This window comes from Rothia koreensis (assembly GCF_004136575.1).
Classification (GTDB): domain Bacteria; phylum Actinomycetota; class Actinomycetes; order Actinomycetales; family Micrococcaceae; genus Rothia; species Rothia koreensis.
Window position 1 is genome coordinate 1 of record NZ_NOIQ01000011.1, and the last position, 57,671, is coordinate 57,671.

49 protein-coding genes, 2 tRNA genes, 2 pseudogenes and 1 riboswitch (1 of these 54 running past the window's edge) are annotated in these 57,671 nt (G+C 65.4%); of the genes and pseudogenes, 12 read left to right on the forward strand and 41 right to left on the reverse strand.

Going from position 1 to position 57,671, the window contains the following annotated elements; all coding sequences use genetic code 11:
- A pseudogene (locus EWU68_RS13035) lies at positions 1-395 on the reverse strand (site-specific DNA-methyltransferase); the annotation flags it as partial.
- A gap of 105 nt (positions 396-500) precedes the next feature.
- Between EWU68_RS13035 and EWU68_RS13040 the strand changes: the two are divergent.
- Genes EWU68_RS13040 through EWU68_RS08515 form a run of 4 tightly spaced genes read left to right on the forward strand, consistent with a single transcriptional unit; the run spans position 501 to position 2,916 of the window.
- Complete coding sequence (locus EWU68_RS13040; protein WP_162421433.1) at positions 501-788, forward strand: helix-turn-helix transcriptional regulator; 288 nt, start codon at positions 501-503, stop codon at positions 786-788.
- 49 nt (positions 789-837) lie between these two features.
- On the forward strand, positions 838-1,296 hold the full coding sequence (locus EWU68_RS08505; protein WP_129315710.1) for an S-ribosylhomocysteine lyase: 459 nt from the start codon (positions 838-840) through the stop codon (positions 1,294-1,296).
- Positions 1,293-2,048, forward strand: a complete 756-nt coding sequence (gene mtnN / locus EWU68_RS08510) for a 5'-methylthioadenosine/S-adenosylhomocysteine nucleosidase (RefSeq protein WP_238692393.1) — start codon at positions 1,293-1,295, stop codon at positions 2,046-2,048. The genes EWU68_RS08505 and mtnN overlap by 4 nt, the downstream gene beginning before the upstream one ends.
- Positions 2,049-2,088: 40 nt before the next feature.
- Positions 2,089-2,916, forward strand: a complete 828-nt coding sequence (locus EWU68_RS08515; protein ID WP_129315711.1) for an aldo/keto reductase — start codon at positions 2,089-2,091, stop codon at positions 2,914-2,916.
- A 145-nt stretch (positions 2,917-3,061) separates the two neighbouring features.
- On the opposite strand, the gene EWU68_RS08520 is transcribed toward EWU68_RS08515, so the two are convergent.
- The 10 genes and pseudogenes from EWU68_RS08520 to EWU68_RS08565 all read right to left on the reverse strand — a co-directional run bounded on the left by EWU68_RS08520 (position 3,062) and on the right by EWU68_RS08565 (position 13,046).
- The gene (locus EWU68_RS08520) at positions 3,062-4,051 is read right to left on the reverse strand and encodes a bifunctional riboflavin kinase/FAD synthetase (RefSeq protein ID WP_238692394.1); all 990 of its coding nucleotides are present in this window, start codon (positions 4,049-4,051) and stop codon (positions 3,062-3,064) included.
- Positions 4,052-4,142: 91 nt separating this feature from the next.
- Positions 4,143-4,901, reverse strand: a complete 759-nt coding sequence (locus EWU68_RS08525) for a DUF4345 domain-containing protein (protein WP_129315713.1) — start codon at positions 4,899-4,901, stop codon at positions 4,143-4,145.
- Between the two features lie 69 nt (positions 4,902-4,970).
- Positions 4,971-5,423: a hypothetical protein gene (locus tag EWU68_RS08530; protein WP_129315714.1), complete on the reverse strand. Its 453-nt coding sequence runs from the start codon at positions 5,421-5,423 to the stop codon at positions 4,971-4,973.
- A gap of 39 nt (positions 5,424-5,462) precedes the next feature.
- Positions 5,463-5,834 (reverse strand): hypothetical protein, encoded by a 372-nt coding sequence (locus EWU68_RS08535; protein WP_129315715.1) that lies wholly within the window; start codon positions 5,832-5,834, stop codon positions 5,463-5,465.
- On the reverse strand, positions 5,831-6,898 hold the full coding sequence (gene truB / locus EWU68_RS08540; RefSeq protein ID WP_274542744.1) for a tRNA pseudouridine(55) synthase TruB: 1,068 nt from the start codon (positions 6,896-6,898) through the stop codon (positions 5,831-5,833). Before truB ends, EWU68_RS08535 begins: the two co-directional genes overlap by 4 nt.
- Positions 6,899-7,066: 168 nt before the next feature.
- Positions 7,067-7,504, reverse strand: a pseudogene (rbfA, locus tag EWU68_RS08545) (30S ribosome-binding factor RbfA); the annotation flags it as partial.
- 146 nt (positions 7,505-7,650) lie between these two features.
- A complete protein-coding gene (gene infB, locus EWU68_RS08550; protein ID WP_129315717.1) occupies positions 7,651-10,626 on the reverse strand; it encodes a translation initiation factor IF-2 in 2,976 nt (991 codons plus the stop codon).
- A 152-nt stretch (positions 10,627-10,778) separates the two neighbouring features.
- Positions 10,779-11,276 (reverse strand): YlxR family protein, encoded by a 498-nt coding sequence (locus EWU68_RS08555; protein WP_338049681.1) that lies wholly within the window; start codon positions 11,274-11,276, stop codon positions 10,779-10,781.
- A gap of 10 nt (positions 11,277-11,286) precedes the next feature.
- Positions 11,287-12,276 carry a transcription termination factor NusA gene (gene nusA, locus EWU68_RS08560; RefSeq protein ID WP_129315718.1) on the reverse strand — a complete coding sequence of 330 codons (990 nt, stop codon included), beginning with the start codon at positions 12,274-12,276 and terminating at the stop codon, positions 11,287-11,289.
- 122 nt (positions 12,277-12,398) lie between these two features.
- On the reverse strand, positions 12,399-13,046 hold the full coding sequence (locus EWU68_RS08565; protein ID WP_129315719.1) for a ribosome maturation factor RimP: 648 nt from the start codon (positions 13,044-13,046) through the stop codon (positions 12,399-12,401).
- Between the two features lie 101 nt (positions 13,047-13,147).
- On the opposite strand from EWU68_RS08565, the gene EWU68_RS08570 reads away from it, so the two are divergent.
- Complete coding sequence (locus tag EWU68_RS08570) at positions 13,148-14,197, forward strand: hypothetical protein (protein WP_129315720.1); 1,050 nt, start codon at positions 13,148-13,150, stop codon at positions 14,195-14,197.
- A 598-nt stretch (positions 14,198-14,795) separates the two neighbouring features.
- Here EWU68_RS08570 and EWU68_RS08575 read toward each other — a convergent pair.
- The 6 genes from EWU68_RS08575 to EWU68_RS08600 form a co-directional block, all read right to left on the reverse strand.
- Positions 14,796-15,599 carry a sulfite exporter TauE/SafE family protein gene (locus EWU68_RS08575; RefSeq protein ID WP_129315721.1) on the reverse strand — a complete coding sequence of 268 codons (804 nt, stop codon included), beginning with the start codon at positions 15,597-15,599 and terminating at the stop codon, positions 14,796-14,798.
- Between the two features lie 25 nt (positions 15,600-15,624).
- The gene (locus tag EWU68_RS08580) at positions 15,625-17,424 is read right to left on the reverse strand and encodes a proline--tRNA ligase (protein WP_129315722.1); all 1,800 of its coding nucleotides are present in this window, start codon (positions 17,422-17,424) and stop codon (positions 15,625-15,627) included.
- A gap of 93 nt (positions 17,425-17,517) precedes the next feature.
- Complete coding sequence (locus EWU68_RS08585) at positions 17,518-18,456, reverse strand: GNAT family N-acetyltransferase (protein ID WP_129315723.1); 939 nt, start codon at positions 18,454-18,456, stop codon at positions 17,518-17,520.
- A 19-nt stretch (positions 18,457-18,475) separates the two neighbouring features.
- Positions 18,476-19,801, reverse strand: a complete 1,326-nt coding sequence (locus EWU68_RS08590) for a M50 family metallopeptidase (protein ID WP_129315772.1) — start codon at positions 19,799-19,801, stop codon at positions 18,476-18,478.
- A 162-nt stretch (positions 19,802-19,963) separates the two neighbouring features.
- On the reverse strand, positions 19,964-21,046 hold the full coding sequence (locus tag EWU68_RS08595) for a PrpF domain-containing protein (protein ID WP_129315724.1): 1,083 nt from the start codon (positions 21,044-21,046) through the stop codon (positions 19,964-19,966).
- 13 nt (positions 21,047-21,059) lie between these two features.
- Entirely contained in the window at positions 21,060-22,325 is a 1,266-nt protein-coding gene (locus EWU68_RS08600; protein WP_162421431.1) for an SLC13 family permease, read from the reverse strand.
- 329 nt (positions 22,326-22,654) lie between these two features.
- Here EWU68_RS08600 and EWU68_RS08605 point away from each other — a divergent pair, with 329 nt between their 5' ends.
- Positions 22,655-23,851 (forward strand): 4-hydroxybenzoate 3-monooxygenase, encoded by a 1,197-nt coding sequence (locus EWU68_RS08605; protein WP_129315726.1) that lies wholly within the window; start codon positions 22,655-22,657, stop codon positions 23,849-23,851.
- A gap of 1 nt (position 23,852) precedes the next feature.
- Here EWU68_RS08605 and EWU68_RS08610 read toward each other — a convergent pair whose 3' ends face one another.
- The 8 genes from EWU68_RS08610 to rpsB form a co-directional block, all read right to left on the reverse strand.
- Positions 23,853-24,776, reverse strand: coding sequence for a glycoside hydrolase family 18 protein (locus tag EWU68_RS08610; protein ID WP_129315727.1), 924 nt, complete (start codon positions 24,774-24,776; stop codon positions 23,853-23,855).
- A 66-nt stretch (positions 24,777-24,842) separates the two neighbouring features.
- Positions 24,843-26,699, reverse strand: coding sequence for an ABC transporter ATP-binding protein (locus EWU68_RS08615; protein WP_129315728.1), 1,857 nt, complete (start codon positions 26,697-26,699; stop codon positions 24,843-24,845).
- A 101-nt stretch (positions 26,700-26,800) separates the two neighbouring features.
- Positions 26,801-27,418: a DivIVA domain-containing protein gene (locus EWU68_RS08620; RefSeq protein WP_162421429.1), complete on the reverse strand. Its 618-nt coding sequence runs from the start codon at positions 27,416-27,418 to the stop codon at positions 26,801-26,803.
- 28 nt (positions 27,419-27,446) lie between these two features.
- On the reverse strand, positions 27,447-28,295 hold the full coding sequence (locus EWU68_RS08625) for a phosphatidate cytidylyltransferase (RefSeq protein ID WP_129315730.1): 849 nt from the start codon (positions 28,293-28,295) through the stop codon (positions 27,447-27,449).
- Positions 28,295-28,852, reverse strand: a complete 558-nt coding sequence (gene frr / locus EWU68_RS08630; protein WP_129315731.1) for a ribosome recycling factor — start codon at positions 28,850-28,852, stop codon at positions 28,295-28,297. The genes EWU68_RS08625 and frr overlap by 1 nt, the downstream gene beginning before the upstream one ends.
- A gap of 153 nt (positions 28,853-29,005) precedes the next feature.
- Positions 29,006-29,740, reverse strand: a complete 735-nt coding sequence (gene pyrH / locus EWU68_RS08635; protein ID WP_129315732.1) for a UMP kinase — start codon at positions 29,738-29,740, stop codon at positions 29,006-29,008.
- Positions 29,741-29,855: 115 nt separating this feature from the next.
- Positions 29,856-30,686 carry a translation elongation factor Ts gene (gene tsf, locus EWU68_RS08640; protein WP_129315733.1) on the reverse strand — a complete coding sequence of 277 codons (831 nt, stop codon included), beginning with the start codon at positions 30,684-30,686 and terminating at the stop codon, positions 29,856-29,858.
- Positions 30,687-30,796: 110 nt separating this feature from the next.
- Positions 30,797-31,675, reverse strand: a complete 879-nt coding sequence (gene rpsB, locus EWU68_RS08645) for a 30S ribosomal protein S2 (protein WP_129315734.1) — start codon at positions 31,673-31,675, stop codon at positions 30,797-30,799.
- Between the two features lie 390 nt (positions 31,676-32,065).
- On the opposite strand from rpsB, the gene EWU68_RS08650 reads away from it, so the two are divergent.
- Positions 32,066-32,629, forward strand: coding sequence for a M23 family metallopeptidase (locus EWU68_RS08650; RefSeq protein WP_129315735.1), 564 nt, complete (start codon positions 32,066-32,068; stop codon positions 32,627-32,629).
- A 90-nt stretch (positions 32,630-32,719) separates the two neighbouring features.
- On the forward strand, positions 32,720-32,938 hold the full coding sequence (locus EWU68_RS08655) for a hypothetical protein (protein ID WP_129315736.1): 219 nt from the start codon (positions 32,720-32,722) through the stop codon (positions 32,936-32,938).
- Positions 32,939-33,043: 105 nt separating this feature from the next.
- Here EWU68_RS08655 and EWU68_RS08660 read toward each other — a convergent pair.
- The 8 genes from EWU68_RS08660 to EWU68_RS08695 all read right to left on the reverse strand — a co-directional run bounded on the left by EWU68_RS08660 (position 33,044) and on the right by EWU68_RS08695 (position 42,324).
- Positions 33,044-33,120: transfer RNA gene (locus EWU68_RS08660), tRNA-Ile, on the reverse strand.
- A gap of 110 nt (positions 33,121-33,230) precedes the next feature.
- Positions 33,231-34,415, reverse strand: coding sequence for a glycosyltransferase (locus tag EWU68_RS08665; protein ID WP_129315737.1), 1,185 nt, complete (start codon positions 34,413-34,415; stop codon positions 33,231-33,233).
- 213 nt (positions 34,416-34,628) lie between these two features.
- A complete protein-coding gene (locus tag EWU68_RS08670) occupies positions 34,629-35,513 on the reverse strand; it encodes a phage holin family protein (RefSeq protein ID WP_129315738.1) in 885 nt (294 codons plus the stop codon).
- 653 nt (positions 35,514-36,166) lie between these two features.
- Positions 36,167-36,241: transfer RNA gene (locus EWU68_RS08675), tRNA-Asn, on the reverse strand.
- An 89-nt stretch (positions 36,242-36,330) separates the two neighbouring features.
- Positions 36,331-38,208: a DNA primase gene (dnaG, locus tag EWU68_RS08680; RefSeq protein WP_129315739.1), complete on the reverse strand. Its 1,878-nt coding sequence runs from the start codon at positions 38,206-38,208 to the stop codon at positions 36,331-36,333.
- 61 nt (positions 38,209-38,269) lie between these two features.
- Positions 38,270-39,574, reverse strand: a complete 1,305-nt coding sequence (locus EWU68_RS08685) for a deoxyguanosinetriphosphate triphosphohydrolase (RefSeq protein ID WP_129315740.1) — start codon at positions 39,572-39,574, stop codon at positions 38,270-38,272.
- 105 nt (positions 39,575-39,679) lie between these two features.
- A complete protein-coding gene (dusB, locus tag EWU68_RS08690) occupies positions 39,680-40,849 on the reverse strand; it encodes a tRNA dihydrouridine synthase DusB (protein ID WP_129315741.1) in 1,170 nt (389 codons plus the stop codon).
- 101 nt (positions 40,850-40,950) lie between these two features.
- Positions 40,951-42,324: an aspartate aminotransferase family protein gene (locus EWU68_RS08695; protein ID WP_129315742.1), complete on the reverse strand. Its 1,374-nt coding sequence runs from the start codon at positions 42,322-42,324 to the stop codon at positions 40,951-40,953.
- A 172-nt stretch (positions 42,325-42,496) separates the two neighbouring features.
- On the opposite strand from EWU68_RS08695, the gene EWU68_RS08700 reads away from it, so the two are divergent.
- Positions 42,497-43,294, forward strand: a complete 798-nt coding sequence (locus tag EWU68_RS08700) for an SDR family oxidoreductase (protein ID WP_129315743.1) — start codon at positions 42,497-42,499, stop codon at positions 43,292-43,294.
- Positions 43,295-43,299: 5 nt separating this feature from the next.
- Here EWU68_RS08700 and EWU68_RS08705 read toward each other — a convergent pair whose 3' ends face one another.
- The 3 genes from EWU68_RS08705 to EWU68_RS08715 are packed head-to-tail and all read right to left on the reverse strand — an operon-like array spanning position 43,300 to position 46,056.
- Positions 43,300-43,668, reverse strand: a complete 369-nt coding sequence (locus tag EWU68_RS08705; protein ID WP_129315744.1) for an MGMT family protein — start codon at positions 43,666-43,668, stop codon at positions 43,300-43,302.
- A 26-nt stretch (positions 43,669-43,694) separates the two neighbouring features.
- Entirely contained in the window at positions 43,695-44,657 is a 963-nt protein-coding gene (locus EWU68_RS08710) for a GNAT family N-acetyltransferase (RefSeq protein ID WP_129315745.1), read from the reverse strand.
- A gap of 16 nt (positions 44,658-44,673) precedes the next feature.
- Positions 44,674-46,056 carry a glycine--tRNA ligase gene (locus EWU68_RS08715; RefSeq protein ID WP_129315746.1) on the reverse strand — a complete coding sequence of 461 codons (1,383 nt, stop codon included), beginning with the start codon at positions 46,054-46,056 and terminating at the stop codon, positions 44,674-44,676.
- 125 nt (positions 46,057-46,181) lie between these two features.
- On the opposite strand from EWU68_RS08715, the gene EWU68_RS08720 reads away from it, so the two are divergent.
- Positions 46,182-46,409 (forward strand): RNA-binding S4 domain-containing protein, encoded by a 228-nt coding sequence (locus EWU68_RS08720; protein ID WP_129315747.1) that lies wholly within the window; start codon positions 46,182-46,184, stop codon positions 46,407-46,409.
- A gap of 701 nt (positions 46,410-47,110) precedes the next feature.
- On the opposite strand, the gene EWU68_RS08725 is transcribed toward EWU68_RS08720, so the two are convergent.
- From EWU68_RS08725 to EWU68_RS08735, 3 genes are all read right to left on the reverse strand, one after another.
- Entirely contained in the window at positions 47,111-47,770 is a 660-nt protein-coding gene (locus EWU68_RS08725; protein WP_129315748.1) for an alpha/beta hydrolase, read from the reverse strand.
- 98 nt (positions 47,771-47,868) lie between these two features.
- Positions 47,869-49,074: a homoserine O-acetyltransferase MetX gene (gene metX / locus EWU68_RS08730; protein WP_129315749.1), complete on the reverse strand. Its 1,206-nt coding sequence runs from the start codon at positions 49,072-49,074 to the stop codon at positions 47,869-47,871.
- A 17-nt stretch (positions 49,075-49,091) separates the two neighbouring features.
- Positions 49,092-50,483, reverse strand: a complete 1,392-nt coding sequence (locus EWU68_RS08735; RefSeq protein WP_129315750.1) for a bifunctional o-acetylhomoserine/o-acetylserine sulfhydrylase — start codon at positions 50,481-50,483, stop codon at positions 49,092-49,094.
- Between the two features lie 132 nt (positions 50,484-50,615).
- Positions 50,616-50,728: riboswitch (SAM riboswitch) on the reverse strand.
- 171 nt (positions 50,729-50,899) lie between these two features.
- Here EWU68_RS08735 and EWU68_RS08740 point away from each other — a divergent pair.
- A complete protein-coding gene (locus EWU68_RS08740; RefSeq protein WP_238692396.1) occupies positions 50,900-52,342 on the forward strand; it encodes an amino acid permease in 1,443 nt (480 codons plus the stop codon).
- 53 nt (positions 52,343-52,395) lie between these two features.
- The gene (locus tag EWU68_RS08745) at positions 52,396-54,627 is read left to right on the forward strand and encodes a S9 family peptidase (protein WP_129315752.1); all 2,232 of its coding nucleotides are present in this window, start codon (positions 52,396-52,398) and stop codon (positions 54,625-54,627) included.
- A gap of 346 nt (positions 54,628-54,973) precedes the next feature.
- On the opposite strand, the gene gatB is transcribed toward EWU68_RS08745, so the two are convergent.
- Entirely contained in the window at positions 54,974-56,476 is a 1,503-nt protein-coding gene (gene gatB, locus EWU68_RS08750) for an Asp-tRNA(Asn)/Glu-tRNA(Gln) amidotransferase subunit GatB (RefSeq protein WP_129315753.1), read from the reverse strand.
- Positions 56,477-57,671 carry the 3' portion of an Asp-tRNA(Asn)/Glu-tRNA(Gln) amidotransferase subunit GatA gene (gatA, locus tag EWU68_RS08755; RefSeq protein ID WP_129315754.1) on the reverse strand. It continues 404 nt past the right edge of the window, so only the last 1,195 of its 1,599 coding nucleotides appear in the window; its start codon lies beyond the right edge, outside the window; its stop codon occupies positions 56,477-56,479.

The window sequence follows — 57,671 nt, forward strand, 5'->3', positions numbered from 1 at the left end:
TCCGTCGTCGGCAGCGTCAGATGTGTATAAGAGATAGCCGCGACTCTGTCCTCCTCCGCTTGTGGCCTGTGGAAGTTGTCCCTGTAGTCGGCGGTCGTCCCACCGTTGTACGGCGGGTCGATGCAGACGACGTCGAAGGAGGCCAGGTGCGTTCTTTTCAGGATCTTGAGGGCATCCAGGCTGTCCCCTTCGATCACGAGATTCTGGCGGAGCGACACCGGCTCGATCTCCTCGCCGTCCATGGACACGAAACGACACCGCGTCGGGGCCTGCGCGAGACGACGCGCCGCCCGCTTCCCCGGCCAGGTCAGCCCGTAGGTCTCGGAGGTCTCCGCCCACTGCCCCGGCCGAGCGGAATACCCCTCATGCCCCGAAGATTCTGCGCTCGGATCCATTGCATCCCCCACCCCGTGCCGAGTACACTTTGCATCATCGAGGATATCGGAGTTTGCCAAGTGTACTTGGTAGACCGGAATCCGGTGCGCCCGGATTCTGGTTCAATGACTTCAGACTCCCTTGATCGCCAGACGGCACAGCGCCTCGGGAGCCTCCTGCAATCGCATCGTGCGGACCTCGGTATCACCCAGGAGAAGGTCGCACTCGCTGCGGGCATATCCCGCCAGCACTATCAGCAGATGGAGTACGGTTACAGCGATCGCGCAACCCGGAATCCGTCCAATCCGAAATTGCGTTCCCTGATGAGCGTCGTCGCGATCCTCGAGATCCCGCGCGAAGAGGTGCTCAAGGCCCTGTGGCCCGACGAAAAGGATGACGGCGTCGACGAGTGAGCCGCGGGCGACCCTGACTTAACGTGCACATGTGCGCAACAATTGATGCATGCAGAAGATGAACGTCGAATCCTTCAACCTGGACCACACCAAGGTCGCGGCACCGTACGTGCGCATCGCCGACCGGAAAGAACTTCCCGGCGGTGACACCCTCATCAAATACGATGTCCGCTTCGCCCAGCCGAATCAGGGGCATCTCGATATGCCGGTCGTCCACTCGATCGAACACCTGACCGCCGAGCACATGCGCAATCACACCGATGCGCTCATCGATTTCTCCCCCATGGGGTGCCAGACGGGCTTCTACGCCCTGACACTCGGGCTCGAACCGGAGGAGTTCCTGGCCGTGCTCGAGAAGACCTTCCGCGACATTCTGGGGGCGAGCGAGGTCCCCGCGGCCAACGAGACCCAGTGCGGCTGGGGCAGCAACCACACCCTGTCCGGGGCACAGGGCGCCGTTTCCGATTTCCTCGATCAGCGTGATGCCTGGGGCGAGGTGTACGCGTGAACCCCCAGCCGGTGGGGCCGCTCTCCCCCGAAGTCCGCGACACGGTGGGCGGCGGCGTGGTTGTGCAGGTGGCCATGGACGAAGAGGCCGCCCCCTTCCTCGACTCCTGTCGGCGCATCGGACCCGACGTCGAGTTCGGCCGCGCGCGGTACTACCCGCTCAGCCATGAAGGGCGATCAATCCTTCTGGTCCGGTCCGGCATCGGGCTGGTCAATGCGGCCAGTGCCGCGACCACGGCGATTGCGGCGTCGGAGCCCCGCGCGGTCCTCTCGGCCGGCAGCGCGGGTGGTCTCCGGCAGGACGTCGAGGTCGGCGACCTCGCGGTCGGCGATTCCTACACGTTCACGGACGCGGACGCGACGGCCTTCGGGTACGAACGCGGTCAGGTCCCCGGGATGCCGGTCGATTACGCACCCCACGGCGGGCTCCTCGACGCCGCCCGGAGACTCGTGCCGGAAGACGGAACCCACCACGTCGGCCAGATGCTCGCGGGCGGATCGTTCGTGACGCAGAGTAACGTCAAGGACACCCGCGAAGCCTTCCCGCACGCCGTCACGACCGACATGGAGACCACGGCGATCGCACAGGTCTGCACGAGCCACCACGTCCCGTTCCTGTCCGTGCGAGGCGTGTCCGACCTGTGCGGGCCGGCCGCCGACCAGGACTTCCACATGTCCGTGGAGATCGTCGCACGCAGGTCGGCCGACGCCGTCCTCGCCGTGATCAGGGCCACCGACGGCGTCCCCGCGTAAACTCGCCACAGCAGACGACCACAGAATTCAGGAGACCACGATGCACACCCACACGCTGCGCGACGGCCGCGAGATCCCGGCCGTCGGATTCGGAACCTACCCGATGTCCGACGCCGAGGCCGAGGCGAACGTTGCCGAGGCCATCATGCGCGGGCACCGGTTGATCGACACCGCGGCCCAGTACGGCAACGAGAAGGGTGTCGGTCGCGGCGTCCGCAATTCCGGCGTCGATCGCGAGGAGATCTTCGTGACGACCAAGCTCGCCGGAAAGGATCACGGATACGAGCCCACCATCGCCGCGGCCAAGGAGTCCTTGCGGACCATGGGCCTGGATTACCTGGACCTGTACCTCATTCACTGGCCGAACCCGTCGGTGGACCTGTACGTCGAGTCCTGGAAGGCCATGATCGCGCTGAAGGAGGAAGGCCTGGTGCGCTCGATCGGCACGTCCAACTTCCTGCCCGAACATATTGACCGGCTCGGAGAAGAGACCAGCGAGATCCCGGTGGTCAACCAGATCGAGCTCCAGGTCCGCGAGCAGCAGGAGAAGTGGCGGGCGTACCACGAGAAGAAAAGGATCGTGACCCAGGCCTGGTCTCCCCTCGGGCGCATGCAGGGGCTGGATGAGACCCCCGAACTCGGAGACATCGCCGACACCCTTGGGGTCACTCCCGCGCAGGTGGTTCTGCGGTGGATGGTCCAGAACAAGATTGTGCCGATCCCCAAGACGTCGACGCCGGAGCGCATGGAGCAGAACCTGAACGTCTTCGACTGGGAGCTCAGTCCTGAGCAGATGGAGGTCATCAAGCGCCTCCACACGGGCATTGCCTACAAGGGTTTCGACCCCCGCAAGCACGAGGAATTCTAGGCTCGTGAGAGAGCATGGGCCCCGGAGAGCTGCGGTCTCTCCGGGGCCCATGCCGTCGTCCGCCGGGGCTGGCGCGAGTGGGTCGGTGCCGACCCGGTCGGCGCGACCGGTTCGCTCCACCAGGTCGGCGACCGGCCGGTTCAGGTCATTCGGGTTCGTACCCCAGGGCGCGCCAGGCGTCGTCGACGTCCTTGGTCATTTGGCGGATGAGAGCGTCCATGCCTTCGTAAGCAACCATGGACCTCAGGTGCGCCACGAACTCCAGGATGACGTTCTGCCCATAGAGGTCGAAGTCCTCGACTTCCTCGTGAGGACGGCCCATGACGTGTGCCTCGACCTGCCGCGACACCCCTTCGAACGTGGGGTTGGAACCCACCGAGATCGCCACGGGCCACCGTTGCCCGGCCTCGTCGTGCAGCCATCCCGCGTAGACGCCGTCGGCAGGAATCAAGCCGTCCGAATCCGAGGCCATGTTGGCGGTGGGAAATCCGAGCTCGCGTCCGCGGGCCGCACCGTGAACCACTTTCCCCCGCATGCGGTGGTACCTGCCCAGCAAGTGCGCGGCCGAATCGACGTCTCCGGAGGCGAGCAGCTCCCGGATCCAGGTCGATGAGCACCGGCGGTGTTCGTCCTTGGCGTCCAGCTCGGTCAGATCGTTGTCGGTCGAGAGGTCCTCAACCACGGCGACCTCGAAGCCGTGCTCTTCCCCGAGCTGCTTCATCGTGTCGAGATCCCCCGAATTGTTCCGGCCGAAACGGACGTCGGCCCCGATCACGACCTTCTTGGCGCCGAGGCCTTCCACGAACGTGGTGCGCACGAAGTCCTCGGGGGTCTCCTGCGCGAAGTCGAGGGAATAGGGCAACAGGACGAGCGCGTCCAGTCCCAACTCGTCGAGGAGATCCAGGCTGTCCCGCAAACCCATGATGGGGAAGTGAGGAACGTCCGGCCGGTGCACCAGGGCAGGATGCGGGTCGAAGGAAATCGCGACGGCCTTGAGCCCGTCGGAGTGCGCTTCAGCCACGACGGTCCTGATGACCCGAGCATGACCCCGGTGGACGCCGTCGAAATTCCCGATCGTCACCGCTGTGGGGCCGTATCCCTGCGGGATCTCGTCCAGGCTCCTGAAACAGTCCACGAATCTCCTCATACCAGGCCGCGGCTCGGTTCTCGAGCCGCGGCCATCAGTCTAGTCCTTGTGCCAGTGGGCCGCCGTCCGGCGACCCCTGTTATGAACGCTTCTTACCCGCTTTCTTCGAAGCGGCGGGCTGCGTGCCGCCCTGGGTCATCTCGCTGCGGATTCGGTTGGCCTTGCGGATCCATGCGTGCCAGACCAGCAGGCACGGAGGGATCACGAGGTCCAGCACCATGAGCACGATCATGAGCGGATGCGGCAGACCGAAGATGGCCCAGGAGAAGATACGACCGATTCCGCCCAGGAAGATCATGAGGCACACGAACCACAGGACATTGGCCCACTTGAATTTCACGGCGATCGCGACGAACGCGGCGCCGACTCCGCACAGGACTGCGGCGAGAGCTCCGTAGGAGGCGGCCACCGTGGCGCTGGAGCCCGTCGACTCACCGGGGAGGGACGCCGTCCCGGCGAAAATCTGCCAGATGCCGTAGGCGATGATGACGAGCCCATAGAGGGCGACGACGGCGCGGAACAGTCCCCAATCCTGTTGCTTGCCCGGCTTGCCGCTCGACGTGGTCGCGGTCTTTCCCTGCGCTGCCTTGGCTTTGCCTCGGGCTTTCCCGGCAGACTCGGTGGACGGCGGCGCACCGCGGGAGCCTTCCTGCGGGGCTCCGGGGCGCTTCGGGCGGTCGGTCGACGGACGCTCGGATCCGGATGGTTGGGGTTGCCGCGGCTGTTCTGGCTGCTCGGGTTGCCGTGGCTGGCCTGAGGGGTGGGGCGCTTCCCACGGACTCGTCGAACGGCCTTCGGGGCCCTTCGCGCTGTTTTCGGACGACGAGGGGTCGGTCATGATCGGCTCCGTTCGGGTAGATCGTCTCTTCCTGATACCACTCTAGGACCGCACACCTCGGGGAGCACTTCAGCTCGCCGACGGCGCGCGACGTCCCGGCCTGTTCCGGTACAGCCACAACAGCCCGATGATCGGCAGAACCAGGGGAACGTAGCCGTACCCGGACCCGAAGTGGGACCAGACCGATGCCAACGGGAACATGTCGGGCCGCACGTAGGAGAAGATGCCCACCGCAACCACCCCGACCAATTCGATCAGGATGGCCCATACGGCGGACCAGTAGGCACCGATGCCCTTCCGCGCCAGCGAGATCGTGGCGTAGACGTAAATCGCGGCCGCGACGCCGGAGAGCACGAAGGAGACCGGGGCCTCATCGAATTTGGCAAGGATCTGGTACAGGGCCCGCGCCCCGGCGGACAGGGAGAACAGGGCATACACGGCAACCAGGATCATCCCGGGGCCCTTCGACTTGGCCGAAGGACCAGGGGTCTGCCGCGCGTCGTTCGCCTCGACGTCGTTCATGTCAGTCTTGACCTCTCTGGTGGGTCGGATGGTGGAGACTCAGTAGTAGTACCACAGCACGTTCATGCGTTGGACCATCACGATGATGATGGGGCCGGCAACGGCCAGGACCAACGTGGACCAGCGGGTCCGTTCCGTCATGGACCAGACGAAGGTTCCGGCCGGAATCAGCATCGCGGTCAGGAGATAACCGTAGTACTCCCAGGCGTCGCCCGAAGGGCCGTCGGTGATGGTCTGCATGACGATCGAGCCAATGAGGTAGACCACCAGGAAGGCCTCGAGAATCAGCACCGAGCCCTGGGAGAGATCGTCCGTGGCCCGTCCGCGCAGAAATTGCACGAGGCACACGAGCGCGGATGCCGCTCCGAGCACCAAGGCAATCCAGAACCACAGGTCGTAGCCTGCAATCACGCCTCTCCCCCATTTTCTCGATCGATCGGAAACCGGCAGCCCGAAGCGAAAACGAGATGCGGGACCCCGACCTGCTTGCCTTTGCGCCGTTGGTTCTGCACCAGGGCCACCAGCGTCCCGTCCGGAGCGAAGCCCGCGGTCAGTTCACCGGCAGGCACGATGTCGTCCGCGCGCCCGGCCCCGGAGTCCTCGCTCCGATTCCCAGGGGCATCCGCATGGTCGGAGTTCGGAGGGATCCAGCGGCCGTTCGAGACGGCGGTGGCTTCTTCGTCATCCAGGTCGCGGCGCGCGAAGAGCCGTTCCGCGGCGCGTTCGAGTGCCAGAATCGGCAGGGCCTCGCCCCGCTCGCCGGCCGTTGCGAGGTCTTCGAGCGTGGCCGCGTCGTCGATCCCGACCTCCCCCACGCTCAGTCGTCGCAGGCGGATCAGGTGTCCACCGACGCCGAGTTGCTTGCCGATGTCTCGGGCCAGGGCCCGCACGTAGGTGCCCGAGCTGCAGGTGACCTCGACGTCCACGTCGATGACGGGTTGCATGGTGTCGTCCTCGGAGACGTGAGTTCGTCGTATACCGAGAACATCGAAGGCATGGACCGTGACTGGCCTCGCCTGGAGCTCGACCTCCTGGCCGGAACGCACCTTCGCATAGGACCTCACGCCGTTGACCTTGATCGCTGACACCGCCGAGGGGACCTGCATGATCTCGCCCCTCAGCTCACCGACCGCGGCGTGCACCGCCGAGTCCGCAATCTCGGAGAGATCCGAATCCGACGCGTGGTTCGTCACCTCGCCCTCGGCATCATCGGTCAGCGTGGACTGTCCGAGCCGGATGGTCGCAGAGTACGTCTTGGACTCGCCGCTGACCCAGGTCAACAACTTGGTCGCCTTGTTGATGCCCAGGATCAGCACTCCCGTGGCCATCGGGTCCAGGGTTCCGGCGTGCCCGACGCGACGGGTACCGGCGATTCTTCGCATGCGGCCGACGACGTCGTGACTCGTCATCCCCGCAGGCTTGTCCACCACGACGAGCCCCGAGGGCCCGCCCTGGCGCGAACGATCACGTGCCACTTACTCGGTGCCCTCCTGGGCCTCACGCATCTGGGTCGTGCCCGAGTCGGGGTCGCAGTGGGCGCCCTTCCCGAAGTCCTCGTCAACGGGGTCGTAGCCGTCCCGCATACCCGCGACGTCCGCGCGAGCGGCGTCCGTGTGGGGCGTGGACTCCTGCTGCTCCGTCGCAGCGGGAGTCGCGTCATCGTCGTCATCGCGACGGTACGGGTCGGCGTCGCCCGCGAAGGTCTTGTCTTCCGCCGCCTCGGCCAGTTCCGCGTCACGGGCCCGGGCCTGTCGAAGGATGTCCTCGAGGTGGTTGGCGTTGACCGGGACCTCGTCCGGGACGAACGTCAGTGTGGGTGTCAGGCGGGCCGTGATGTTCTTGCCCACCTCGGACCGGAGGATTCCCTTGGCGGATTCGAGAGCCGCACGGGTTCCGGCCTGTTCCTCCTCGGTTCCATAGACCGTGTAGTAGACGGTCGCGTGCTGAAGGTCGTTGGTGACCCTGGCGTCCGTGACCGTCACGAAACCGAGACGCGGGTCCTTGACCCGGCGCTCGAGAGCCTGGGCCACGATGACCTTGATCCGGTCCGCCAAGCGAGCCGCACGAGCTGCGTCAGCCATGATCTCTCCTCAAGTCAGTGCGCCCCGAGAGGGGACGCTCGAAAAAGTGTGCTCCGTGAAGTACGGGCCGGTGTCCAGGTTACCCCTGGGCACCGGCCCGTGCTCGTCAGATCATCAATTGTGGATGACCGGATGCTCGCGCGAGATCAGTCGCGGGGCTTCTCCTGCATCTCCCACGTCTCGATCATGTCGCCTTCACGGATGTCGTTGAAGGATCCGAGCCCGATACCGCACTCGTAGCCGTCGCGGACCTCGGTCGCGTCGTCCTTGAACCGGCGGAGCGACTCGATGGTCAGCGAGTCCGAGACCACCGTGCCGTCGCGCACCAGGCGGGCCTTCGCGTTGCGGCGGATGAGCCCGCTGCGCACGATCGAACCGGCAATGTTGCCCCACTTCGACGAACGGAAGACCTCGCGGACCTCCGCCGAGCCGAGGTCGACTTCCTCGTACTCGGGCTTGAGCATTCCCTTGAGGGCCTGCTCGACCTCGTCGATGGCCTGGTAGATGACGCTGTAGAACTTCATCTCCACGCCCTCGCGGTCGGCGAGTTCCGTGACTCGCTCGGCCGGACGGACGTTGAAGCCGATGATGATCGCGTTGTCGACCGTGGCAAGGTTGACGTCGTTCTGGGTGATGGCGCCGACGCCGCGGTGGATCACGCGCAACTGCACCTCGTCGCCGTCGCCCACCTCGATCTTGAGCAACGAGTCCTCCAGAGCCTCGACGGCACCGGAGACGTCACCCTTGATGATGAGGTTGAGCGTGTCCATCTTGCCCTGGGCCACGGCTTCGTCGAAGGACTCGAGCGTGACGCGCTTGCGACGCTTGGCCAGCTGAGCATTGCGGTCCGCCGCCTCGCGCTTCTCGGCGATCTGGCGTGCCGTCCGTTCCTCCTGGGTCGAGAGGAAGGTATCGCCCGCACGGGGAACCGTGGACAGGCCAAGGACCTGGACGGGCCGGGACGGACCGGCTTCACTGACGCTCTGACCGTTCTCGTCGAACATCGCACGAACCCTGCCGTGGGCCACGCCCGCGACGATGCTGTCGCCGACGTGCAACGTACCCGACTGGACGAGCACGGTGCATACCGCGCCGCGTCCCTTGTCCAGGTTCGCTTCGATGGCGACGCCGCGAGCTTCCTTGTCCGGGTTGGCCTGGAGCTCGAGTGCCCCGTCCGCGGTCAGGCAGATGGCATCGAGCAGTTCCTCGATGTTCTGGTGCTGACGTGCCGAGACGTCGACGAACATCGTGTCGCCGCCGTATTCCTCGGGGACCAGGCCGTATTCGGCCAGCTGACCACGGATCTTGTCCGCGTTCGCGCCCTCTTTGTCGATCTTGTTGACCGCGACGACGATCGGCACGTCGGCCGCCTGGGCGTGGTTCAACGCCTCGACGGTCTGGGGCATGACGCCGTCGTCCGCGGCAACCACGAGCACGGCGATGTCGGTCACCTTGGCACCACGGGCACGCATGGCGGTGAATGCCTCGTGACCCGGGGTATCGATGAAGGTGATGAGCCTTTCTTCGTCGTCCACGGTGGTGGTGATCTGGTAGGCACCGATGTGCTGCGTGATGCCACCGGCCTCGCCTTCGATCACATTGGTGTGGCGAATAGCGTCGAGCAGACGGGTCTTGCCGTGGTCGACGTGACCCATCACGGTGACTACCGGAGGACGTGCCTCGAGCTGTTCGTCCGTCTCGGCCTCACGCTCGGCGTCGAGATCGATGTCGAAGGATTCGAGCAGCTCGCGCTCCTCGTCCTCCGGCGAGACGATCTGGACCTTGTAGCCCAGCTCGGCGCCCAGGAGCTCGAAGGTGTCCTGGTCCAGCGACTGGGTCTGCGTGGCCATTTCACCGAGGTGGATGAGCACGGTCACCAACGCCGCGGGATTCGCGTTGATCTTTTCCGCGAAGTCCATGACCGAGGCGCCACGGCGCATACGAACGACCGTCTCACCGTTGCCCCGGGGGACAACGACGCCGCCGGCCGTAGGAGCCTGCATCTGCTCCATCTCGTTCCGCTTTGCCTGCTTCGACTTGCGCTGCTTGCGCCGCGAGTTTCCGCGTCCGAAGGCACCCTGGGCGTTACCGCGTCCACGGCCTCCGCCGCGCGGGGGCCCGCCTGCGCTGGGCCCGCCTCGACGGGGACCGTTGCCGCCGCCGGGGCTTCCGCCACCGGGGCGACCGCCCACATTGGACGTCATCTTGGCCGGCATCATGTTGGGGCTCGGCCGGTTGCCCGAGGGAGCCGCGGGCCGCGGAGCGTTGCCGCGCTGCCCGCCGGCACCGGCACCGGGACGAGGACCGCCTTGGCCCTGCCCCTGCCCCGGGCGCGGGCCTCCTTGGCCCTGGCCCTGGCCGGGCCGCGGACCGCCGCGGCGGTTGCCGCCGTTGGCGCCCCTCATGCCCTGCTGGGAGCTGAAGGGGTTGTTGCCCGGACGGGGTGCACCAGGCTTCGGCGCATTGCCGCGTGCCGACGCGGGGCGGGGCCCCGGGGTCGGTGCGGAACCGGGCTTGGGCGCGGACGAGTCCGTGCGCATGCCCTGCTGCGACGTGTACGGGTTGTTTCCGGGGCGTGCACCGGGTTTGGGTGCGCCCGGCTTCGGCGCGCCGGGCTTGGGCGCCTGTGTCCTGGGGGTGCCTTCCTGAGGCGCCTGGTCACCGGCCGTCGCGGGGGTCGGCTGTTCCTGGCCGGCGTCCTTCGAGGCCTCGGGCTCGGCGTGACCCGTGGAAGCACTCTGCTTCGGTTCGGGCTTGTTCGCGGCACCGGGCTTGGGCGTCGACTTGCCCGCGGTCGCCGGCGTGGGGCCGGACGGCTTGGGTGCACCAGGCTTCGGGGCAGCCTTCTTCGGCGTCGTGGCCTCGGGCTCCGAGGGGGTCGATGCATCCGAGGTCGTCGACCCGGATTCGTTGGCGGTCGACTGCTTTTTGGTCGTCTGGCCTCCCTGGGCGGGGGCCTGAGCGCGGTCCGCGAAGGCGGCGCGCAGTTTCTTCACCACGGGGGGTTCCACCGTGGACGATGCCCCCCGAACGAATTCGCCCAAGTCCTGAAGCTTGGCGATCGCTTCCTTCGAGGTGATGTTGAGCTCTTTCGCGAGCTCGTGAACGCGGGGCTTTGCCACATTACTCCTGTCTCGGTCTGCGCCGAAACAGGCACAAACCGCTTAATTCCGTATAAGGCTCTCGGCAACCACGCGGTTGCCTCGGGACTCGCCGTTGGCCGAGCACAGTGAAGTACTCATTGCGCGGCACTCATCGGGTTTCCATCGGCTTTCTACTCGCTTTCTTCAGGTGCACTCGCACCCGTTGATTGAGCTAGGGGGCGGCCCTCACGCGGATCACAGCGTTGCGGCACGGAGTCTTCCTCCGCGGCCCATTGGCGTTCGAGAGGTTTCGGATCCACGGGACACCGGAACGACCTGGCAAAGGCCTTCGTTCCCAGAGCCCGGTCCAAACACTGACGATCGGGATGCAACCAGGCTCCCCGCCCCTTCATGGACCGGTTCCGGTCCAGGACGATCTCGCCCGTTCGATTTCCCTGCGCCCTCTGGAGGACCACACGAACTAGTGCGGTTCGATCATCGGAGCGTCGGCACCCTATGCACGTACGGATTCCGGGGGGAGAAGACAAGATCTCATCCCCTTCCGACCATTCGTGCTCGTACCGGGCGTCGAGCGCAATCGATGACCGGAGTCCAGTGTATCCCCCGATGGCGTGTTTCCCCCAAAGATTGGCCGAAACACACCTCTGCCTGTGAGGATGCCCACACAAATGGTGAAGGTTATTCGGCCGTGTGGGCTGCCCGGGCCTTGGACTCCGAGACGATGTCGATGCGCCAGTTGGTCAATTTGGCGGCCAGTCGGGCATTCTGCCCTTCCTTGCCGATCGCCAGCGACAGCTGGTCATCCGGGACGATCGCCCTGGCCTGGAACCTGCCCTGCGGATCGACCTCGACCGAGGCGACCTTCGCCGGGCTCAGGGCACCCGAAATATAGGCCGAGGGGTCCTCCGAGTAACTGACGATGTCGATCTTCTCGTTGTTCAGCTCGGAGGTGACGGCGCGGACTCGGGAACCCATTTCTCCGATGCACGAGCCCTTGGCGTTGATACCTTCTTGGGTCGCGCGCACCGCGATCTTGGTCCGGTGCCCGGCCTCGCGCGCGATCGACATGATCTCGACCGATCCGTCCTCGATCTCCGGAACCTCGTGCTCGAAGAGGCGACGCACGAGGTCCGGGTGGGACCGGGACAGGGTGATGGACGGTCCCTTGAAACCACGCCGGGCCTCGACCACGAAGGTCCGGATGCGCGCCCCGTGGGAATAGGTTTCTCCGGGAACCTGCTCGTGCGGGGGAAGCACTCCTTCCACGGTCCCCAAGTCGATCTGGACCATGTCGTTCCGTCCGCCCTGCTGGATCTGCCCGGAGACGAGCTGCCCCTCACGGTCGCGGAAGTCACCGAGGACCTGGTTGTCCTCCGCCTCGCGGAGACGCTGGAAGATCACCTGGCGGGCGGTGGCGGCCGCAATGCGACCGAAGTTCCGAGGCGTGTCGTCGAACTCCCCGATGACCTCGCCGTTCTCGTCGATCTCCGGCGCCATGATGCGCACGTGGCCGGTGTCCTGGTCCACTACGGCGCGGGCGTTGCGGATCGCCCCGGCGTTCTTCTCGTAGGCCAGCAAGAGAGCGGACTCGATCATCCGGATCAGCTGATCGACGGGTATGTCGCGCTCCTTCTCCAGGAGGCGGAGGTTGCTCATGTCGATGTCCATTGCTGGCCTTTCCTTGCTCCAAGTGCCAAAGCACCGGGGCGCAATCGCGCCCCGGCACCCGGCTGGGCCCGGACCTCGTCCTGGTCGGCCCCTGCATTCCGACTTATTCTAGCCGGGATCCTTCAGTCACTGAACTCGACCTCGACCTGGGCGGAATTCACATCCGAGATCGCGAGGTCTTCGGGCTCCGAATATTTGGCAGGCACCCCCTTGGGTGTGTCCTTCTTGCGGGCGATGGTGGCGGTCGTCCCGTCGGTCTCCTCGAGGCGAGCCAGGAAGGACTGTCCGTCGGCCGTCTTGATTTTCAGCAGACGCCCGCGCGAACGCTTCCAGTGGCGGGGTTCGGTGAGGCGTCGGGTCGCCCCGGGCGAGGTGACCTCGAGCATGTAGGTTTCCTCGGGGTCGTGCTCGGTCCGGTCCAGCGCCTCGGAGACCGCGGTGGAAACTTCCGCGATCGTGTCGAGACCAACGCTTCCTTCGTGGTCCTCCTGGAGATCGACGACGACCATCACCGTCTGGGTCCGGCCTGCCCCTCGCCCGACCAGTTCTTCGAGCACCAACCCGAATTCGGCGACGACGGGTTCGACGACGTCGCGCAGGGCGTTGAGATCCAGAGTGTCCGACAGGGAATTGCGCGGGTGCGCCTGGTCGGAGTAGCCCGCGTCGGCCTTCGAACGTGCAATCCTGCGGCGCTCGCGGGAATTGTTCTTGCCTGTACCTGTCTTGCGGTTCGAGCCGTTGTTGGCCAAAAGAACTCCTGTGATGGTCATGTCATGTCCTGCGTCCAGGGTACCGCGCCCAGAGGACCCGGTGACGTGCCATGATGGTGAGTTGAGCCCGGAACCCGAAGCACCAGAGGAACCACGTACGCATGAAGACTGCAGCCGCCAAGACCCTGTTCGTGATCGTGTTGGTCGTTCTCCTGGTGCTCCTCGCGGCGTCGGCCTTCGTCTGGTGGCGGACCTCGCACGGACAGGGCGGCGTCGATGCCCAGCAGAAGGCGGCCGCCGAGCTGAAAACCCTCCGGGCCGGCATCGAGAGCTCAGGGGTCTCCGGGTTCCAGAAAGAGAACCTGGAATCCGACGTGGATGAACAACTGGATGCACTCAACCGCACGGCCGTCGACAAGGCCGAAGCGGACGAGTCCCGCCGGCCCACCGATCTTCACGGGCTGACCGATGAGATCACCCGCAGTTCGAAGACCGTCTACGATCTCGCCTCGACCGACGGCCTGAGCTCGGACGAAGCCGCCACGCTCGTTTCGATCGCTGTGAATCAGTGGGGCACGGTCCAACTGTTCAATGGTTCCCTGAGCGAGGTGAGTGACGCGTCGTCGACGGCGAGTGCCCAGCTCAAGGACATGACGGGCCTGGGGCAGAACCAGGCGTTGGACGCGAAGGGGATGTGCCCGGCAATGTCCGACGACGCCAAGGACAAGGCATCGGCGGGATCGGCCTCCGGGGATTCGAAGCGTGGCTCGTCGAAGGACTCCAAGGAGCTGTCCGATATCCTGACCGGTCTCTATTCCTCGTCCTGGGCGGAGTCGTACTTCCAGGCCCGGGAAGACGTCGACGGGACCGCCGAGGACACGGCCAAGCGTCTCGACGTCGCGGCCTCGGTCCATTCCTCCCAGCTCCAGCAGTTGCGCGCCGGATTGGACCAGGCCTGCGAGTCGGTTCCCCAGCCGCACGCGGCCTACGACCTTCCCGACGACACGAAGGATCCCGGGAAGGTCATGACCGGTCAGGCGGATCACCTGGCCCACGAGTCGATGGCGCTGATCCGGACGCAGGACCCGGGCAAATCCGGCGTGCACGGAACGAAGTCGTGGACGGCGTGGGGCGCACGCTCCCTGGCCTTGAACACAGTCGTGTCCTCCCAAGTCAGCGGGGACATCCCGGCACTGCCCGGCATATCCTGACCCTGCGTCCGCCCCCCGTGGGGCGGCGTCGGGGTTGCGGGGCTGCTGGGCTGCGGTGCTACGGGGCTGCGGGGCCTCGGTGCTGCGGTCCTGTGGTGCCTCCTGGCTGCGGGGCTGCTGGGCTACGGTGCTGCGGGGCTTCGCTGCTGCGGGGCTTCGTAGTTGCGGGGTTGCGAGGCCTCGGTGCTGCGGTCCTGTGGTGCCTCCTGGCTGCGGGGCTGCGTGCCTGGGTGCCGCGGTACTCCGGGGCCTCGGTGCCGACGAGGTGGCAAGTTTGAGCGCCCTGTCCCGCGAAGTGGCAATCCCGTGCGCCGCGGCCCGCGAAGTGGCAAATTTGTGCGATTTTTGGGGCAAATAGCGCACGAAAGTGCCACCTCGCGCCCCAATCCGCACGAGATTGCCACCTCGCGGCGCGTCCGCGCTCCACACCGCTCAAAAGTGCCACCTCGCGCCGCGTCCGGGCTCCACACCGCTCAAAAGTGCCACCTCGAACCGCACCCGCCTCGCGCCGTACCGGCGCCGCGCCGTACCCACACCCGCACCCGCCCCACGCCCGCCACAGGGCGCCACACGAGTCACCGGCCCGAACGTCGTCCGGCTAGTTCCTTCCGAGCACCAGGTCCTGCCACACGTCCCAACCGGTCTTGATGATCAGCACGGACACGACCGCCAGAAACACGACGCGGACGAATCCGTTTCCCTTCGCGACGGCGCTCCGGGCCCCGGTGTAGCCGCCGGCCATGTTGGCCAGGCCGAGGAGAAGGCCGAGGGCCCACAGGATCGAGCCGTGGAGACCGAAGAAGGCGAGCGCCCCGAGGTTGGTTGCCATGTTGGCGACTTTGGCCTGGGCGCTGGCCCTCAGGAAACTCTGCCCCAAGAGCGTGATCAGACCGATGATCAGGAACGATCCGGTGCCCGGCCCGAGGACTCCGTCGTAGAAGCCGATCACCAGCCCGAGAATCGTGGAGCGCAACAAGGCCGTGCGCTCGCTGGTCGTCGGCTGGTGCAATTGACCCGCGTCCGGGCGCAGCACCGTGAATGCCGCGACGGCGACCAGAGCCAGAAGAATCACCGGTTTGAACACGGCCTGGGGCAGGGACGAGGCCACGATGGCCCCGCCGAAGCTCCCGCAGAACGCGACAACGGCCATGGGCAGCGAGGGTTTCAGGGGCGTCGTCGTGCGCCGGAAGTAGGTGATCGCGCTCGTGCTCGTCCCGAAGAGGGACCCGAGTTTGTTCGTCGCGAGGGCTTGGACGGGAGTGATGCCCGGGACCATCAGCACGACGGGCAGTTGGATCAGTCCGCCCCCGCCGACGACGGCGTCAACCCACCCCGCCAGGAAACCGCCGAGCAGCACCAGGACCAGGACCCCGGGGTCCAACGATTCGATTCCGGCCATTATGCGGCGGCGTCACGGCACCGGGCGGTCATGATCCCATCTCTCGGGTGAGCTCCTCGACCACCGAAGAGATCCCGACCTCGCGGGATTCACCGCTCGCGCGGTCCTTGATCTCCACGGTGCCGTCCTTGTAGCCACGACCCACGACGAGCACGGTCGGGACGCCGAGAAGCTCGGCATCACCGAATTTGACCCCGGGTGAGGTCTTGGGACGGTCGTCGAAGATCACCTCGAATCCTGCGGACTCGAGCTGGCCGACAATGCTCTCGGCGCCTTCCAGGATCTCCTCGCCCTTGCCGGCCGCCACCACGTGGACATCTGCCGGAGCGAGGTTCCTCGGCCAGATCAGGCCGCGTTCGTCGTGGTTGGACTCCGCAATCGCGGCGAGCGCCCGTGTGACGCCGACCCCGTAGGAGCCCATCGTGACGGTCACGAGCTTTCCATTCGAGTCGAGAACTTTCAGGCCCAGGGCATCGGCATATTTGCGTCCGAGGGCGAAGATGTGGCCCATTTCGATTCCGCGGGCGGTCTTCAACGGGCCGGAGCCGTCCGGGGCCGGATCGCCCGCGCGGACCTCGCACGCCTCCACCACGCCGTCCCAGGAGAAGTCCCGCCCGGCCACGAGGTCGAAGACGTGACGGCCCTGCAGGTTCGCGCCCGTGATCCACGAGGATCCGGCGACGACGCGGGGGTCCACGAAGTACGGGATTCCCGTGGTCGAATCGGCGCCAAGGGTCTGGGCATCCAGGCTGAGACCCGGCCCGATGTACCCCTTGACGAGCATCGGGTAGCTGCGCAGGTCGGCGTCGTCGGCCTGGTTGACCTCGATCTCACCACCGACCTCCAGCGCGTCGGCGAGGCTTACCTCGAGACGTTTGAGGTCGACCGAGCGGTCCCCCGGAATACCGACGGCGACCATCTGCTTCTCGCCGGTCGGCAGCACCACGGTGACCAACAGGTTCTTGAGGGTGTCGCCTGCAGTCCAGGGCGCGCTCTCCCTCGGGTGCAGGGCGTTGGCCTGTGCCACGAGGGTATCGATCGTCGGGGAATCCGGTGTCTCCTCGACGTGGGCAGTCGGCAGTCCCTCCGCGTCCATCGGGTCGGGAGCCACGGTCGTGACGGCCTCGACATTGGCCGCGTACCCACCGTCGGAGCGGACGAAAGTGTCCTCGCCGATCGGGGTCGGGTGGAGGAATTCCTCCGAGCGGGATCCGCCCATGGCTCCGGACTGGGCCTGGACGATCACGGTCTCGAGCCCCAGGCGTGAGAAGATCCGCTGGTACGCGGCACGGTGCGCCTGGTAGGCATCCTCGAGCCCGGCCTCGTCCACGGTGAAGGAGTAGGAATCCTTCATGATGAATTCGCGGCCGCGCAGGAGACCTGCACGCGGGCGGGCTTCGTCCCTGTACTTGGTCTGGATCTGGTACAAGGTGACCGGAAGATCCTTGTACGAGGAATACATGTCCTTGACCAGGAGCGTGAACATTTCCTCATGGGTCGGCGCCAGAAGGTAGTCGGCGTCCTTGCGGTCCTTGAGCCGGAAGAGGTTGTCGCCGTATTCGGTCCACCGATTCGACGTCTCGTAGGGCTCCCTCGGGAGCAGAGCCGGGAAGTGGACCTCCTGGGCGCCGATCGCGTCCATTTCCTCGCGCACGATCGTCTCGACCTTGTTCAGCACCCGGAGCCCCAGGGGAAGCCAGGAGTAGATTCCGGGTGCCGCCCTGCGAATGTACCCGGCGCGCACCAAGAGTTTGTGACTGTCCACGTCCGCGTCGACGGGATTCTCACGCAGGGTGCGAAGGAAGAGCGAGGAAAGGCGAATGGCCAACTATGGTGTCCGTTTCTCTGGAGTGCCGATTGTCTTCGACAAGTCTAAAGGAGCCGACCGCCTGGTACATACCGGATCGGCCCTTCTCCCCCGTCACATCAGGATCGTGGAAAAGGTGCCGATCCGTTCGAAGCCGACGGCCCGGTAGAGGGCCCGGGCAGGGCCGTTGTAGTCATTGACGTAGAGGCTGATGCGCGGAAATCGGGGGGCGATGAGTTCGCAGGCCTGAGCGAGGAACGCTTCGGAGAGACCTCGTCCCCGAAGACGCGGGGCCAACCACACGCCTTGCAACTGGCACATGTCCCCCGCGGTCAGCCCCAGGTCCGTTTTGAAGATCACGTTCCCCTCCGGGTCCGTGGCCAGCACGCTGCGTCCCGTCCTGGCCGAATCGAGGACTCGTTCCGTATACCCCTGCGGATTGCGCTCCATCGGCGAGTACCCGACTTCCTCCGTGAACATCGACACGCTCGCGGGCAGAAGAGCATCCAGGTCCTCGGCCACGGCCCACCGCACGGGCGAGAGACCACGCGCGGTCTCACGCTGCGCCGCGCGACGGGCCGCCTCGGGATCGGCCAGACTCATGAAGGGCTGGTCGGGGCGCACGTCGAAAGGCAAGGGCATGCTTCCGCGAATTCTCTCCCACAGGGGCATGACCATGTCGGCCGGCCCGAAGACGGACGCCGGCTGTTTGCGGGTCCGCAGGACATAGTCCGCGACTCGGGGAAAATGCTGCCGTTCCAGGTGAATCGGAACCAGATTCGCCCCCAGCCAGAAGGCTCCGGCCAGCACCGGGAGACCGGCCTCCGCGCCACGTTCGGCGGGTTCGAAGACGCCGACAAAAGGCGAGGCCGAATGCATCCTGGTCAGGAACGATGGTCGGGGCAGACCAATGCGTTCGTAGTGTTCCAGGGGAAACAGATTCGCCAGGGGGCTGCGACCGATCAGGGAGAGGAGGTCGGCGTCGTCATCCACGGTCAGTGGACGCACGGTGGGGCCCGAGATGCGTTCGCCTCGCTGTGCCAAGAATTTCACGACGTCACTGCTTCCGGGGTCAGAAGATTTTCACCGGGTCGAAAATGTCCGCGGCGATCAGCAGAACCGACATTCCCATGAAGGCCACGGCCACGACGTACGTCAGGGGCAACAAGCGAATGGGGTCGAAATGTCCGGGGTCCGCTCTTCTTCTCAACCTGGCCCAGAGCCTGCGTATTCCCTCCCACAGTGCGCCCGCGGCGTGTCCGCCGTCGAGCGGAAGCAACGGGATCAGGTTGAACACGAAGAGGCTGAAGTTCAGGGTGCCCAGGACGGACACGATGTACCCGGCTTTGGCAGAGGTCGGGATGTCCTGGGTCGATGCCACCTCGCCGGCGACTCGGCCCACGCCGACCACCGACATCGGAGAATCGGCGGGACGCTCCTTCTGCGTGAAGAGGGCGACGCCGACGTCCCACACACGCACGGGGAGCTTGATGATCACTCCTCCGATCTGGCCGAAGGTCTGCCCGATGACCGGCGGGATGTCCCCCACCGTTCCATCCCGCAATTCCTGTTCCGGCCCGATGCCGACGAACCCGACGTCCTCCGTTTTGGGCGTGCCGTCGGCCTTCGTCTCCGGGACGCCGGCAGCGTTGGTGACCGGACGCTGCGTGATCATCGGAGTCATGCTCAATTGCACGTGCCTGCCGTCCCGATCGACGACGACCGGCACCTCCTGGTCACCGTGCTCGCGAATCAACCGGGTCAACTGGTCCCAGGATTCGATGTCCTGGTCGGCGAAGCGGATGATCCGGTCGCCAGGCTTCACCCCTGCATCGTGGGCCGGGGCCGCGGGGTCATCGGGTCCGCAATCGGTTCGCTGGGTGTCCCGACCCGCCTGGACCTTCTGGATGCATTCGTTGACCGATTCCACCTTGGTCGTCGGCTCGTTGGTGCCGAAGGAGAGCACCACGATGCTCAGGCACACGACGCCGATCAGAAGGTTCATCAACGGCCCGCCCAGCATGATGACGATCCGCTTCCAGATCGGCAACTGGTAGAACTGCCGGTTCTCGTCACCTGGTTGCAGGCGTTCGGCCTCCATGCTGCGGGTCTCCGCCGCCATCTGCTGGACGAGTCCCGTGGAGTCGCTCGTGATCTTGCGACCGTCCTTGTCCGGCGGGTACATCCCGATCATCGAGATGTATCCACCGAGCGGTACGGCCTTGACCCCGTACTCGGTCTCCCCCTTGCGCCGGGAGAACAGGGTCTTTCCGAATCCGATCATGTACTGGGTCACGCGCACGTTGAACAGCTTGGCCGGAATCAGGTGCCCCACCTCGTGCAGCGCGATGGATACAGCAATGCCCACCGCCATGACGAGCACACCGACCACAAACATCAGCCACGAGCCGCCCAGGACTTGAGAAAGATCCACACAGTCTCCCGTTCATTTCTTGTGCGGACCGGTCATCGCCCGCGAGCTCGATTCTACGAGCACCCGGAACGTTCCCGGTCGCTCCGCGCCGTGCCGTGCGCGAGTCCAGGCCCGGACGGCGCGCCCTCAGGCCGGATGAACCACCGCATCGGCAATGATTCGTGCGGTACGAGCGATTCCGGCCGATTGCACCCGCCCCTGGAAGGCGCGCGCCGTCGTCGTCACGGTGCCCTTGGGCTGACTGATCAGCAGGTCGCCGTCCGACGTCGGGACGGCAAATTCATCGAGCAGGGTGCCTCCGAGCGCCGATGCCCCGCCGATCGCGACGGCCGCCGTCACGGGGATGGCATGGTGAAACACCCCCAGGGACGTCGTCCGCACCCCTACCTCGTGCGACCCCTCGGCGTGGTTCAGGCAGGAGACCTTGGGTATCGCCGCGCTCGCGGGCAACCCCATCCGCCGTCCCGCTTCCTTCCGCAGGACTTCGAGGCGATCCAGAACTTCGGTCCGGGCGTTGAGCTCCTCGGGCGTGGCCCCGGCGGGCAGTCCGACGTCCTCGGCCCGAACGAGGACCAAGGGGTTCGTGATATCGACGAGGCTCGCCTCGAGTCCTGCCTCCGGAAGAAAGGACACGGGTCCGCACGGCAGGGCAGCTCCGGTCTGCTCTCCGCCGGGCGCTTCGAATCGCATATCAATACGGGGTCCGTCGGCGAGCACCCCGGGCATCGAGAAGTCGCCGGACCGGGGCAGGACTCCCCCGGAGAGCTCGTGCTCGAGCTCGTAGACCGACCGGGTATTCATGTTCCACACCCGAACCGAGCAACGTTCGCCCACGCCACGGACCAGGCCACGGGACAAGGCGTAAGCGCTCGCGGCCGCGCTCAGGTTCCCGCAGTTGCCGCTCAGATCCACGTTGGGCCTCCGGGGATCGACCTGGGCGAACAGGGTCACCAGGTCGACGTCGTCCGGGCACCCCTCCGCTCCGGGCAGGCCGATGATGCCTTCCGGCACGTCCACGGCCATGATCTTGCTGTTCGACGACGCTCCGCCGCCCAGACCGTCGACGGCCAAAGGGTCGGGGCTGCCGATGAGCGCCACGCACAGCGCGTCCCTCGCCGAAGGTTCCCGGGGCAGATCGCGGATTCTGAGGAATACGCCGCGGCTGGTCCCACCGCGGACGCTGGATACGGGCAATGCGTCGGTCGTCATGGTGACCACTCTCTCAGAGGCCCAGTGCCAGCGGTATGACGGCGAGGATCCCGGGCACGACGATCGTCATGCCCAGCGAGGTCGCGAGGAACATCCTGAAGACGTCGTTCTGCTTGTCCTGTTGCGCGTTGGCGACCACGAGTGTTCCGGCGATGTGGATCGGGTTCATCACCATGAGACCGGAAGGCACCGCAACCGCCGCCACGATCCAAAAGATATGCGGGGAATCCGCGAAGAAACCGAAGACCAGGGGCATGGTCAGGCTCAGCACGCCCAGGGCGGAGGACTCCACATTGCACAGGACCGCGGTCAGGTAGGCCAGGACCAGGAGGAGAATCGCCCCCGAGGCCACGCCGCTCATCGAGTTCTGGATCGAGTCGATGGTTCCCACGGATTCCAGGAGACCGAGATACGTCAGCAGGCCACCGATCAGCAGTGTCGCTCCCCACGGGACGCGCCCCAGCATCTCCTTCTGCTCCGGGTGGAAAATCAGCTGCAACACGGCGGTGACCGCCATGGCGGTGAGCCCGACGTCGAACCCGAAGGCGATCACGCAGACCACGAACAGGACCAGACCGATGATCGATGCCACCGCGTAGGCAGTGTTGATCGATTCGGAGCTGGAGCCGGCGCCTTCCTCGACCTGTGAGGCGCGTGGTTCGACGAGTGCCTTGCCTCGCTTGGCCAGGTTCCGGAAGAGCACCTGGAGGGCCGCGAGCGCGACGGCGGTGACCACGACGGCCACGAGCCACAGGCCCCAGCCCGAGTAGGAGACGCCGGCCTTGCTCGCCAGGTGCTGGAGGGTGGCTCCTGTGGGGTTCAGGGGCGACATCCCCAAGCCGATGGCCCCCATGATCACGCCCAAGGCGTTGATCAAGTACGTACCGGGGTAGGTCACGGAGACGAATGCGATGATCGGAACCAGGATTGCTACCGGCCCCGTGCTGAAGATTCCGACGGTCGAGAGGAATCCGCCGAGCAGGAAGCCGACCCATGGAATCAGGCCGTGGCGCGGCCCAACCAGTGTGAAGACTCCGTTGATGATCCATCGGATCGCCCCGCTGAGCTCCAGATGGCTGAACATCAGGGAAACGCCGATGATCAGCACCACCAGATCGGCGGGGAAGCTCTTGTACACCTCGTCCGCGGAGGCTCCGGAGACGATGAGCAGCACGAAAGTCGCGCACAGGGAGAGAATCCCGATGTTGATCTTTTTCCACACGGCCCCGATCAGGACCAGGATGAGCAGGACCAGGGAAACGGTCTGGGGCAGAGTCAAGAATCTCTCCAAAGTCAGCGTCGAAGAAGGTGAGGGCCGTTCGGGACCGTTCGCCCGCACCAGGGAAGAGTTCAGTCGGTTCGACGCCCGAAGGCGGATGCCGGACTCCTCGTGGGGAACGATGGGTGGCGAGGCCCAAGTCACCGTATCAGCAGAGACACTTCGCCTCGGAATGCATTAAGTTGCGATCCCCGGTCCTCGGCGGGGACCGAGCATGCGGAGCATACCGCTCCCCGTCCGCCCTCGAGGCGGCTTGTTCGGCATGCGAACGAGCGTTGGGCGATCTCACCCATCAGATGTGAGCTGGAACAAACGTCGAAAGGAGAATTATGTCGGACCGGTCGGTGGACGTCGCCATCATAGGAGCAGGCCCTGCCGGCCTCATGCTCGCCCACCTGTTGCGCCGCGAGGGGTTGTCCACGGTCACTGTCGATTCTCGGGGCGAGGAAGAAATCCATCGGACGCACCGGGCAGGGATTCTGGAACACGCGTCCGTCGAGATGCTCGCCCACGAAGACCTCGGGTCACGGGTGCTGTCCGAAGGACACCGGCACGACGGCATCGATCTGCGTTTCGACGGAGAGTCCCATCGGGTCGACTTCCGCGAACTGGTCGGCGAATCGGTCTGGTTGTATCCGCAGAACGAGGTCTTCCACGATCTGGCCTCGGCCGCACACCATCACACCATGGACGTCCGGTACGAAGTCTCCGAGGCTCACCCCCTGGACATCGACTCCGAGAATCCTGGGATACGTTTCGTGGAATCGGACGGGTCCAGCCGAGTGGTCCGTGCCCGGTACGTCGTGGGCGCCGACGGGTCACGATCCGTGTGCCGCAACGCCATTCCGGAGCATCGGCGCACGCATTCGTCGACCACCTACCCCTTTGCCTGGTTCGGGATCCTGGCCACCGCCGCCCCGAGCGCCCCTGAGCTCATCTACGCCCGGTCCCCTCGCGGCTTCGCACTCATCTCACAGCGCAGCGCGGACGTACAGCGCATGTATTTCCAGTGCGACCCGGACACCGACCCTGATGCATGGAGCGACGAGGACATTTGGAACGAACTCCAAAAACGCATCGACGGTCCGGATCACCTGGAACTGAAAACCGGGCCCATCTTCGAGAAGACCGTGCTCAAGTTCCGGTCCTTCGTGTGCGATCCCATGAGATACGAGCGGTTGGTCCTGGCCGGTGACGCCGCGCACACGGTTCCGCCCACGGGTGCCAAGGGCCTCAACCTGGCGCTCGCGGATGTTCGGGTTCTCGCCCCGGCCCTGGCCTCGGCGGTCCGAGGCAACAGCGCTTTGCTGGACGAGTACTCCTCGACCGCCCTCTCACGGGTCTGGAAGGCGCAGAACTTCTCCTACTGGATGACCGGGATGCTGCACCAGGACCCTGAGGAGAGCACCTTCGCCTCCGCGAGACACCGAGGAGAGCTGCGATCCGTGGTCGATTCCGTGCACGGTCAGGCTTTCCTCGCCGAGCAGTACACGGGGTGGCCGGACATCCCGACCACATCCGGCTGACCTATCCGAGGTCGGCCAGTGTCCGGGAATAGCCGTAATCGGTCTCGGCGTCCTTGGCCAGTTGCCAATAGGACAGCTTGGACGCTCCCTGCTCGACGGCATAGCTCTGGAGCTCCCTGGCGTTCTCCTGGGTGAAGTCCTGCTGGTTGGCGCTCTCGCCCATACTGAAGGTCACTCCGAGTCCCGGACGTTGCTCGCCGTACAGCTCCGCCAGCTGCGCGTTGGTCCCGTCGATGGCGTATTTCCCGGAACGGACGGTGTCCTGCTCCTTGCCGAAGTCCATCGTCATGATGTTCACGGTGTTGACAGACACGCCCTTGGTCGCCGCATCGGACAGCACGCCCTGGGCGTCCGGGCCCAATCCTCTCGGCTCGACAGGGAAGGTGTAATCGACCGTGACTCCGGGCCGTTCCTGCTGGAGCTGGGCCAGTGCCTGGTTGCGGCGCTGGTTGGCGGCGTCGTCCTTCTGGGCACCTTGCTCGAGGTCGAAGTCGAGGTGCGTGACACCGTAGGTGTCCACGACCTGCCTGTAGGCATCGGTGATGCGGCCGACGTCGTCGCACGTGTGGGCCAAGAGGTTGTCCCGGTTGCCTGCTCCACCGAAGGAGATCGTGGCCGCGCCACCGGCCTGCTGGTACTGCGCGATCTGTTCCTGGAGATACCCCGGCCCCTGCCCGGCGGCCGCGTCCCACTGGAGCTCGCAGCTTCCGGGTCGCGCGTTGAGGAATGCCAGGGTCGCCGCGGAGACGCCGGTGGCGGCCTGGTTTTCCTGCAACGTGTGGACGTTGGACTGGCTGACGTTGAGGTACGGCGAGATCTCGTGTGAGGCCGGGGCCGCCTCCGATGCTTGGGCCGCCGGACCTGCGAGGCCCAGAACGCTGGTGCCCAGGAGCCCGGAGACGATGACCGTGCGGGAGAGCTTCATGGTGATCCTTTCGACAGTCGGCGATACCGACGGTACCGGAGACACCTCGCCCAATCCTGGTGCGGCCTAGCCGACGATGCCGAATTTCTTGAGTCGCTGCCGATCCGCGGCCGTGGCGGACATCTGCAGTTCCAGCAACTCGGAATAGATGCCGCCCGAGGTCGCGAGCTCGCTCGGCGTGCCGACTTCCCTGATCCGCCCGTTCTCGAGCGTCACGATGCGGTCGACGGCCGAGATCGTCGACAATCGGTGCGCAATGATCAGGCTGGTTCTCCCGATCATCAACCGGTCCAGCGCCTCCTGCACCACGCGTTCGGACCGGGTGTCCAGCGCGCTGGTGGCCTCGTCGAGAATCAGGATCGGTGCGTCCTTGAGAATTGCGCGGGCGACCGCAATCCTCTGCTTCTGTCCGCCCGAGAGCTTGAGGCCGCGTTCGCCGATCAGGGAATCGTAGCCGTCGGCAAACTGCTGGACGAAGACATCGGCGTTGGCCTGCTTCGCGGCCTCCACGATCTCCTCCCGCGTGGCCTGGGGCCTCGCATAGGCGATGTTCTCGGCAATGGTTCCGGAGAACAAGGAAGCATCCTGGAACACCATGCCCATGGCCTCGCGCATTTGCCCCAGGGTCGAGGTCGAGGTGTCGAATCCCGCGACCGTCACCCGGCCTTCGGTGGGGATGTACAGGCCCTGGAGGAGGGACATCAGGGTGGATTTCCCGCCCCCGGACTCGCCCACGAAGGCCACTTTCTCGCCCCGGGAGACGGCCAGATTGATGTCCTGGAGAACGGCCTGCTCGCCGTCGTAGGCGAAGGCAACGTCTTCGAAAGTGATGACCGGGTCGGGAAGGCTCTCCGACGAATTCGACATCGGGGCCCGCTCCTCGCGGCCGTCGGGCGAGACTCGGTCGATCGTGCCGGTCACCGTCGGGGCAACCACGGAGCCCGAGCGCGGATCGTCCGGCAGGCTCATGACCTCGAAATATTCGCGGGATCCGGCGATCGCGCGCTGCGCCGAGTCGATGATCCACGAGAGCATCGCGACAGGCTGGGAAGCCATCGCCATCAGCTGGATCATCAGCACCATGTCGCCGAGGGAGAAATCGCCTTCGAGGGTCTTCCAGAAGATCAGCAGGTACATCAGGAAGAACACGATGTTCAGCGCCGACCTGCGGAAGTTGTCCATGCGGTGCCAATGCCGCGACTGGTCCTTGGTCAGTGACACGGTGTCCGTGAAATGCCGGGTGAAGGCCGCGAGTTCCCTGGCCTGCGTACCGAAGGACTTGACCACCCTCAGCTGCGAGATCACTTCGTTGAATCGTCCGCCCGCCAGGTCGATGTGCTCGTTCTTGTCGCGTTCCCAAACCTGCCACTTCCGGCTGGTCAGGCCGGTGAGCCACAAATAGGTCGGGTAGATCACGAGCAGCAGGAGGGCCAACGGCCAGTAGTAGACGAACATGATGATGAGCACCGCGATCGTCGTGATGATGGTCGAGAAGAAGTTGTTCGACATCGACTTGATGAAGAACGTGACTTCCGCGATCGACCTGTTGAGGCGGGAGACCACGGACCCGGTCAGCTGGGTGTCGAAGTAGCTCTGCGGCAGGCTCAACAATTTGTGGAAGTACCGGGTCGACAGAAGGGACCGCATGCGTTGCCCCATGATGTCGCCCAGGTATCCGCCGTAATTCGAGATGAACGTGCTGAACAACTGCATGACCAGGTACAGCCCGGCGAACGTGAAAATGATGCGGACGGTCGACTCGCCGTGCCCGTTGAGAGCCGCGACGACGGCGTCGGTCGCGAACTTCAGCACGAAGGGTGTGGCGAGCGACCCGACCGCCGTGAGCACCGAACAGATCAGGATGCCGAGGTAGAAGGGCCAGAGCGAGCCGGTGGCCCTCATGATGCGAGCAATGCTGCGCATAGACTTCTCCTTCCAGAGCACGGCGCCGCGGTGTCGGAAGGGTCACGGCGGTCGTCGGACGATGTGATCAGCGTCCGCGGTCGTCGACCGCCGGGGCGCAATCAGCGCAATGCTTGAGTGAGTTGGATGGCTCGTTCCAGGAACGCGTCCACCTGGGCCTCGTCGTAGGCGTGTTTGGTGGTCGCGGGCCTGAACGAGGCGCTGCGGATTTTGGCCGGCGAGACGTCGTCTGAGTTGCGGAAGTAGTCCAGCAACTCCCTGCACAAACGGTCCACGTCGCCCACGAAGTACCCTTCGGTGCGGCGCCTGGCGGGGCGTCGGAACCGTTCACCATCGGGTCGCTTGAGCCTGCCCATCACGAGGTCCGCCAAGGCCGATGCGTGGTCGTGCCAGGCATCCTGTCCTTCGTGACGGAGGGCTTCGTTCTTCTCGACCTCGGCGAAATGGTCTTCGTAGGATTCCAGGGCCCGGTCGACATCGGCCGGCCGGTAGCCGCCCTTTTCCTGGTCGAACTCGACGCCTCGGATCTCGGCGGCGGTAATCGTCAGCTCCGGGTTGCCTGCAAGCAGGGATTCGACCTGCTGTCCGCACCGGTCGAGGATCTGTCGAACCTGCTGAGTCGAGTATCCCTTGTGCTTGCGCGGGACCCGACCTATGCGATGGGTTTCCTGCGTCGCGGTCGCGGCGTCGTTGGGTTCTCGGACCGATGAGCCGGGCATGGCTTCCTCCAGTGAATATCGGGTTGGGTCAGACCAGCAGTGCGGCGAAGATGACGTAGCCGATGGCCGCGGCGAAGACGATCGAATCCAGCCTGTCCATGACTCCGCCATGGCCGGGAAGGATATTGCTCATGTCCTTGATGCCGATTTCGCGCTTGACCATCGATTCTGCGAGGTCCCCGACCGTCGAGGCGATGACGAGCAGGACGGCGATCACCAGCCCGTTCCACCACGGCGCGTGCAGCAGGAGAACCGCGCACAGCACTCCCACCACCATGGAACCGACCATCGAGCCCGCGAACCCTTCCCAAGTCTTCTTGGGGCTGATTCTCGGGGCCATGGGGTGCTTCCCGAACAGAACGCCCGCGACGTACCCCCAGGTATCGTTGCCGATGGCCATGAGCACGATCGTGAATACCTTGGCGGCCCCATTGTCCTCACGAAAGATCAGGACCGCAAGGGCCAGCATGAACGGGACCCAGCTCATCACGAAGATCCCGCCCATGATGGACTGGAGCATTCCGTCTTTTCGCCCGAAGGCCCTCCAGAGAGTCAGCAGAACGACGGCTCCGAGGACCGACAGGATCAGGGCCTCTCCCCCGCCGTAATAGGCGGCGAAGGGAAACAGTGCGCCCGTCACCACGGCGGGCACGAGTGGGATCCGCATTCCCCTCTTGTGGTTGAGGGACCGACCGACTTCCCACGTGCCGACGGCGGCCGCGAGGGCCGCGAGGGCCACGATCACCAGCGGGACGAAGAACAGTCCGATGATGACGACCACGACCAGGCTCGCGCCGACGCCGATGGCGGCCGGCAGGTCTCTGCCGGCCTTGGACTGTTTCCTGGGCGAGGTCGAGGGGTCTGCGGGAGACGACATCAGACCTCGAGCAGCTCGGCTTCCTTGCGCTTCAGCAGGTCGTCGATCTGCTCGATGTGCTTCTTCGTGATGGCGTCGAGCTCTTTCTCGGCCCGGTTGCCCTCGTCTTCGCCGGTCTCGCCGTCCTTGACGGCCTTTTCGATCGAGGTCTTGGCCGTGCGCCGGATATTGCGGACCGAGACGCGGGCGTCCTCGGCCTTGCCCGAGACCACGCGCACGTAATCCTTGCGGCGCTCCTCCGTGAGTTCCGGCATCACCACGCGGATCACGTTGCCGTCATTGGCAGGATTCGCGCCAAGGTCGGAATCGCGCAGGGCCTTCTCGATGTCGTTGAGCGAGGTCTTGTCGAACGGGGTGATGAGGAGCGTGCGAGCGTCGGGGTTCTGGAAGGAAGCGAGCTGCTGCAAGGGGGTCGGGGTTCCGTAGTAGCTGACGAGCACGCCGGAGAACATCGACGGGTTGGCGCGGCCGGTGCGCACGGCGGCGAAGTCTTCCTTTGCGGCGTCGACGGCTTTGCCCATCTTGGTGCGGGCGTCGGACAGGGCTTCTTCGATCACTTCGATCTCCTCATTCTCTGTGCACCCGGCTGTTCCGGCCGGGCCGCTGCGGCGTCGCACCGGCCCGGGCGGACCGGTCGCGACGTCGGCGAAAGTCTCCTGAATCAGTCTAGCCACCCCGCTCGGGGCGGGGCTAACCGCCGTGCCCGGGGACTAGGCGGTCACCAGCGTGCCGATCTCCTCACCGAGGATCGCGCGTGCGACGTTGTTCTCACCCTGCATGCCGAATACGCGCATGGTCACGTTGTTGTCCTTGCACAGGCTGAACGCCGTCTGGTCCATCACGCGGATGTCGCGGTGAAGAGCTTCGCCGTACGTCAGGTGGGTCAGCATCTCGGCGTCGGGCTCGACCTTCGGATCCGCCGTGTAGACGCCGTCGACGCCGTTCTTGGCGACCAGGACCTCGTCGGCACCGATCTCGAGGGCTCGCTGCGCAGCCACGGTATCGGTCGAGAAGTACGGGAGCCCCGCTCCGGCGCCGAAGATGACCACGCGGTCCTTCTCCATGTGGCGGATGGCACGCCGAGGGATGTAGTTCTCGGCGACCTGGGCCATCTCGATGGCCGACTGCACGCGGGTGTCCACCCCGCTCTGTTCGAGGATGTCCTGGAGGGCCAGGGAGTTCATGACCGTGCCGAGCATGCCCATGTAATCGGCGCGCGAGCGGTCGAGGCCTGCCGAGGAGAGTTCAGCGCCCCGGAAGAAGTTTCCGCCGCCGACCACGATCGAGGTTTCCGCCTGCCCCACGGTCGAGGCAATCTGCTCGGCGAACTTGCGCACGACCGCGGTGTCGATGCCGACGCGGCCGCCGCCGAAAACCTCTCCCGAGAGTTTGAGCAAGACGCGACGGCGGTGAGGTGCGGCTGAGGGGGTGGTATTGACGGACATTGATCCTCCTGGGCTCCCGGCCCTGCTGGTCGTGGTTGGTCTGCGCTGTCGCAAACAGCTTACGCAAAGAGGGAGCGCCCACTCGCGGTGGACGCTCCCTCAATCACTGGGTTTGTCAGTTGCCGACGCGGAAACGCACGAACCCGGTCGCCTGGGCACCCGCCTCTTCCAGAACCTGGCCGACGGACTTCTTGGAGTCCTTGGCGAAGTCCTGGTCGACGAGGGTGTTCTCCTTGAAGAAGCCCTTCAGACGTCCCTGGACGATCTGGGGAATGATCTTCTCGGGCTTGCCCTCGGAACGGGCGGTCTCTTCGGCGATGTGACGCTCGGACTCGACCTGCTCGGCCGGGATCGCGGACTCGTCGAGGAACTTCGGTGCCATGGCGGCGATGTGGACGGCGACGTCGTGGGCGACTTCCTCCGCGTCCTTGCCATCGACGGCGAGAAGGACGCCGACCTGTGCGGGCAGGTCCTTCGAGGTCTTGTGCAGGTAGACGGCCACGTTGTCGCCCTCGAGGCGTGCGACGCGGCGAACGACGACCTTCTCGCCGAGCAGGGCGCCGGCCTCGGTGACCTGCTCCTCCACGGTCTTGCCCTTGGAGGTCGCCTTCAGGAGGTCCTCGAGGCTGCCGGCGTCCGCGCTCACGGCCGCCTCGAGAACGTCGTTGCCGAATTCGATGAACGGAGCGGACTTCGCCACGAAGTCGGTCTCCGAGTTGACCTCGACGAGGTAGCCGACGCCGTTCTCGACGCGCGCGGCGACGAGGCCTTCAGCGGTCGCGCGGCCTTCGCGCTTGGTGACGCCCTTGAGACCCTTGACGCGGATGATCTCCATGGCCTTCTGCTGGTCGCCCTCGGCCTCGTCCAAAGCCTTCTTGACGTCGAGCATGCCGGCACCGGTGCGTTCGCGCAGCGCCTTGATATCGGCTGCAGTGTAGTTCGCCATCTGAACTCCTTAGGTTTTGTGATGAGCACGTCGACGCAGGGCCGGGCCGGTGCGGCCCGGCCCTGCGGTTGCTGTGCGGTCCGATCGTGCGCGGACCGGTCAACGGGGGATTAGTTGGACGAAGCCTCGGCGGATTCCTCGGCCTCGGTCTTCTCCGGTGCCTCGGACTCCGAAGCCTTCTCGGAGGTCTCGGCGTCGGCGGCCTTCTCTGCCTTCTGAGCCTCGTGCTGCTCGAGAAGTTCCTTCTCCCACTCTGCCATGGGCTCCTCGGGGGCGTCTGCCTTGCCGGCCTGCTTGTTGTTGCGCTCGAGCAGGCCTTCGGCCACGGCGTCGGCGACCACGCGGGTCAGCAGGTTGACGGAGCGGATCGCGTCGTCGTTGCCCGGGATCGGGAAGGCGACTTCGTCCGGGTCGCAGTTGGTGTCCAGGATCGCAACGACCGGGATGCCGAGCTTCTGTGCTTCGTCGACCGCGAGGTGTTCCTTCTTGGTGTCGACGACCCACAGCAGCGACGGGGTCTTGGACAGGTTGCGGATACCGCCCAGGGTCTTCTCGAGCTTCTCGAACTCGCGACGGAGCAGCAGGAGCTCCTTCTTGGTGTACTGCGAGGCGGCGACGTCGTCGAAGTCGACCTGCTCGAGTTCCTTCATGCGCTCGATGCGCTTGGAGACCGTGGCGAAGTTGGTGAGCATGCCGCCGAGCCAACGGTGGTTGACGTACGGCATGTTGACGCGGGTTGCCTGCTCCGCGATGGCTTCCTGGGCCTGCTTCTTGGTGCCCACGAAGAGGATGGTTCCACCGTGCGCGACGGTTGCCTTGACGGCCTCGAACGCGCGGTCGATGAATTCGAGCGACTGCTGCAGATCGATGATGTAGATGCCGTTGCGCTCGGTGAAGATGAAGCGCTTCATCTTCGGGTTCCAGCGGCGGGTCTGGTGACCGAAGTGGACACCGGAATCGAGCAGCTGGCGCATAGTTACGACGGGCATGTCGTCTCCTTTGGTGCGGTACGCCCCACGTGCTTCTGGGTCACGCACCGTCCTCGTAGTTATCGGTTGTCTCGGGCGGGCACGCGCCCACCACGTTCCTGGCGATCTGCGATTCACCGCCGGGAGGTCCCGGGCGGGTCCTGAACCTGCCGTCACCGCCACCGCGCGGGTGGCGGACCGTTGGCTGGCACCGTCCTTCTTCTGCCGAAGGACGCACAGGTCACGCGAAGTCAGCGGACACAGTTCGTCCACTGCTACGGCAACTATACAGCACGCGCGAATTGTCCACCGACAAAATATCCACCGACATCAATCACACTTTTCCACTGGCCACGGCCGGACCCAGCGCACGACGCCGGCCCGACGCGCGAGCCGCGATCTACTGATGCCATGCGTTCACGTCTTGCGTTGGTTCTGACCTCGCTCCTGGTTCTGTCCGCGGCTTGGGCCGTGCCTTCCGCGGCATCCCTCCGCACCCCGTCGTGGAGCTGGCCCCTCTCCCCGAGACCAGCCGTTGTTCGCGCCTTCGCGAAGCCCGCTCAGAAATGGAAGGCGGGACACCGCGGCATCGACCTGGACTGCGCCAAGGCCCAGGAGATACGGGCACCTGCGCCCGGGACCGTATCCCACTCGGGCCGGGTCGTGGATCGCGGCGTCATCACCATCACCACGGAGGACGGATTCCGGACCAGCTTCGAGCCCGTGGTCGACCAGCTTCCGAGAGGAACACATGTCACCGCGGGCACCGTCATAGCTCGTCGTGATCCCGAGCTGAAGCACGAGGGCTGTGCGTCGTGCCTGCACTGGGGCGTCAGAGAAGGAGAGGAATACATCAACCCGCTGAGCCTGGTCGGAGCGTTGCGTCCCTCCGTCCTCCTGCCGCGGTCCCGCGACCCCGGCCCTGGCGGACGAGCGTGGTCGGGGTCCGTGGCACCGGCACGTCCCACGCTGTGAACCACGCACTGCCGCAGAGTCCGAAATCACCTAGTCTGATGGTGCAGAGCCCGACCCAGAGCCTGTGGGCTCGGAAGGAATTCATCACTCGTGACCATTCACTACGTCAGCCGCCACAAGATCGCAGTGGCCCTCGGTATGACCCCAGCCGCCATCCAACAGCGCCACAATGCAGGCACCATGCCGAAGCCCGACGCGATACTGCACGGGTCCAAGACGTCCGAGTGGTACGGCTGGAAGACCGAAACCATCGAGAAATGGGCTCCCACCATCGGTCGCGACGTCGACTGGTCACGCACGGGAAAATGAGCCCGCACTTGCGGCCTGCACATGCACGGTCCGTCGCACCGAAAAGGGTCGGGAGATGGCAAAGAGCCCGCCGCACCCGGATCGTTCCGGGACGGGCGGGCCTGGTGGTAGGGGGTGCGGGGCTTGAACCCGCGACCAAAGGATTATGAGTCCTCTGCTCTGACCAGCTGAGCTAACCCCCCGAAGGCGCGGTCTGGGTCCCGCAGAAAACGGGACAGACCGGCAATCCAGGATACCGCATCCCGGGACGACGAACGTCCATCCCCTTGTCGGCCGGGGCGTGGCCTTCGAATCACTGGCCTTCTGAGCCGCTGTACGAACCGTCGTACATGGACTCGAAAACGTCCCAGGTCTTGTCGACGTCGTGCTTCTTGACCATGGTGTGGCTGACCTCGCCCATGCGACGTCGTTCTTCGGGCGACGCAGAGAGGACGCGCGCCAATTTCTCCCCGAGGTCCTGCTCGTTGCCCGGCTCGAAGAGGTATCCGTTCTCTCCGGCCCTGACAAGATGCGGCAGGGCGAGGGCATCGGCGAGGACCACGGGCTTCGAGGCCGACATGGCCTCGAGCGTCACGAGCGACTGCAACTCGGCGGTTCCCGGCTGGCAGAAGACATCGGCCCGGAGGTATCCGGCACGAAGCTCGGCGTCGGAGACGAACCCGAGGAAGTGCACCCGGTCTTCGACCCCGGCGTCGCGGGCGACCGCCCTGAGATCGTCCTCGATCTCGCCGCTGCCGGCGAGCTCCAGATGAGCGTCGAGTTCCTCCGGCAACAGCGCCAGGGCCTTGATCAGCACGTCGATGTTCTTCTCGACCGCCAGGCGACCGGCGAAGAAGATCACCGGGTGGTCGTGCTTGTCGACCTCCTCCCCCGGACCCAGTTCGTAGGCCGCCGAGTCGATGCCGTTGGACACGGGGATGACGGGCGTCGCAAACCCGTGATTGTGCATCGCCTTCGCGCCGATCGGAGTCGGCGTCGTGACGTGATCGGCCCGACCGAGCACCCGCTCCATGTCCATCCAGGAGCACTTCGCGATGACGTCCAGCGCGAGCTTCGGGAACGGGAGGAAAGGGTTCAGGTTTTCCGGCATGAAGTGGTTCGTGGCTACCAACCGGATGCCCCGACGCTTGCACTCCCAGGACAGCATGCGACCGATGATGTAGTGGCACTGGATGTGCACGACGTCGGGCTTGATTTCCTCGAGCAACCGGCCGACCCTCCACTGCATCTCCCAGGGGAAGCAGAACCGGAAGTACGGGTGTGTCGGCGGGTGGTGGGAACGCAGCCGATGCTCGGTGATGCCATCGATCTCGATGTCGTACGAAGGACCGCTGGTGGTCCGTGCCGCAAGCACGTGCACGTCGTGACCGCGATCCCGCATGCCCTCCGCCAACCGATGCCCGAATTGTGCGGCACCATTGATGTCCGGCGGATAGGTGTCCGCGCCGATGAGGATCTTCAAGGGTCTGGTAGTCATAGCTCGGTCGCGTTCCGTCGTCTGCTCGGTGGGTCGTGGCGTCCACGCGGTCCCCCACAGTCTACCGACCGAGGACGAGCTGTCCCTCGTCATCGGGTGAGGCGTATTTCATGGTTCACCCCGGTCTTCGCCGGGGAACACACGAAGACGCCCGCCCACCGGATGGTGAGCGGGCGTCTTCTTCGGCCCGAGGCCGGTGACTCGTCAGCCGGGTCAGTTCTTCTTGAACAGGCGGCCGAGGAACACGAAGAACGCTCCGACCGAAACGGCGAATGCGGCCAACGGCTTCCACCGGGCCTTGATGTTCTCCGGGTCGGACACGTTGGCGGTGAAGTTCGAGGCCGCCGACTTCGCCCGGTCCGGAGCCGACTGGGCGTCGGACTTGGACTTGTCCACGAGCCCCGAGGCGGAGGACTGGACGGAGGAGAACTGGTTCCCGAAGTCGTCCCGGAGGGACTTCAGGTGGTCGCGGCGGGCCTTGGTCCGCTGCTCCAGCTGGTCCTGAGTGGGCTGCGCATTCTCCGGCGCCTGACCCGACTTCTCCTGGTTCTTCTTCTCTTCCTTGGCCTTCTGCTTCTCGTCGGCCTTGGCCTCCTGCTTCTCCTGCATCTCACGGCGCACGCGGCTGGAGGTGTAGGACGAGCCTTCCTTGGCAACCCCGAGGTCGTAGAGGAAGCCGAAGATCGCGGATTCCGGCTTGAGCGGAAGCTGCTTCTTGATCTTCAGCAGGCCAATGAGCGCGAAAATTGCCAGCAGGACAATGAACAAGGCGGCGAAAAGCAGGGCCGAGAGCCACAGCGGCATCACGGTCGCGAGACCGGCAATGGCCGCGCCGATCAGAGCAATGGTCGCGAAGAGCAGGAACACGAGGCCGACCACGACGAAGGCAGCGCCCACGCCGAGCTTGACGCCCTTGTCCTTCATCTCCAGCTTGGCGATCTGGATTTCGTCCTTGATCTGCTTGGGGCCCAAGCGGGAGGCCACCTTGCCGATACCCAGGACCTGGCTGGCCCCAGCCTTCAGAGAGCTGACGCCTCCCCGGTAGGAGCGGGGCTTCTGCTGGTCAGTGGTCTCTCCGTTGTCGATGGAGTGAGACATCAAGCCTCCCTAGTCAATGTCATTGAATTTCACAGCCAAACCTATCATTTCTGGGGCGTCATAGAGAGTTGTGCCACGTGAGAACGCACTTCTGAGTTTTTTGTTCTTCCAGGGAACCTACTGACGAATCGAATACGTCGAACTGTTTCAGATCCGTACCATGTGCCGATCCACGCCGTTGCCGTCGCGTGAGCCGCGAAACGGCGCCCTCGCCCACCCGCCGGTGCGCAAGAGCGCGGCATCGGCCGAGCTCGTCGCGCGGGGTCCGGTGTCTGCAGAATCCTTCGAGCAAGAAGAGGAAACGGTACGAATTTCGATTGCGTCACTCGCCGAAAGAATCCCCGGGTGCGACGACGGCGTCACGATCTGCGCCGTGAATCCCACTTTTTGTTGCCCATTGTTCGAGTCGAGCCCCAGGGCACCTCTCACCTCTGCTGACGTCGAGGGGTTCAGGCGGCGGAGCAGTTGGGGCATTCGTCGTCCGCGATCACTTCCCGGTACGACGTCGAGAAGGCGGGGCTTGTTGATTATCCGGCGGCGCTGGACTGGGGTGTGTCGATTTGAATCCGTGACCAAACCGTGACTCTGGCTGTTTCTGGGCATGAAAAAAGCCGGGATACCTGGCCGTTTGGCCTGGTATCCCGGCGGTTTTGTGGCTCCCCCGACTGGATTCGAACCAGTAACCCTTCGATTAACAGTCGAATGCTCTGCCGTTGAGCTACGGGGGACCGCTACTGACGTTCTTCAACGCTCGCAACAGCACTAAACTCTACAGGCTTCGCTGACACGACGCAAAACGGGCCCTCGGTGACGATGGTCACCGCACCTCCGAGAGTTGGCGCCGCTTGGACTCGAGGTCGAGAATCTCTCGCTGGATGCTCCGGAACCGATCCGCCTCGACCACGGAGTCGACTCGTTCGAGCTCGCGCACCTTGTCGCGTTGGCGCACGCTGAGCTCCTGGGCGAGGAGCCTGTTCAAGATCGAGACGGCGTGGTTCTCGACCTGCCGCTGCGTGGTCGCAGGCAACGGGGCCACGGTCAGCTCGGCCAGCAGTGAGTGCGCGGCCTCGTGGGTGTGGTTTCTGATCCCGTTGACCCAGCGTCCCCCGGGGACGGCGTCGATCTCGTCATGAGCAGCGAGGACGCCTCGAAGAATCTCGTGGTGCACCCGGTATCTCACTCGGATCGACGGCAACGCCTCCCACTGCGACCGCTCGACCAGATCCGGGACCTGGACCAGGACTTCGAGTGCCTGGCGTTCTCGGCGGGCGGCGGCGTCGTTGGTGTAGTCCGGCAGCTCGACCTGGGGTTTGGGTTGGTCTTCCGGGTCGGCCGACGCCGCCTGGACTTCTTCGCGGCGTCGTTCGACCGGCTGACGGGCCGCCTCACGCACGGCGCCGTCGAGTTCCTCCAGGTCGACGCCGATCCATCGTGCGACCTCGCGCTGGTACGCATGGCGCAGACCCGAGTCCCTGATCGAGGCCACCATCGGAGCGACAACCCTCATGGCGCGAATGCGACCCTCGATGCTCTCCAGGTCGAAGTCCCTCAGCGTGACCCGGATCGCGAATTCGAAGAGCGGCCGCTTGGCCTTGAGGAGGTCCCGCACCGCTTTGTCGCCGCGCTTGAGACGCAGGTCGCAGGGGTCCATTCCCTCCGGTGCCACGCACACGTACGTCTGCGCGCTGAACCGTTGGTCCTCCTGGAAAGCGTGGAGGGCCGCCTTCTGCCCAGCTTCGTCACCATCGAAGGTGAAGACCACTTCCCCGCCGGAGCCGTCGTCACCGAGCAGGCGCCGAACGATTTTGATGTGCTCGGTCCCGAACGCGGTGCCGCAGGTGGCCACCGCCGTCTCGATCCCGGCCAGGTGTGCCGCCATCACGTCGGTGTACCCCTCGACGACGACGATCTGCTTGCCCTGCGCGATCTTCCTCTTCGCGAGGTCGATCCCGTAGAGCACCTGGGACTTCTTGTAGAGCTGGGTCTCAGGGGTATTCAGGTACTTCGGCCCTTTGTCATCGTCGAAGAGCTTGCGGGCGCCGAACCCGATCGTCTCGCCGGTGAGGTTCCGAATCGGCCAGATCAGCCGCCCCCTGAAACGGTCGTACAGGCCGCGCTGTCCCTCGGAGAACATCCCCGTGGCCTTGAGTTCCTCATCCGTGAACCCGCGGTCCCGCAGGTGTTTGAGCAGGGTGGACCAGCCTTGGGGCGCATACCCGACGCCGAACTTCCGGGCGGCGTCGCCGTCGAACCCGCGGCCGCCCAGAAAGTTCTGGGCCGTCGAAGCCTGCCGCGTGTACAGGGCCTTCTCGAAGAATTCTTGCGCGATCTTGTGCGCGTCGATGAGCCGCTGCCGGCGCCCCTTCTCCTCCTTGGACGGGCCGCTGCCCTGTTCGTAATGGAGTTCGTATCCGACGCGGGCCGCCAGTCGCTCCACGGTCTCCGAGAAGGACGTGTGGTCCATCTCCATGACGAAAGAGATCACGTCCCCGGATTCACCGCACCCGAAACAGTGGTACGTGCCCATTTGGGGTCGAACGTGGAAGGACGGCGTGCGTTCGTCATGGAAGGGGCAGAGACCCTTGTAGGACCCGATGCCGGCGGACTTGAGCGTGACGTAGCCTTCGACGACCTCCCGGATGTCCGTGCGGGAGCGCACCTCGTCAATGTCCTCGCGTCGAATCAAACCAGCCACGTGGGCCAGTTTATCCGCCCTGACAAATCCGGGCCGACCCGGACTGACGAATGTGGACGACTCACCACAGGGGCTTGTCCCCGACCCTCCAGTTGAGGCCCGTGATGCGGTCGTGCAGGCGCACAGCAGAGGAATCCGTGAGCGATGCGACCTGATCCACCACGAGACGCAGGCGCGCGGCGTCGTCGTGACGATCGGTCTCCCGCCAGTCTGCGGCGAACACGGGATCGAGGAAGATCCCGTCGGTGTCGAGGAGAGCCTGGACCAGGACGGCGAGCATCTCGCGCTGATTGTCGTACAGCGGCTCCTGATCCCGCACCGCCATCACGTAGGCGGTCGCGATGCCCTTCATGACGGCGATCTCGGTGATGGTGTCCCGAGGAATCCTCAGCCTGGCCGCATAACGGGTCAGGTTCCCTTCGCCGTATTCCGCCCGCGTTGCCGCGATCGCCTCGCCGGCGAAACGGCCGATCAACCGGCTCGTCAACGCCTTCAGAGCCGCCATGGAGGCACGGGTACCGGTCATGTGAGGCAACCACTCGTCGAGTTTCTGGAGGCGCGACAGGGCGTCGTCGAGTTCCTGCGGGTCCGTGTCCGGCATGTACCAGCGCTGGGTCCACGTCAGGACCCGTTCACGATCCCCCGCGCGGTCCATCCACCCCAGCTGCACATGCCCTCCGAAGACGGCGTCCTCGACATCGTGGACCGAGTAGGAGATGTCGTCGGCGAGATCCATGACCTGTGCCTCCAGGCACTTCCGTCCTTCCGGGGCGCCCTCCCGGAACCAGTCGAAGACCGGAAGATCGTCCTCGTAGACGCCGAATTTTCGGCTCCTGGTGCCGTTGCGGACCGGGGCGTCCTCCTTGGCCCACGGATACTTGCAGGCCGCGTCGAGTGAAGCCCTCGTGAGGTTCAGCCCCGCGGATCGTCCGTCGGGCATGATGACCTTGGGTTCGAGCCGGGTCAGGAGCCTGAGCGTCTGGGCGTTGCCCTCGAACCCGCCCGCATCGGCCGCAATCGCATCGAGGGCGGCTTCGCCGTTGTGGCCGAAGGGCGGGTGACCGAGGTCGTGGGCCAGGCAGGCCGCGTCGACGACGTCGGGGTCGCACCCGATCATCCGGCCCACCTCCCGACCGACTTGTGCGACCTCGAGCGAGTGGGTCAGGCGAGTCCGGATGAAGTCGTCCGAGCTCGGAGAGACGACCTGAGTCTTGAATCCCAGCCGGCGGAGGGCAGAGGAATGCAGAACCCGGGCCCGATCGCGCTCGAACTGGCTGCGGTAGAGATTCTTGTGATGCTCCGGAAACCAACGGTCAGCATCCCGGGGCGAATAACCGGGCTGACGGGGTTCGGTCGGAGAAGTCATGTGGGGGTTCGCCTTTGTCGGGGAAACGAGTCGTACCCAGGCTACCGCGCCATGGCGCGGGAGACGGCGAAAGAAGCAGGCGGCAACACATCTTGCCGCCTCGGGTCAGCCCCCGGACACATCGAGTTCGGCGTCCGCGAGCCCGAGCCTCTCGGCATCGCCCAGGATGCGGGAATCGAGCCACCCGTCCGGAAGATGCACCTTTTTCGGCGATCCCGCACGCCCCCTGGGCCCTTCGACATCCGCGCCGGGGTACGGCAACGACTGGTCGAGTTGGCCCAGCAAATCGCGGAATTCCGCAAGGGTGCTGACCTGCGCCATCTGCGCGCGGAGCTCGCCACCGACCGGGTACCCCTTGAAGTACCACGCAATGTGCTTGCGGATTTCGCGCATTCCTCGGCGTTCCTCCCCGAAGGTCTCCACGAGCAGTTCCGCGTGACGATAGATGATCGTGCTGACTTCGGCGACTCCGGGACGGAAACGTTCATCGCGGCCTTCGAACGCGGCCTGGAGATCGCCGAAGAGCCAAGGCCTCCCCTGGCACCCGCGACCGATCACGACGCCGTCCACTCCGGTCTGCTCGACCATGCGGGCGGCGTCTTCCGCGGACCAGATGTCGCCGTTGCCGAGGACCGGCACGTCCGGGACGGCCTCCCGGAGTTCCGCGATCGAGTCCCAGTCCGCCTGGCCCGAATAGTGCTGTGCCGCGGTCCGGCCGTGCAGCGCGATCGCGGCCACCCCGGCGTCGCGAGCCGTCTTGGCCGCGTCGAGGAAAGTGATGTGGTCATCATCGACGCCCTTGCGCATCTTGACCGTGACCGGGATGTCCGCGCGCGACGCCTCGCGCACCGCGGTACCGACGATCGCTTCGAACAGATCGGTCTTCCACGGAAGGGCCGAGCCACCACCGTTCTTGGTCACCTTGGGAACCGGGCACCCGAAGTTCAGGTCGATGTGATCGGCCCGGTCCTCCTCGGCGACCATGCGGATGGCCTTGCCGACGTTGACCGCGTCGACTCCGTAGATCTGGATCGAGCGGATCTTCTCATCGTCATCGTGATCGATGATCCTCAGCGACTCGGGGCGCCGTTCGACGAGCGCCCGGGCCGTGACCATTTCGGTCACGTACAGTCCCCCGCCGTATTCGCGACACAGTCTGCGGAAGGCCCTGTTGGTCACACCCGCCATGGGGGCGAGGACGACCGGCACGTCCACCGTGAGGCGGCCGAGCTGGAGCGGAGGCAGGGACAGGCGAGTCGGGATGGCAGTAGTCACCCTGCGATTTTCTCACACGCGGCTCCGACAGCGGGCCGAGGAGGAGCGAACTCACATCTCCCGGCCCGCCCCAGCGGTGTGCCAGCAGGCGCGGACTGGACTCAGACGGCGTGGGCGTCGGCCACGGAGAGCGCCTCGTCGATGATGCGGAGCCCCTCGCGGGCCTCCTCGGTCGACATGTTCAGGGGCGGAGCCACATGGATCCGGTTGTAGTTTGCGAAGGGCAGCATGCCGCCTGCCTTCAGCGCCCCGATGAGTTCTCCCATGGCGGCAGAGGATCCGCCGTACGGCGCCAAGGGCTCCTTGGTCTGCCGATCCTTGACGAGCTCGATGGCCCAGAAACATCCGAGGCCTCGGACATCGCCGACCGACGGGTGTTTCTCCGCAATCTCCGCAAGCCCGGGACCGAAGACCTCCGTGCCGAGGCGCCGAGCGTTCTCGACCATTCCCTCGTCCTTCATCGCCTGTATCGTCGCCACGGCCGCGGCGCAGGCGAGAGGGTGGCCCGAATAGGTCAGCCCGCCGGGATAGGGTCGCTCCGCGAAGGTCTGGTAGATCTCGTCCGAGATCGCGACGCCGCCGAGCGGCACATACCCGGAGTTCACGCCCTTGGCGAAGGTCATCAGGTCAGGCCGCTGGTCCCAGTGGTCCACGGCGAACCACTCACCGGTTCGCCCGAACCCGACCATGACTTCGTCGGCGATCCAGACGATGCCGTACTTGTCCGCGAGGTTTCTCACCCCCTGCATGTAGCCCTTCGGGGGAACGTAGATCCCCGGAGTGCCCGGAACGGATTCCAGGATCAGCGCGGCGATGCTCTCTGGTCCCTCCAGGAGAATCACGTCCTCCAGGTGGCGCAGGGCCCGGGTGGTCTCTTCCTCCTCGCTGGTCGAGTCGAAGTACGACCTGTAGGGGTATGCAGGCAGGAAGCGGGCCACACCCACACCGGCATGATCGTTGCCGAACCGACGGGTGTCGCCCGTTACGTTGACCGCGAGGTCCGTGCCGCCGTGATAGCTGCGGTAGGCCGAGAGAACCTTGTGTCGACCGGTGTGCACCCTGGCCATCCGGATCGCGTGCTCGTTGGCGTCCGCTCCCCCGTTGGTGAAGAACACGTGGTTCAGGTCTCCGGGCGTGAGTTCGGCGATCAGCCGGGCCGCCTCGGAGCGGGCGGCGTTGACATGCGACGGGGCAATCGTGCAGATCTTTGCCGCTTGGTCCTGGATCGCCCGGACGACGGCGGGGTGCTGGTGCCCGATATTCGTGTTCACCATCTGGGAGGAGAAGTCCAGGAGCCTGCGGCCCTCGCCGTCCCAGACGTAGGAGCCTTCCGTGCGGAGAACGGTCATCGGGTCCAACCCCGCCTGCGCGGACCACGAATGGAACACGTGCTCCCGATCCTGTTGATAGGCGCGGCGACCTTCCTCGATGTCGGCGTCGGTAACACCCGCGATGAAAGTTCCTGGTGTGCTCATGGGATCCCCTCTCCGTGACCGGCCGTGCTTCGGGCGGTCTTCCAACCCTATATATTTCCATGCCACGAATTCGTCCGAAAACCTCGACTCCGCACCCGCGGGATTTCTACCGTTGACGTACCGGGAGACATTCGACCCGGGACCGACCAGGTGTTACGGAGGACAGCACGCCATGAAACGTTTCGAGAACCGTCGAGTCATCATCACGGGGGCGGCGACCGGCATCGGCCGTGCCACGGCCCAACGCCTTGCCTCCGAAGGAGCGATTCTGGGGCTGGTGGACGTCAACCAGAAGGATCTGGAGACCGCGGCCCAGGCCGCGCGGGACGCGGGCGCAGACGTCGAGACCTTCGTCGTCGACGTCGCCGACGAAGAATCCGTCCGGGGTCTGGCCCAGCAGGTCAGCGATGTATGGGGTGGCATCGACGCCCTGGTCAACAACGCGGGAGTCGACAACAAGGGCGGCAAGGTCCACGAATATCCGACCGAGCTCTTCGACAAGATCATCGCGGTGGACCTGCGCGGTACATTCCTGATGACCAAGTACCTGGTGCCACTCATGTTCGACGCCGGGCACGGAGCCATCGTCAACATGGCTTCCTTCTCAGGGCTTGCCGCGGACGCCGATCGGTCGGGCTACAACGCGGCCAAGGGCGGCGTCGTCAATTTCACGCGGGCGACGGCGACCGACTATGGGTCCCGCAACATTCGGGCCAATGCGGTCTGCCCGGGCACCATTGAGACCCCGCTCGTCGACGAGCTGGTCGGATCGGCCGATGCGGAAGGCAAGAGCTTCCGGGAGCAGCAGGCTCGCGTCACCCCGCTCGAACGCCTCGGGAAACCCGAAGAGGTGGCCGCGGTGGTGGCCTTCCTGGCCTCCGACGATTCCTCCTTCGTCACGGGCGAGACGATCACGGTCGATGGCGGCGTCATGGCTTTCACCTGGCCCGCGAGCGCACTGACCGGGTGAGCGGATCAGGTCTCCGGGAGGCCCGCGACCGCTTCCGCCCACGCCCGGGCCAGCATGTCCTCGTCCGCCAGAACCTCGCTCAGGCGCACTCGGTGGCCCGAGGCCGCGGTCGATGTCGCGGGTCCGTCACCGTCGCGGTTCAGGAGCCCCTCGCGTTCCCAGTGCGGGACCGCCGTGGCCTCGTGCCCGGGAATCTCTCCCTGGGCGTTGACGATGCGCCACCACGGGACGTTGCCGCCCCAACGGGACATCGTGTACCCGACCACGCGCGGAACCTCACCGACCACGCGACCTATCAGGCCGTACGTCGCGGCCCGGCCTTCCGGGACGCATTCCACGGCCCGCAGGATCCTCTCCACGCGTACGTCGTCCATCGTCTGTGTCCAGGTCCAGCGGGCGGCTAGCGGTCCGCGACGACCAGGGTCTCTTCCTCGAGGTGGGCCGTGCCCCGGTCCAGCAGGGCATCGACGAGTTCGGTCAGGATGCTCATCGAATCGTCCACCTCGATGAGCACGGGGTACTGGGCGACGAGAAGAGCCAGCAGCTGCTCGACGTCCCCGCCGGAACGCACGCGGTCGACGTCGTAGCCGAGAAGGACCTCGGTCGGCTCCTCCTCCGAGAATTCCCGCCCGGGAGCATCGGCGTCCAAGGGACGGTAGCTCACGGCGAAGGCGGCGATCGGCGCGTTCTTCCCGTTCTTCCGGGCTTCGATCACGCCGTCGCGCATGACGATCGCGCCGTAGGCCTCGGCCTCGTCCGAGAGGAACAGGCGGTTGACCCGGCCGAGAGACTGCTCCGCGGGCGGGTCCCATTCGTGGACGCGGCGATAGAAGTCCCAGACGGCCTGAGTGAGTTCGAGGGATCCCGTGGCAAGATCCTCGATCGCCTGGTCGAGGTTGCCGTCCTGGTCCTCGCGCAGGGCGCGCTGGGGCAAGGCGCCGGCGTCGACCCTGATCATGCGAGTGCGCTGGATCGATCCGAGCCCCGCCCACTGGGCGAACCCGGCACCTGCCGATCCGGGCTCGACCTTGCTTCGCAGGGAGACCACGCCGGACGGGGCGGTCTCGGCCGCATCCCGCAGGGCCTGCATCAGGCGCCCGCCGAGACCCGCGCGACGATGGTCGGGGGCGACCTCGGCGTAGGCCCAGAGCCTGGAGGAGTGCAACGACGTCTCGTACACCGTTGCCGCGGCCACGGGCACGCCGTCGTGTTCGGCCACAACGGTCCGTTGCCACGGCTTCTCGGCGTCGGGGCCGAATTTGGCGCGAAAAACGGCCGCTTGGGTGTTCTCGGCTTCGGGCCAGATCTGCATCAGCTGCAGATCATCGCCCTCGTGCCAGTCACGGATCGTGTAGTCCGCCATACCGCTCCCCTCTGGGTTATTTGATCAGGTGGCCCGCGAGGTAGGACTTGACCTGGTCGAGGCTGACGCGTTCCTGCGTCATCGTGTCACGTTCGCGGATCGTGACGGCGTTGTCCTCCAGGGTGTCGAAGTCCACCGTGATGCAGAACGGCGTACCGATCTCGTCCTGACGACGGTACCGGCGGCCGATGGCGCCGGACGTGTCGTAGTCGATGTTCCAGTTCTTCCTGAGGTCGGCGGCCAGCTTCTCCGCGGTCGGCGTCAGGGTCTCCTTCTTGGACAACGGAAGAACCGCCGCCTTGACCGGGGACAGACGCGGATCGAGCTTGAGCACCGTGCGCGTGTCGACGCCGCCCTTGGTGTTCGGCGCCTCGTCTTCCGTGTACGCGTCAACCAGGAAGGCCATCATGGAGCGGGTGAGCCCGAAGGAGGGCTCGATCACGTAGGGCACGTAACGGTCCCCGGTCCCCTGGTCGAAGTATTCGAGGCGGGTGTTCGAGTGCTCGTTGTGCACGCCCAGGTCGTAGTCGGTCCTGTTGGCCACACCCATGAGTTCGCCCCATTCGCTGCCCTGGAAACCGAACTTGTACTCGATGTCGATGGTTCCGGCCGAGTAGTGGGCCCGCTCGTCCTCCGGGACGTCGAACTTCCGCATGTTGTCCGGGTTGATCCCCAGGTCGACGAACCAGTTCCAGCAGTCCTCGACCCACGTGTCGAAGTACTTCGGGGCATCATCCGGGTGGGTGAAGAACTCGATTTCCATCTGCTCGAACTCACGGGTCCGGAAGATGAAGTTGCCGGGCGTGATCTCGTTCCGGAAGGCCTTGCCAATCTGTCCGATCCCGAACGGGGGCCGTTTGCGGGCGGCGGTGACCACGTTGTTGAAGTTCACGAAGATGCCCTGGGCCGTCTCGGGGCGCAGGAAGTGCAGGCCTTCCTCGTTGTCGACGGCGCCCAGATAGGTCTTCATCAGACCGGAGAACTGCTGCGGTTCGGTCCACTTGCCCGGCTGCCCGGTCTCCGGGTCGTTGATGTCCGCCAGCCCATTGGCCGGAGGATGCCCGTGCTTCTTCTCGTAGGCCTCGATCAGGTGGTCCGCGCGGTAGCGGCGGTGAGTGTGCAAGGACTCGACCAACGGGTCCGTGAAGGTTTCGACGTGGCCCGACGCTTCCCACACCGGAGTGGGAAGAATGATCGAGGAGTCCAGCCCGACCATGTCCTCGCGCGACCGCACGAAATTCTGCCACCAGAGCTGGCGAATGTTTTCCTTCAGCTCGGCTCCGAGGGGGCCGTAGTCCCACGCCGACCGGGAACCGCCGTAGATCTCACCGGCCTGAAAAACGAATCCGCGGCGCTTGGCCAACGTGATGACGTTATCCAGCGTGGACTTTGGTGCCATAGGTATTGCTCACTCCATCAATCATCGCGCGCCGCCGGAGTGCGACGCGTGCAGGGGTCGATTCGCCTACCAGACTACCGGTTTCCGGCCCAGGGCACCCATCCCATGTCGATAGGCTGGACACCATGACCACTTCAGACGATCAGACCGTCGAAATCAGCCAAGACATGATCCGGCTGGGCCAACTGCTCAAGTTCGCCAGCCTCGTCGAGGACGGCGTCGAGGCCCGGGAGGTTATCGCCGAGGGCCTCGTCTCCGTGAATGGGGAGCCGGAATACCAGCGCGGCAAACAGCTGCATCCGGGCGACGTCGTCACTCTCGGTGACGCGACCCTCCGCATAGACCGCGCCTGACACGACGCACGGCGGGCGGGGCTTCGGGCGCGCTGGGCGGCGTCGGGGCGGGCCGGCGTCCGTCTGGGGCGGGCCGGCGTCCGTCGGGGGCGGGCCGGCGTCGGTTGGGGGCCAGCGGGCCTGCGTCCGTGCGGGTGGCGTCGGGGTTAGCGGGCGTCCGTCGGGATCGGAGAGGTACCCTCGAGCTTCGGCGGTTGTACGACTGGGGCCCTCCGCGGCATCACGGCGTTGGGTGGCGGTTACCGACGGAGCCCCCACGGCATCTCCGCGTTGGGTGGCGGTTACCGACGGAGCCCCCACGGCATCTCCGCGTTGGGTGGCGGTTACCGACGGAGCCCCCACGGCATCTCCGCGTTGGGTGGCGGTTACCGACGGGGCCTCCACGGCATCTCCGCGTTGGGTGGCGGTTACCGACGGGGCCTCCACGGCATCTCCGCGTTGGGTGGCGGTTACCCGATTCGGTGGCACTGACCGCCGTTAGGTGGTGGCTGCACCCCCACCTAACGGCGGAAATCTCCTCCAAATCAGGCAACCCCCACCCAACGACGCCGCGCTCCGCCGCGAAGTGGCACTCTCGTGCAGTTTTGACCGCCATAACCGCACAAAACTGCCACCTCGCGGGAGGCAGCCGCACAAAACTGCCACCTCGCGGGAGGCAGCCGCACAATACTGCCACCTCGCGCCAGGAAGCGCCCCCGCCCCTACCGGAGCGAGTACTGAAGGAATTCGGAGACGTGTTTCATCTCCTGGTTGTTCACGCCGTGGCCCATGCCCGCGTACAGGACCTTGGTCACCTGGGTGTGGTCACGCAACCAATCGAGGTTGAAGGCGACCATGTCGGACGGGATCACCGGGTCTTCCTGGTCGCGTCCGTAGAAGAAGGGAACTTTCGGGGACATGGATGACAGGGCGGCGTCGTCGAGGAAGTCGCTCTGGGCGTCCAGAACAAATCCGGACAACCCGACGACGGCGCGCACGAGGTCCGGGCGATGCCGCAGCACGGAGGTCGCGACGGCCATACCTTGGGAGAATCCGAAAAGGGTCACGTCCGAGTAGCCTTCGGCGTTTCTCTCGATCCAGGAGACGACGTCGGCGGCCGCCTGCTGGGCTTCTTCGACGTCGGCGGTGATGTGCTGGCCGAACGTCCCCTGGAGGGCGAACCAGCTGTAACCGGGTCCGCCGCCCGGGACCGGGTCGGGTGCTCTCATTCCCGCGTAGGTGAAGCCGTCCTGGGGAAGGGCCGGCAGGAGCCCGAGGAGGTCCTTTTCGTGGGAACCGTAGCCGTGAAGCATCAGGACCAGGTGCGTTCCGGGACGCTCGGATTCAGGGCGCGAGAATTCGACGGTGGGATGTGGAGTCATGCGTCCCATCCTATTCACGACCCAGGTCGGTTCGGCTCAGCGACCGACGTCGTCGCCGGTGTCGGGGCGACGACGTCGCAGTCCGAACCGTAACCTCGTCAGTCCCGGCAGGGCGAGCCCAAGGGCGCGTCCCGCAGGGCATCGCCCTCACGGAGGAACTTGCTGATTTGGGAGGTCTCGATGAGGAAGGCGTCGTGGCCGCTCGGTGAGCTGATGTACCCCACCTCCACGGGTTCGGGAAGGGAGCGCGCGAGGATCTCCGAATCCCGGGGGTAGAACAGACGGTCCGAGTCCACGGCCACGATCGTCCACCCGCACGTCGCCCGGGCGAGCGCTTCTTTCAGGGAGCCTCGGCCCCGGGCGACGTCGTGGCTCATGAGGGCGTCATTGACGCACAGGTAGGAATTCGCGTCGAACCGGCCAGCGAGCTTCGACGCCTGGTGGTCCAGGTAGCTTTCGACCCGGTAACGACCCCGCGTGTTCACGCACGGTCCCGACGGGTCCTCGTCGCCTTGCGGGTGGCGGCCGAACCGGTAGTGCAGTTCCGTCGCGGAGCGATAGGTGATGTGAGCAATGCGGCGGGCCAGCCCCAGGCCGTCGACCGGGAAAGGCCCCGAATAGTAGTCTCCCCCGGCAAAGTTCGGGTCCTGCCGGATCGCGAGCGCCTGGGCCTGGCCCCAGGAGAGCTGCTCCGCCGTCGATTCGGCCCCGGCAGCAATCGTGGCGCAGTGGCGCACACGGTCCGGGAAGGTCACGGCCCACTCGATCGCACGGGCCCCGCCCATCGAGCCGCCGATCACCAAAGACCACTGGTCGATTCCGAGGCCATCCGCCAGCACGGCTTCGGCCCGCACGGAATCCCGGATCGTGGTCAGCGGGAACCTGGATCCCCAGGGTCGCCGCTCCGGATCGATCGTTGCCGGCGCCGGGGACGAGGGCCCGGTCGATCCGTAGCAGCCGCCGATGATGTTCGGACACACCACGAAGTACTGGTCGGTGTCGATCGCCGCACCGGGCCCGATGAGCCCTTCCCACCAGCCTTCTTCTTCGGCCGCCCTGCGCTCGAGCTCACTCGCCCCCTCCGGGGCCTCGCCGTGTGCCGCGTGCGTGTCCCCGGTGAGGGCGTGAAGAACCAGGACGGCGTTGGACGCGTCCTGGTTCAACGTCCCCCAGGTCTCGTACGCGATGGTGGCGTCGGAGATGACAGCGCCGGAGTCCACCAGAAGGTCGCCGACGTCGTAGTAATTGACTACGCCGTCTCCCCTGGTTTCGGCCTTGCGCGCACCGGTACCGACGATCGTCACTTCTGCTCCTCGTTCGTCTATTGCCTGTTCGCGGATACGGGTTCTGCCGATACGGTCGCGCCGTCCGCGGATGTCAGCGCGTCGAAACCGTGCTCGAGATCTGCCAGGATGTCGTCTATGTGCTCGAGCCCCACGGAGAGCCGGACGAATCCGGGAGCCACTCCAGCATCGCGAAGCTCCTTGTCCGAAAGCTGCGAGTGCGTGGTCGAGGCGGGGTGGATGACCAACGAGTGCACGTCCCCGATGTTGGCCACGTTGGAGTGAAGCTGAAGGGAATCCACGAAGTTTCGGGCCGGCTCCGCACCTCCCTCGAGTTCGAAGCCGACGACCGCTCCGACACCCTGGGGCGCGTATTTCCGCCCGAGGTCGTACCAGGGCGATGACTCGAGGCCCGCATAGTGCACGCGCGTCACGTCGGGACGACCTTCCAGCCACGTGGCGACCTTGCGAGCGTTCTCTACGTGCCTCTCCACGCGAAGGGAGAGGGTTTCGAGGCCGATGGAAATGTTGAACGCGTTGGTCGGAGAGATCGAGGCGCCGAGATCACGCAGCAGGGTCACGCGTGCCCGCAGTATGTAGGAGAGATTGACGCCGAAGACGCCGGTGGGTCCGAGGTCCTCGGCGAAGACCAGGCCGTGGTAGCTGGGATCCGGGGTATTGAACTGCGGGAACCGGTCCGGGTACTTCGAATAGTCGAAGTTGCCGGAATCGACGATCACGCCACCGACGCTGTTCCCATGTCCTCCGAGGTATTTGGTCGCGGAGTGCACGACGACGTCGGCTCCCCATTCGAACGGCTTGACGAGGTACGGGGTGGGCACCGTGTTGTCCACGACCAACGGCACACCGACTTCGTGAGCGAGTTCGGCCAACGGTTCGATATCGAACACGTCGCTGCGCGGATTCGGCACGGTCTCGCCGTAGAAAACCTTGGTGTTCGGTCGGACCGCGGCGCGCCAGGCCTCGGGGTTGTCGAAGTCCTCCACGAAGGTGGTCTCGATGCCGTAGGAACTCAAGGTGTGCTTGAGCAGGTTGTACGTACCGCCGTAAAGGCTGGGGCTGGCGACCACGTGGTCCCCGGCCCTCGCGATATTGAGGATCGCGATGGTGATGGCTGCTTGGCCGGATGCGACCAGAAGGGCACCGACGCCGCCTTCGAGCGCGGCAATGCGGTTCTCGACGACTTCCTGGGTCGGATTCGTCAAGCGCGAGTAGATGGGGCCGAGTTCCTTGAGCCCGAACCGGTTGGCCGCCTGCTCGGCGTCGTCGAACACGAAGGACGTCGACTGGTAGATCGGCAATGCCCGCGCACCGGTCGCGGAATCCGGGTCCTGTCCGGCGTGAATTTGCCGTGTCTCGAACTTCCAGCCCTGCGGCGCGGAAGGAGTGGGAAGACCTTGAGTGCTCATTTTTGCTCCTGTCGATTCGAGGGGCATGGAGCGACCGGCCGTCTTCCGATCCATCAGCACCCGGGTCGACCCGGAACCCTCTGGTTCACCGGGGAATACGAGTCTCACTGATCGAGACGACCGGGCACACCGCGCCCGCGCTTGCGATCGCTGTTCGCGACCACCAGGTCCTCACCCAGGGCACCCCACCGCGGTTGGAGGGTTGCCGGCCAGCAAGCTGGGGCTTTGCGCTGGCTCTCTTGACCCGATACAAGGTTTTCGCATGGGTGGAGCGCGCGTCAAGTGCCGGCGTCATACTGCACCCGCATGAAACGTCATGACATTTATGACGTGAGCGAGACCATTGCGTACCCTGTCTCATGGTCGTTCGGTGTCGGACCGAGCGGCATCACCATCGACCGCCCCGAAGGAATACCGTGAGCCAGGAGAACAACCCCTCCCCGAGATGGGGCGGAAAGGGAGCCGCGGGCGACGTCGCGGAGAACGCACGGACGTCGCTCAGGCGCGGGCTGACCCTGCGGCACATTCGTTTCATTGCCCTCGGTTCAGCCATCGGAACGGGCCTGTTCCTCGGGTCCGCGGACGCCATCCAGTTCGCCGGCCCCTCGGTGCTTCTGGCCTACATCATCGGTGGTGCGGCGGTTTTCATGGTCATGCGCGCCATGGGCGAAATGGCCCTGGTCCACCCTGTCCCCGGATCATTCGCCGACTACGCGACCGAGTATTTGGGTCGCTGGGCGGGATTCGTCACCGGTTGGAGTTTTGCCTTCGAGATGGCGCTCGTCGCTGTCGCGGACGTCACGGCCTTTTCCCTCTACATGAAGTTCTGGTTCCCGACGACGCCGAGCTGGATCTGGATCGTCTCGGTCGTCGCGATCATCATGGCGGTCAACCTCACCAAGGTGAAGGTCTACGGCGAGGTCGAGTTCTGGCTGACCCTGGTCAAGGTCGGCGCCATCGTGGCAATGATCGTCGGCGGCCTGGCCCTGATTGTCTTCGGTATTCAGCTGCACCAGGAGATCCAGCCGTCCGTGACGAACCTGTGGGAACAGGGTGGCTTCTTCCCCCACGGGTTCTCGGGCTTCCTGGCCTGTTTCACCGTGGTCATGTTCGCCTTCGGCGGCGTGGAAAACATCGGAATCACCGCGGGCGAGGCCGAAGACCCGGAGAAATCCATCCCCGGGGCGATCAACACCGTCCCGGTGCGCATCCTGCTCTTCTACGTCCTCACGATGGGCGTGATCATGTCCCTCTACCCCTGGAGCAGCATCGGCGACGGAGGCTCACCTTTCGTGCAGATCTTCTCCGGGTTGGGCATCCCTGCGGCCGCCCACATCCTGAATGTGGTGGTTCTGACGGCCGCCGTGTCCGCGATCAATTCGGACATCTACGGGGCCGGGCGGATGTTGTACGGGCTCGCCCAACGCGGTCTCGCGCCGCGCTCCTTCAGCCGAGTATCGTCGCGGGGCACCCCCAGTATGACGGTGGCAGCGATGGGCATCGTCCTCGTGGCCGGGGTGCTGGTCAACCACTTCTTCGAGAACGCATTCCTGTACGTCGCAACCCTGGTGACGTTCGCGACAGTTCTGGTCTGGGTCATGATCCTGGTGACGCACCTGACCATGCGACGCCGACGCTCGCGCGAGGGCTCGGGCCCCTCCCCCTTCCCGACTCCTTGGTGGCCGGCGGCTTCCTGGCTCGCTCTTGCGTTCATGATCGGCGTCGTCGTGCTCCTCGGATTCTTCGAGGACACTCGCATGTCCCTCATGATCGGGGCGGTGTGGGTGATCCTCCTGGCCCTCGCCTATCCCCTGACGCGTCGCACGCGTGAGGCCGTCGACCCCACGGAGATTCGGTAGGAACGCCGGTCCGGGGCGGCGACGTCGGTGGATTCGAACGTAGGCTGGAAGGCATGACTTCACCTCGTTCTCGTGAAACCCCACGCCCCACCTGGAATACCGACGCCGTGCCCCCGGAGACCCGGAAGGCGCCGACCACGCGCTCGATGCACGGGCACGACGTCGTGGACGACTACGAGTGGCTCCGCGCCAAGGACGACCCCCAGGTCATCGAACACCTCGAGCGGGAGAACGCGTATGCCGAGTCCGTGACCTCGGGGCTCGGGACGCTGCGGTCCTCGATCTTCGGGGAGATCAGGTCCCGAACCCAGGAGACCGACTTGTCGGTACCCAACCGGCTCGGCGACTGGTGGTACTTCCGCAGAACCGTCGAGGGAAAGAATTACGCGAGTTTCTGCCGTGTCCCCGCCCTGAACACCGGCGACCTGCGCGCGGACTGGACCCCACCCGAAGTTCCAGCGGATGCTGCCCTCGACGGCGAGGAAGTTCTCCTCGACTGCAACGAGCTGGCCGAAGGTCTCCCCTTCTTCGCTCTGGGATCCTTCCACGTCACCGAAGACGGCCGGCTGCTGACGTACTCCGTCGACGATTCCGGCGACGAACGTTTCGACCAGTACGTCAAGGATCTGACCACGGGCTCGCTCCTGCCCGACGTCGTGGAGGGGGTCTTCGCCGGCGGTTTTCTCACGCCGAAGGGCTCGCACCTGGTCTACACCTTGGTCGACGACTCGTGGCGCCCTTATGAGCTGCGTTCGCATCGGCTCGGCACGCCCGTGGATCAGGACCTGGTCCTTCACCACGAGGAGGACGTCGCCCTGTGGCTGGGCGCTGAGACGACGGCGGACGAGAAGCATCTGTGCATCGACGTCGGATGCTCGGAGTACAACGAGACGCGACTCCTGGCTCTCGCCGACCTCGAGGCCGCCGGGCCGGGGCGGGCCCCCGTCTCCCACGTGGTCATTCCTCGTGAGGAACGGGTTCTGTATTCCGCCGAACCGATCGAGCTCGACGGCCGGCCCTATGTTCTGCTGTGTCATGACCATCAGGCCCCGAACGGCGAGTTGACCGCCGTCGACTACGATTCCGCGCTCTCGGGTCTGTCGATGGACGAGTTGCGCTCGACGTGGACCGTGGTGGTGCCGGCGTCGTCGACGCGACGACTCAACGGCTTCCATTTCAACCAGACCCACCTGGCTGCCAGCCTGCGCGAGGACGGGCTCGAGAAGGCCGGGTTCATCAGCCTGGACGCGATTAGGGAAACACTTGAGGGCGGCGACCTCCCCGAACCCTTCGAGCCCTTCTCCGGCGAGGAGCTCTATACCGCCAAGATCACGGCCATGGCGCTGCGTTCGCCCGTCGTGGGTCTGGGCTACATCTCGTATGTGACGCCGTGGCGGCAGTACGACTACTTCCCCGGCTTGGACGAGCTCGAGCTCCGCAAGCAGACCCCGGTTCTGGGCGGCTTCCGAAGCGAGGACTACGTCGCCCACCGCGAGTGGGCGCAGGCCCCCGACGGGACGATGGTTCCTCTTTCGGTGATCCACCGGGCCGACGCCGACCTGCAGACTCCTCACCCGGTGATCCAGTACGGGTACGGATCCTACGAGGCCAGTTCGAATCCGGGGTTTTCGGTGTCGCGCCTGAGCCTGCTCGATCGCGGTGTGGTCTACGTGGTGGCACACGTGCGGGGTGGCGGCGAACTCGGCCGAGACTGGTACCTGCAGGGCAAGAAACTGCAGAAAATCAATACCTTCACCGACTTCGTCGCGGTCACCGATCACGTGGCCACGCAACCGTGGGCCGACGAATCCCGCATCGCCGCCTATGGCGGTTCGGCGGGCGGACTGCTCATGGGCGCGATAGTCAATATGGCCCCCGAAAAGTATTGCGGCGTCCTGGCCGCGGTCCCCTTCGTTGACCCGGTGACCAGTATCAGCGATCCGGATCTTCCCCTGTCCGCTCTCGAGTGGGAGGAATGGGGCAACCCGATCGAGGACAAGGAAGTCTACGAGTACATGACGTCCTACGCCCCTTACGAGAACGTCCGCTCGGTGGCTTACCCGCCCATTGCGGCCGTGACGAGCTTGAACGATACCCGGGTGCTTTACGTTGAGCCCGCCAAGTGGGTTCCCAAGCTCCGCGAACACACCACCGGCACGGCCCCGATCCTGCTGCGTATCGAGATGGACGGCGGCCACGGCGGCGGCTCCGGACGGTATCGCCAGTGGGAGGACACGGCCTGGGAGTACGCCTTCCTGCTCAACTGCCTCGGTATCGACTCCTAGCGCCGGGCCGGCGTCGGGGGGCCGGGGGCGGGGCCGGCGTCGAGGTGGCAATCCTGAGCGATTTTCCCCGCGAGGTGGCAGTTTTGGGACCGAAACCGCCGAATTTCGTCCCAAAACTGCCACCTCGGCGGCGGAGCTGCACGAGGTTGCCACCTCGCCGGCGGGACAGCACAAAACTGCCACCTCGGCGCTGCGGGCTCGCCGCTGTAACTTCACGGCCGGACCTCGCCGGCGAGGCCTCACGCCGGCCACCAGGGGCCTTGCCTCGATCCGGACACAGACCGAGGGGCGCCCGATTGACCAGCTAGGTCACCGGGCGCCCCTCGGTCTCGTATACCGCGCGTTCTCAGCCTTCGACGCCGAGCTTTTCGAGGATCAGCTCACGCACGCGGGCGGCGTCGGCCTGGCCTCGGGTGGCCTTCATGACCTGGCCGACCACGGCACCGGCGGCCTGGACCTTGCCGCCGCGGATCTTCTCGGCGACGTCGGGCATGCTGGCCAAGGCGTCGTCGACGGCGCTCGAGAGCTCGCCTTCGTCGGAGACGACGGCGAGTCCGCGTTTCTCGACAACCTCCCCCGGGGTCCCCTCTCCATCTACCACGTGCTCGAGCACCTGGCGGGCGATCTTGTCGTTGATCTTCCCTTCCTGGATGAGCCCGTCCAGTTCGACGACGGTCTCGGGGCTCGCGCCCAGATCACCGGGATCGATCTCACGCACCTTGGCCAGGCGCGAGATCTCTCCCATCCACCACTTCCTGGCGACCGACGCGCTGGCGCCGGCGGCAATGGTTTCCTCGATCTCGGTCATCACACCGGCGTTGACGACGTCCCGGAATTCCTCGTCCGAGTACCCCCAGTCGGCCTGGAGCCGACGACGACGTTCGGCGGGCGGTTCCGGAAGCTCGGCCCGCAACCGCTCGATCCACTCCGCATTCGTCACGACCGGCACAAGGTCCGGTTCGGGGAAATAGCGGTAGTCGTCGGCGTCGGACTTGGGACGGCCGGAGGTCGTCTCCCTCGTGTCCTCGTGCCAGTGACGGGTTTCCTGGACGATCTGCTCCCCGGCATCGAGAACCGCCGCATGGCGGCAGATCTCGTAGCGCACCGCGCGCTCGACGGCACGCATCGAGTTCACGTTCTTGGTCTCGGTGCGGGTGCCGAGGGTTTCGGAACCCTTGGGGCTCAGAGACACGTTGGCATCGCAACGAACATTGCCGCGCTCCATGCGTGCGTCCGAAATACCCAGGTTCTTCACGATCTCCCGAATGGCCTTGACGTACGCCTTGGCCAGTTCCGGGGCCCTCTCCCCCGCGCCCCGGATCGGACGCGTCACGATCTCAATGAGAGGTACGCCGGAGCGGTTGTAGTCCACCAGGGAGTATTCGGCGCCCTGGATGCGGCCGGCCCCACCCTTGTGGCTCAACTTGCCCGCGTCTTCCTCCATGTGCGCCCGCTCGATCTCGACAGTGAACTGCGTACCGTCCTCGAGCTCGATATCCACCGAACCGTTTTCGGCAATCGGTTCGTCGTACTGTGAGGTCTGGAAATTCTTGGGCGTATCAGGGTAGAAGTAGTTCTTTCTGGCGAAGTGGCTCACCGGAGCGATGTCACAGCCGAGGGCCAGACCCAGCTTGATCGCCGACTCCACCGCTGTTCCGTTGACCTTGGGAAGCACTCCCGGAAGGCCCAGCGACACCGGGGTGATGTTGGTGTTCGGTTCGTCACCGAACGCGTTCGGGGCGTCGTCGAACATCTTGGTCTTGGTGTTCAGCTCAACGTGCACCTCGAAACCCAGTACGGGATCGTACTTGGCCATGGCCTCGTCGAAGGACAAAATCTCGTCTGACATTTACTTGGCACTTCCTTGCGTCCGGGCGGCGATCAGGGACTCGGTGTCGGGCAGCTGGTCCAGGAGGCCTCCGCCCCATTGCTGCTGGAGCGCGGCTTCCAGACCGGCGCCCACGCGATAGAGCCGTGCGTCTTCCTTGACCGGGGCCATGAACTGGACCCCGACAGGCAGACCGTTTTCCGGAGCCAGCCCGGCCGGCACCGAAATGGCCGGGACACCCGCGAGGTTGGTCGGGATCGTCGCAATGTCGTTGAGGTACATCGACACGGGGTCATCGGTCTTCTCGCCGAGTTTGAACGCCGTGGTCGGCGACGTCGGCGACACGAGAACGTCCACCTGTTCGAAAGCGTTCGTGAAGTCACGCTGCACCAAGGTCCTGACCTTCTGGGCGGAACCGTAATAGGCGTCGTAATACCCCGCGGACAGCGCGTAGGTGCCCAGGATGATGCGTCGCTTCGCCTCGGGACCGAATCCCGCGGCACGAGTCGCAGACATGACCCGCTCGATCGTCACGGGGCCCTCCTCCGGCAGCTTGCGCAAGCCGAAACGAACGCCGTCGTACTTCGCGAGGTTGGAGGAAACCTCCGAGGCCATGATCAGGTAATAGGCGCCCAGCGCGTGGTCGAAGTGGGGCGTGGAAACCTCCACGATCTCCGCGCCCGCGGCCCGGAGAAGCTCCAGGGACTCCTGGAAACGTTGGGATACGCCGCTCTGGAATCCGTCACCCGTCAGTTCCTTGACGACGCCGATCTTCAGCCCCTTGAGGCCGCCCTCTGTGGCCCCCTTCTCGGCCTCGGCCAGGTACGGTCCCGCGGGTTCGTTGATCGAGGTCGAATCGCGCGCGTCGTACCCGCCGATGACCTCGTGCAGCGCGGCCGCATCACGAACGGTCCGGGTCACCGGGCCGACTTGGTCCAAGGAGGACGCCATGGCGATCACGCCGTACCGGGAGACGGAACCATAGGTGGGCTTGACTCCCACCGAGCCGGTCACGGACGCCGGCTGGCGGATGGAGCCGCCGGTGTCGGTGCCCAGGGCCAACGGAGCCTGGAAAGCACTCACTGCAGCAGCGGACCCACCGCCGGACCCGCCCGGGATCCGGTCCAGGTCCCACGGGTTCCGCGTGCACCCGAAAGCCGAATGCTCGGTCGAGGAACCCATGGCAAATTCGTCCAGGTTGGTCTTTCCCAGGATG

Coding starts and splice junctions, on each gene's coding strand:
- EWU68_RS13040 (WP_162421433.1), top strand. CDS start 501: ATGACTTCAGACTCCCTTGATCGCCAGACGGCACAGCGCCTCGGGAGC.
- EWU68_RS08505 (WP_129315710.1), top strand. CDS start 838: ATGCAGAAGATGAACGTCGAATCCTTCAACCTGGACCACACCAAGGTC.
- EWU68_RS08515 (WP_129315711.1), top strand. CDS start 2,089: ATGCACACCCACACGCTGCGCGACGGCCGCGAGATCCCGGCCGTCGGA.
- EWU68_RS08525 (WP_129315713.1), bottom strand. CDS start 4,901: ATGACCGACCCCTCGTCGTCCGAAAACAGCGCGAAGGGCCCCGAAGGC.
- EWU68_RS08530 (WP_129315714.1), bottom strand. CDS start 5,423: ATGAACGACGTCGAGGCGAACGACGCGCGGCAGACCCCTGGTCCTTCG.
- nusA (WP_129315718.1), bottom strand. CDS start 12,276: ATGGACATCGACATGAGCAACCTCCGCCTCCTGGAGAAGGAGCGCGAC.
- EWU68_RS08565 (WP_129315719.1), bottom strand. CDS start 13,046: ATGACCATCACAGGAGTTCTTTTGGCCAACAACGGCTCGAACCGCAAG.
- EWU68_RS08570 (WP_129315720.1), top strand. CDS start 13,148: ATGAAGACTGCAGCCGCCAAGACCCTGTTCGTGATCGTGTTGGTCGTT.
- EWU68_RS08590 (WP_129315772.1), bottom strand. CDS start 19,801: ATGTTTGTGGTCGGTGTGCTCGTCATGGCGGTGGGCATTGCTGTATCC.
- EWU68_RS08595 (WP_129315724.1), bottom strand. CDS start 21,046: ATGACGACCGACGCATTGCCCGTATCCAGCGTCCGCGGTGGGACCAGC.
- EWU68_RS08605 (WP_129315726.1), top strand. CDS start 22,655: ATGTCGGACCGGTCGGTGGACGTCGCCATCATAGGAGCAGGCCCTGCC.
- EWU68_RS08610 (WP_129315727.1), bottom strand. CDS start 24,776: ATGAAGCTCTCCCGCACGGTCATCGTCTCCGGGCTCCTGGGCACCAGC.
- EWU68_RS08615 (WP_129315728.1), bottom strand. CDS start 26,699: ATGCGCAGCATTGCTCGCATCATGAGGGCCACCGGCTCGCTCTGGCCC.
- EWU68_RS08620 (WP_162421429.1), bottom strand. CDS start 27,418: ATGCCCGGCTCATCGGTCCGAGAACCCAACGACGCCGCGACCGCGACG.
- EWU68_RS08625 (WP_129315730.1), bottom strand. CDS start 28,295: ATGTCGTCTCCCGCAGACCCCTCGACCTCGCCCAGGAAACAGTCCAAG.
- pyrH (WP_129315732.1), bottom strand. CDS start 29,740: ATGTCCGTCAATACCACCCCCTCAGCCGCACCTCACCGCCGTCGCGTC.
- tsf (WP_129315733.1), bottom strand. CDS start 30,686: ATGGCGAACTACACTGCAGCCGATATCAAGGCGCTGCGCGAACGCACC.
- rpsB (WP_129315734.1), bottom strand. CDS start 31,675: ATGCCCGTCGTAACTATGCGCCAGCTGCTCGATTCCGGTGTCCACTTC.
- EWU68_RS08650 (WP_129315735.1), top strand. CDS start 32,066: ATGCGTTCACGTCTTGCGTTGGTTCTGACCTCGCTCCTGGTTCTGTCC.
- EWU68_RS08665 (WP_129315737.1), bottom strand. CDS start 34,415: ATGACTACCAGACCCTTGAAGATCCTCATCGGCGCGGACACCTATCCG.
- EWU68_RS08670 (WP_129315738.1), bottom strand. CDS start 35,513: ATGTCTCACTCCATCGACAACGGAGAGACCACTGACCAGCAGAAGCCC.
- EWU68_RS08685 (WP_129315740.1), bottom strand. CDS start 39,574: ATGACTTCTCCGACCGAACCCCGTCAGCCCGGTTATTCGCCCCGGGAT.
- EWU68_RS08695 (WP_129315742.1), bottom strand. CDS start 42,324: ATGAGCACACCAGGAACTTTCATCGCGGGTGTTACCGACGCCGACATC.
- EWU68_RS08700 (WP_129315743.1), top strand. CDS start 42,497: ATGAAACGTTTCGAGAACCGTCGAGTCATCATCACGGGGGCGGCGACC.
- EWU68_RS08705 (WP_129315744.1), bottom strand. CDS start 43,668: ATGGACGACGTACGCGTGGAGAGGATCCTGCGGGCCGTGGAATGCGTC.
- EWU68_RS08710 (WP_129315745.1), bottom strand. CDS start 44,657: ATGGCGGACTACACGATCCGTGACTGGCACGAGGGCGATGATCTGCAG.
- EWU68_RS08715 (WP_129315746.1), bottom strand. CDS start 46,056: ATGGCACCAAAGTCCACGCTGGATAACGTCATCACGTTGGCCAAGCGC.
- EWU68_RS08720 (WP_129315747.1), top strand. CDS start 46,182: ATGACCACTTCAGACGATCAGACCGTCGAAATCAGCCAAGACATGATC.
- EWU68_RS08725 (WP_129315748.1), bottom strand. CDS start 47,770: ATGACTCCACATCCCACCGTCGAATTCTCGCGCCCTGAATCCGAGCGT.
- EWU68_RS08735 (WP_129315750.1), bottom strand. CDS start 50,483: ATGAGCACTCAAGGTCTTCCCACTCCTTCCGCGCCGCAGGGCTGGAAG.
- EWU68_RS08745 (WP_129315752.1), top strand. CDS start 52,396: ATGACTTCACCTCGTTCTCGTGAAACCCCACGCCCCACCTGGAATACC.
- gatB (WP_129315753.1), bottom strand. CDS start 56,476: ATGTCAGACGAGATTTTGTCCTTCGACGAGGCCATGGCCAAGTACGAT.